The sequence below is a fragment of the Streptomyces sp. NBC_00122 genome (genome assembly GCF_045160845.1).
Classification (GTDB): Bacteria; Actinomycetota; Actinomycetes; order Streptomycetales; family Streptomycetaceae; genus Streptomyces.
The window spans coordinates 2,982,365-3,040,035 of sequence record NZ_CP108191.1; the positions used below are offsets into that span (position 1 = coordinate 2,982,365).

A 57,671-nucleotide genomic window follows, 5' to 3' on the forward strand; every position below is an offset into this window, starting at 1 on the left:
GCTCCGACAGCCTGGCTGAGGGTCTGCCCGTTCAGCGGGGCGACGACGGCGAGGCCCACGTCCATGTTCATGTCCTCGCTGGCCGCCCACTGGCCGGTGGCGAAGGTCTTCGTGGCCGACCACTGGCCGTAGGGCGCGCTGCCGTTGTTGTAGGCGGGGACGAACACCCAGTTGGCGTGCCAGGCGCCCTGGTACTTCACGCAGTGGCCGGCCGTGATGACCGTGCTGCCGTTGGCGCTGGTGATCGAGTCACCGGAACAGGAGGCGGTCCGGTCCCCCATGGTGAAGAAGACCCGGCCCGAGGTCTTCACGACCGCGCCGGAACCCGTCCAGGCGCCGCCCGCCTGCGGGAAGGACGTGGGTGAGGCCGCCAGGGACGACGAGGACGCCGTAGGCGGAACGCTGGTGGGCGCGGCCGAGGTCGCGACCGGCGTCCGGGCCACGCCGGGGGCCGCCGTGACGTCGAGCGGGGTGGCGCTCCTCATGCGCTCGGCGGTCCAGAAGCCCTGGACGTGCTGCTGCCGGAAGGACACGGGAGCGTCCGCCGCGATCGAGGGAGTGGCCGCTGTCAGGACGCCCGCGATCAGGGCGCCTGCCGATAAGAGGACGGATGCGGCGGTGCGATGACGATTCACGCATGACTCCTTCTGCCGTGCCCGGTCCTGTCGGTCGGACCAGGGCAGGGTGGGGGTGAAGAACGGTCGGTGCGGATCGGCTGTGCCATGTGCGCTGCGCTGTGTGCGCCGTGCCGTGTGTGCTGTGCGCGCCGTGCGGCTTGCCGGGCAGAGTGGCACGGCCGCGCGTCATTGTCAGCGGGCAGTCAGAACGTTCGGTCGGTTCCGGCCACGAATTGGCCAACTCCCTTCCGTCAAGGCGTCATACGGTGAGCAGCACGCCCACGTACGAGACCCCGGCGACCACCACCCAGGCTCCGAGCCCGAGCGCCGCGGCCCGCCCGCCCGTCCGGGCCAGCGTCGGCAGGTGCACCGCGCTCCCCAGACCGAACAGGGCGGCCGCGAGCAGGGCCTCCTGCACCGTGTGTGCCCACTCCAGTGCCACGTCCGGAAGTGCTCCCGTGGCGCGCAGAGCCGCCGCGGCCAGGAACCCGGCCACGAACAGCGGCACCGGGGCCGGACGGCGGCCCGAGGCCGTGCGTACCCCGCGCCGCCGGGCCCGTACGGCGAAGGCCACGGCCGCGACCAGCGGGGCGAGCAGGGCCACCCGCATCAGCTTGACCAGAACCGCCTCGCCGAGCGCGCCGGGTCCGGCCGACTGCGCGGTGGCCACCACCTGGCCGACGTCGTGGACGCTCGCGCCGACCCACCGCCCGAAGGCAGGGTCAGAGAGCCCCAAGGGCCCTTGCAGAAGGGGGAGTACCGCGATGGCGAGGGTCCCGCACAGGGTCACCAGCGCCACCGAGGCGGCCACGTCCTCCTCGTCGCTGCCGGACACCTCGCTCACCGCGCCGATCGCCGAGGCCCCGCAGATCGAGTACCCGGTGGCGATCAACAACGGCTGGTCGCCCGGGAGTCCGAGGCGGCGGCCCAGCCAGAAGGTCCCGAAGAACGTGGCCGCGACCACCCCGGCCACCATGGCCACCGTCACCCAGCCGAGCCGGAGGACCTGGTCCAGCCCCAGGCCGAGGCCCAGCAGGACGATACCGATCCGCATCAGCCGCCGGCCCGCCAAGGACAGGCCGGGGCGTGCACTGCCGCGTACGAAAGTCCGTAGGCCGGGAAGGTGCGCCGCTGCGATGCCGAGCACCACCGACGCGGTCAGCATGGGTACGGCCGGCACCGCCCGATGGATGCACCAAGCCGCCAACGCTCCGCCCGCGGCTGCCGCCAACCCCGGCCAGGGAGTGGATGTTTCACGTGAAACACGCGGGGCCGCCACACCCTGAGGGCGGTGGAGGAGGGCCATCAGTCGACGGGAAGCGTGTAGACGCGACGGATGCTGGTCCCCAGCCGGGACACGTCGGCCCCATACACGTGCAGGGATATCGCCTTCGTGCGACAGGAGTTGCGCACCTTGTGGATGTCACCGGGCGGGGCGAATCCGCAGACCTCCCCCTGGCCGTTGACGACGTCCTCGGTGGCCACCAGCCGGGCGGCGTCGGCTCCGGGTGAGAGCCGGTAGCGGCGTTCGCTCTCCTCGCCCTGGTGCACCCCGGCCACACACCACGACACGTGGTCGTGGATGCAGGTCTCCTGGCCCGGCAGCCAGACCAGCGCCACCACGGAGAAACTGCCGTCCGACTCGGCGTGCAGGATGTGCTGCCGGTACCGCTCCGGGTCGCCTTCCTGCTGTTCCGGGGTCAGCAGGTCGGGGGCACCCAGGTGCGGGGCGAGGCGTTCGCCCACCAGGTACGCGGTCAGGTCGGGAGCCAGACCTCGGTCCACGACCCTGCGGATCTCACTGACGAGGGCGGCCATCCTCGCGGTCGTACGGGCCGGCGTGGTGGTGGTCATATCTGCAGCGTGCTGCCGCCGATCCATCACGTCCAACGACAGTTTTGACCTGAAATCCCAAGTACCGCTTATGGATTGGTCAGCAGCCGACCCGGTTTGCCGCCACCCGCTTCAGCGCGTCGAGCACCACGGCGGTCGCCGGGATGCGCAGGTGGTCCCGGTAGACGTAGGCGGCGATGTGCCGGCGCGCGGCGGGCTGGAGTGCCCGCCCGCAAACCCGGCTCAGGGAGAGCGAGGGAAGCACCAGCGCGGGCATCATCGCCACGCCCAGCCCCTGTGCGACCAGGCTCTGCACCACCAGGTTGTCGTCGGTGGCGAAGCGGATGTCCGGCACGAAGCCCAGCTCCGCGCACTCGTGCAGCAGGTTGGCCCGGCAGCGCGGGCAGCCCGCTATCCAGCGCTCCTCGGCGAGGTCGGCGAGGTGAACGGCGCGGCGCCGGGCCAGTGGGTGCCCGGTCGGGAGCAGCACCGTCAGCTGGTCCTCCAGCAGCCTGACCTCGGTCACCTCCTCCGGGACCTCCTCGTGCAGCCCGGGATAGGTGAAGGCCAGGGTGATGTCGCACCCCCCGCGCTCCAGCCGGCGCATCGACTCCGGAGGCTCCCCCTCCAGCAGTTCCACCTGCACGCCGGGGTGCTCCTTGGCCAGACCGCTCAGGGCTTCCGCGACGAGGGTGGCGTTGGCGCTGGGAAAGCCGCACAGGCGGACCCGGCCCGTGCGCAGGCGCGCGTACGCCTTCAGCTGGGCCTCGGCGGCGGAGAGGCTGCCGAGGATCGTCTCGGCGTGCCGGGAGAGGGATTCCCCGGCCTCGGTGAGCTGCATCTTGCGGCCCACGCGGGTGAACAGCGGGGTTCCCACGGCGCGTTCGAGCGCCTTCATCTGCTGCGTGATGGCGGGCTGGGTGTAGCCCAGCACTCGGGCGGCCGCCGAGTAGGAGCCGGCGGCGACTACCGCATGGAACGTCCGGATGTGCCGGGAATCGAACACCCTTGAAGCATAAGCGGACGTTGGGAGGGGCCGTAGGCGGTATTTCGCCACGACCCCTCGGCCTCAAGCCACTGATTCCGGCCGCGCGGCCGTCACTTGTCCCCGGTTCCTGTCCCGACCACTCGTCCCGGCGCCTCGTCCCGACTGCTCGTCCCGACTGCTCGTCCCGACTGCTCGTCCCGACTACTTGTCCCCGACCCGCGAGCCGAGGGTGATGTCGACCGTGGTCGGCTTGCCGCTGCGCAGATAGGTCAGCTTGACCGTGTCGCCCGGCTTGTAGGTCCAGATCATGCTGATGAGGCTCGGGCCGCTGTCGACCGGCTTGCCGCCGAACTCGGTGATGATGTCACCGGGCTTGAGGCCCGCCTTGCCGGCCGGGCCGTTCGGGTCGACCAGGTCGTTGGCGGGTGCGCCCTGCTCGGAGATCTTGGCGCCCTCGGCCTTGGCCTGGAGGTCCACGGAGACCGAGATCACCGGGTAGACCGGCTTGCCCGTCTTGATCAGCGACTCGGCGACGTTCTTGGCCTGGTTGATCGGGATGGCGAAGCCGAGGCCGATCGAACCGGCCTGGCCGCCGCCGAAGCCGCCGTTGCCCGCCGACTGGATCGCCGAGTTGATGCCGATGACCGCGCCGCGCCCGTCGAGGAGCGGGCCGCCGGAGTTGCCCGGGTTGATCGAGGCGTCCGTCTGGAGCGCGCTCATGTACGAGTTCTTGCTGCCGGAGCCGTCGCCCGAGGCGACCGGGCGGTTCTTCGCGCTGACGATGCCCGTGGTGACCGTGTTGGACAGGCCGAACGGGGCGCCGATCGCGATGGTGGCGTCACCGACCGCGACCTTCTCGGAGTCACCGAGCGGCAGCGGCTTGAGGCCGGGCGGCGGGTTCTTCAGCTTGAGGACGGCGACGTCGTAGCCCTGGGCCCGGCCCATCACCTCGGCGTCGTACTTCTTGCCGTCGGAGAAGGTGGCGGTGAGCTTGCCACCGTTCGCGGCGGAGGCCACGACGTGGTTGTTGGTGAGGATGTGGCCCTGCTGGTCGTAGACGAACCCGGTGCCGGTTCCGCCCTCGCCGTCGCCGGCCGAGGCCTCGATGGTGACCACGCTGGGCAGCGCGCCGGCGGCCAGGCCCGCGATGGACCCGGCTTCCCGCTTGAGCTCCTTCGGCGTGTTGCCCGCGCTGATCGTGGTCGAGCCGGTGCCGTTCTCGCTGCGGTCCGCGGCCCAGTAGCCGACGCCGCCGCCGATGCCGCCCGCCAGGAGGGCCGCCACGAGCACGGCCGCGATCAGGCCGCCCTTGCCCTTCGGCTTGGCCGGCGGGGTGCCGTCCGCGCCCAGGGGAACGCCCCAGGCGCCGCCGTGCCCACCGCCCGCACCGTACGCGGGCACCGTGGGCGGCGGGGGCGGCCAGCCCTCGGCTCCGTGGGCGGCCGGGGCGTGCGGCTGCGCCGGCGTCTGACCGTAGGCCGGGGCCGCGGGGGCAGGCATAGGCGCCGGAGTGGGCGGGATCTGCTGGGTCGGCTCGGTGCCGGGCGCGGGCGTCGGCGGCAGCTGCTGGGTCACCGGCTCGACGGCCTCCGGTTCCGGGGCGCCCTGGGGCACGGCCGGAGCCGCGGCGGCAGGCGCGTCCGCCGGCTGCGGAGCCGACACGGGCGCCGGTCCGGAAACCTGCGTCTCGGAGGCCTGAGCAGGGGGTGCAGACGGGGCCGCGGGGGGTGTCGGGGCCGCGGTGCCCTCGTTCTCGGTGCTCACAGCGCTCTCTCCTCGTCACACACGGCTTCAGAAATCTCTGGCGATATCGGTCCGACTGAACGTTCGACGTGCCGCACAAGTTCCTGGGCAAAGCCTTTCCCATGACCCGTCAGAGCACTGTAAGCCGGACCTGTGCATCTCCCCCCATTCTTTATATCCGACATTTCAAACGCATCCCCAGTACCCGATCCCGACGCCGGGCGGCCTGTCGGTGGCACCATGACCCAGTGACCCACGCAACGCCGCGCCCCATCCAGGTCGTCGCCCACCGCGGCGCCTCGGAGGATGCCCCCGAGCACACCCTGGCCGCCTACCGCCGGGCCATCGAGGACGGCGCCGACGCGCTCGAATGCGATGTCCGGCTCACCGCCGACGGCCATCTGGTCCTGGTCCACGACCGTCGGGTGAACCGCACCTCCAACGGGCGCGGCGCGGTCTCCGCCCTTGAGCTGGCCGATCTCGCCGCCCTCGACTTCGGCTCCTGGAAGGACCGAGAAGAGTCCCCCGACTGGGACGCGGACCCCGAGCTCACCTCCGTCCTCACCCTGGAGCGCCTGCTGGAGCTGGTCGCCGACGCCGGACGGCCGGTGCAGCTCGCGATCGAGACGAAGCACCCGACCCGCTGGGCCGGACAGGTGGAGGAGCGCCTCCTGTTCCTCCTCAAGCGGTTCGGCCTGGACGCCCCGCCCGCCGAGGGCCCGCACCCGGTGCGGGTCATGAGCTTCTCCGCACGCTCCCTGCACCGGGTGCGGGCGGCCGCCCCGACGATCCCGACCGTGTACCTGATGCAGTTCGTCTCGCCCCGGATGCGCGACGGCCGGCTGCCCGCCGGGGTGAAGATCGCCGGGCCTGGGATGCGCATCGTGCGCAACCACCCCGGATTCATCCGCAAGCTCCAGGACGCCGGTCATTCCGTACACGTGTGGACGGTGAACGAGTCGGAAGACGTTCAGCTGTGCGCTGATCTAGGTGTAGAAGCGATCATTACGAACAGACCACGCCAGGTTCTGTCCCAACTCGGGCGCTGATGTCCCGTTTTACGCACCACCCCCTCCCACCCCACTGGTGACAGGGTGTGCCCCGGCGCATCCGATCCGCATTCGTTCGGCGTGAATGCGTCAGAGGGCTCCGCATGGGCGGTTTCCGGTCCAGGCCATTGGGGCATCCAGACCATGCGTGGGGCTAAGGAGGTTCCGGGGGTGGCGTTGGTGGTGGCACAGGAAGTGCCCACGTCGTCGTACATGGATGTACGCCATGGTCCTGCGGGCGTGGGCGAGGCACGACAGCGGATGCGCGAGCAGTTGCGTATCAGCGGGTTGTCCGAATCGGTCGTGGACGATGCCGTACTGATCCTTTCCGAACTGCTCAGCAACGCTTGCCGACACGGCAGGCCACTGGGCACGCGGGAAATCGGGGACGGGGAGATACGCGCCGCATGGCGCGTCGACACAGCGGGGCGACTGACGGTCGAGGTCACGGACGGGGGCGGGCCCACTCGCCCTGTTCCTTCCACGCCCTCGGTCACCGCGCGCGGTGGACGGGGGCTGAACATCATCAGCGCCTTGGCCCAGGACTGGGGTGTCCGGGACGGAGCGGCGGGTGAGGTCACGGTGTGGGTGATCGTTGCCTGTGGGCCCCGGCACGACGATTTCGCTACGCGCGTTGCGCCCCCGGCGATCGACTTCAGTACGGCCTTCGACGATCTGGATCCGTGAAACCGGGATCCACGATCTCGGCGGTCATCACATCGGTCATCCCAGTAATACCGGTCATCCGCACAGGCGGCCGCCCGGGAGCGCACGCCGACCGTGCTCCCGGCCGCACCCCACCGGTTCCGGCGGTACGAACGGCTAGGCTCGCGCCCAGACACGACGCCGTACCGCCGCAACCGGGAGACACCCACGATGGCCAAGAAGCGCCCCACAGCCAAGACTGCAAAGCCGCAGCTCAACAACGGTGAGATCCCGGTGGTGGGCGCCCGCGAACCCTGCCCCTGCGGATCGGGGCGCCGCTACAAGGCCTGTCACGGCGCAGCCGCCGCACACGCCGTCACCGAGCACGTGCAGCGCCCCTTCGAGGGCCTGCCGGGTGAATGCGACTGGGTCGCGCTGCGCGAACTGGTCCCCGCGGCCACCGTTCCGCTGACCCTCAAGGGCGGCCTGCCCGAGGGCGTCCCCTCCGTCACGCTGGTCACCGTGCTCCCCATGGCCTGGCCGGCGCTGCGCCGCGAGGACGGTTCCGTCCTGCTCGGCCTGCAGAACGACTCCTCCACCGGGGACCTCGGCCGCGACATGGCCGACACCCTGGAGCGGGCGCTCGCAGCGGAGCCCGGTACTCCGATCGCGGCCCGCCGGGTTCCGGCCGAGGGACCGCGGCTTCAGGATCTCCTGGACGCCGACGGCGGTTTCGAGCCGGTTGTGCACAGCGGCTTCGAATTCTGGATTCCGGAATCGGAGAGCGCCCAGAGCGCCTCCCCGGAGATCGCCGCCTCGCTGGAGCGCGCCAACGCCGCCGCCATTCCCACCGTCAAGCTGGCCGGTGTCGACTCGGCCTACTGGTGCGAGACCCCGGAGAAGAACCACCTGCGCTGGGTCATGCCGCACCCCGAGGAGAAGCTGCTCGACGCCCTCGCGCGGCTGCACGCGGCCGGCACGTCCTCGCTCGGCGAGGGCACCCGACTGGTCGGCTCCTTCCGTGCCCACGGCCTGATGGTCCCGGTCTGGGACCTGCCCACCGGGGTCACGGCGGACGACGTCGAGAAGCCCGCGGCGGAGTTCGCCGAGCGGCTGGCAACAGCCCTGGCCTCGGACGCACCGCTGACCACGGAGGAGCGCCGGGCGCGCGGCGGGCTCACCAACCGCCAGGTCACGCTCAGCTGACCCCCACTCACGCGCAGGTCCGGTGACGGGAGTCACAACTCCCGCTAATCGTCTGCAAATCGGTGTCTGAATATCAGAGATCGAATTTGCGTACAGGCGATCTCTTGTTACCGTTCTTGTAGCCCGGTCGCTGGTGCATCCCCCGTCGCCAGCGACCGGGCCCTTCCATTTCCGGCGGTACTCAACCGTCACCCGGTGCCGCTGAGTTGCTCCCGGACCGGAGCAGTAGCCGCCCTTCATCATCCGGAACTGCAAATTCCGCTACGGCGGAGTAGCTCTCCGGCGCGCCGGCCGAATCCTCCTTTGGCGTCTCGCACAGACCCGGCTCGTCGCCCTCGCCGACCGTGCACCGGATCTGCACCGTGCGCCCGGCCGGCCCCATCACCGCGAGCACCACCTCCAGAGCGCGACCACTGGTGTTTCTGTAGTAACTCCGGCCCCACGTCTGGCCCTCACCCACCAGGACGCAGGTCTGCGCCTCCACGCCGTGCGGCGAGGACAGTTCGGGGCCGCACCGGGAATCGGTGCGGGGCTGCTCGGCCGGGCCGGGCCGCTCGGGCCCGGCCGGCGCCGCCGAAGGCGCGGGCGGCGCAGGAGACGTACGCGACGGACCCGACGCGTCCGAAGGGCCCGAAAGCCCGAGCGTCGAAAACAAGCCGCCGCCTTTTCCGTCATCCCGACCGGAAAAATCCGGCCCGGCGATCGCTCCTGCGAGCGGGAGCGACAAGATGATCAGCACACCGGTGCCGATACCGATCAGGCGGAGATTCATTCGCCGAAGATAGCGATGCCGGAATGGGGCACGGAGATGCCCGCGCCCAATTCCCTTGCAAACTCGTCCCGCTGGCACCCGTACGAGTGATCAGCCGATCCGGAGCAGGTCAGTACGCGAGCCTGCTGCCGCCACCCGGGGCACCGCTGCTCGCCTCGACCAGCGCGTCAACGACCGCCTCGACCTCGGGCAGCCAGATATCCGGCGCGCGCACCGGCCCCACCGGCCCAACAGGTCCCGCCTGCGCCGAAAGCGGTTCCCGTTCCCACCGCACCTGGCCACCGCTGGACGCGGCAGAGGGCGGCAGCAGGAGATAGCCGCCCTCACCGTGGAAACGCAGCGAGGACGGGACGTGGTCCTTGGCGTAAAGGAGTTCGCCCAGCCGCTCCAGCGAGTACGGCGCCACCAGCAGCGACCAGCGCGTGGGCGTGGCCACGACCGGCCCGAGCCGCATGCCTTGCGCGTCCAGCCGCACGAGGGCCCGCGCGGCCGCACCGGCCGGGAGGCTCACCGCGCACGGAGCGGTCCCACCGGTCGCCATCAGGACAGGGGCGGTGGGCCGGTTGGTCCACCACCAGGCCACCATCCGGGGGTCGGTGGTGGCAGCGAGCAGCCCCGGGTCGAAGGGGTGCGCGCCGGGGACGACGCATTCGGGGTCGGGGCAGGCGCAGCGCGAGCCGTCCGTGGCGGACCGGCCGACGCCGGGCAGCACGGGCCATTGCCATGTGGTGGCGCAGGTGAGCGCCGCGTCGAGGAGGGCCGGCGTTCCGCCGGTCTCTTCCGGGTCGGAGCGCAGTGATTGAAGACGATCGCGGAGCCGCTGGAGACGCCTTCCGAGGATCTCGCGCATGAGCGCTCGTTCCTTTCCGTTGAACGTCGAGGGCCACATCACACCATGTGAGCGGTGTCTCACCACACGTACACGTTTCGCGTCACTGTCCGCAATAAGCAGGTTCACACGGTTCGTGCAGTTTTCTTACGGGTCCATCAAACGTCGGGCGGGGGAGGAGCGCGACCCGCACCGGAAACCGGGACCGGCTGCCGCCGCTAAGGACGGCGACCCGTGCCGGACGGTTCCCGGCGCCTGCCCGGGCAGTGCCGAAGCGGCGCCAACTGGCTACGAGCACTACCGATTACGTACCCGAACCCCCTGTAGAGCCCGTCCAGTCGACCGCAAAAACCGTCTGCTTCCGGCTTTTTCCGGCCAAGTTCTAGCCTTGGCTGGACAGTGAGTTGCCGCCTCACGGACACCAGGATTCCCACCTGGGCAATGCTGGACATGCATCCGTGTATGCGTGTAGATGTGGATTCCTTGATGGCGGCGCAGCACGATCTGGGGGTTTGCGATGCTATATGGCGAATCGCACCAGGTGGAAAGGCGGACGCCATGAGCGCTCCGCATCTGCCGAAAGTGGCTGGAATCGATCCAGCAGTGACGACGTCACCGCACACTGTGGCGCCCACGACCGCACGCACCACCCCCGCCTCGGCCCCGGTACCGGGACCGGGACCGGGCAGCCTGATCCAGGACCGGCTGGCGGGCATGGTCTCGGACCTCACCACCCTCCATGAACTCACCGAGCGCCTGGCCCGCACCGGCGATCTCGACTCCTCCCTCCACGAGTTCCTGCGCGCCGGAGCCGCACTCGTCGGCGCCCGCCGCGGCCTGATCATCCTGGAACCCTCCGACGGGCTCGGCCCCAGCCACACGATCGGCCTCGGCCTCGGCCATGCCGACCTCGGCCACATCGAGACGGTTCCGCGCAGCGCCACCTCGTACGGCCGCATCCTCGACGGCCTCCCCGACGCCCACGGCGGCTCCGAGGTACTCCCCGAACCGGGCGAGCCCGCCGGCACCGGAGGCTTCGCCGCCCCCGTCGACCCCCGCCACCGCGAGGTCGCCGCCCGCCTCGGCTACGCCGCCAGCTACTCCCTGCCGCTGACCGCCGAGGCCACCGGCCGGCTCGGCGCGGCCGTCTGGCTCTACGACGAGCAGGCCGAGCCCAGCGACCGCCAGCGCGACCTCGCCGGGCTGTACGTACGGCACGCGGCCGAGCACCTGGCCCGGATGCTTGAGGTGGAACGATCCCGCTCCCGCCTGGCCTCCATCAGCGAGGAGCTGCTGCCCAGCCGGCTCCCCCGGATCCCCGGGGTCCAGCTCGCCGCCCGCCACCACACCGGGCCGCGCGGCGGGGGCGACTGGTACGACGCCCTGCCGCTGCCCGAGGGCGCCCTCGGGCTGGCCGTCGGCTCCGTCACCGGTTCCGGGCCCAGCGCCGTCGCCGCGATGGGCCGGCTGCGGGCCTCGCTGCGCGCCTATGCCGTCATGGAGGGCGAGGACCCGGTCGCCGTCCTGTCCGACCTGGAGCTGCTGCTGCGCCTCACGGAGCCGGCGCGCTCAGCCACCGCGCTGTTCGCCTACTGCGAGCCCGTCGGGAGCCCTGGTGCGGGCGGCCAGGGGAACAAGATCATCCTGGCGGGTGCGGGGCACACCCCGCCGCTGCTGATCGGCGAGCGCCGCACCGAGTACGTGGAGACCTCGCTCTCCGCGCCGCTGGGGATGCTGTCCTGCTGGGAGGCGCCGAGCGTGGAGATCGAACCTGCATCGGGAGAAACGGTGCTGCTGTACACGGACGGGCTGCTGCGGCGTACCGGGGACCCGATGGACCGCGCCTACGCCCGGCTGCACGCGGCGGCCGCAGGGGTTCCCCGTACCGCCCGGGACGACCCGGCCGCCCTCTGCGACCACATCCTGCGGACCGTGCTGCCCGAAGGGGAACCGGCCGACCTTCCCGACGACATCGTGCTGCTCGCCGCCCGGTTTGAGTGATATACGGCTGTTGCGCCGGTTGGGGCTGTTTGTGCCAAACAGCACATGCCCCTCCGGCCGTTTCCCCTCGCGCCTACGATGGATGGGGCCCAGACCCAGGTCCACACCCATCGCAGCTGAGGAGAAGACGTGGCTGACGAGCTCACCCCGGAGACCCCGGAAGAAGAGCAGCCCAAGAAGACGCACAAGCAGCGCAAGAACGGGCTGTACCCGGGCGTCAGCGACGAACTCGCCGAGAGCATGCGCACCGGCTGGGCCGACACCGAGCTGACCGGGCTCGAGCCCATCGCCCAGGCCGCGCACACCGGCGCCCGCCGCGCCGCCCTGTCCGCGCGCTTCCCCGGCGAGCGCCTCGTCGTCCCCGCGGGCCGCCTGAAGACCCGCTCGAACGACACCGAGTACCCCTTCCGCGCCTCGACCGAGTACGCGTACCTCACCGGCGACCAGACCGAGAACGGCGTCCTGGTCCTGGAGCCCACCGGCGAGACCGGCCACACGGCCACGATCTACCTGCTGCCGCGCTCCAACCGTGAGAACGGCGAGTTCTGGCTCTCCGGCCAGGGTGAGCTGTGGGTCGGCCGCCGCCACTCCCTCACCGAGGCCGAGCAGCTCCTGGGCATCCCCGCCAAGGACGTCCGCGAGCTCGCCGAAGCCCTCACCGAGGCCGAGGGCCCGGTCCGGAACGTCCGCAGCCACGACTCCGTGATCGAGACCGCCCTCACCGACAAGGTGACCAAGGAGCGCGACGAGGAGCTACGCGTCTACCTCTCCGAGGCCCGCGCCGTGAAGGACGACTTCGAGATCGGCGAGCTGCAGAAGGCCGTCGACTCCACCGTCCGCGGCTTCGAGGACGTGGTGAAGGTCCTCGACAAGGCCGAGGCCACCTCCGAGCGCTACATCGAGGGCACCTTCTTCCTGCGCGCCCGCGTCGAGGGCAACGACGTCGGCTACGGCTCCATCTGCGCCGCCGGCCCGCACGCCTGCACCCTGCACTGGGTCCGCAACGACGGCGACGTCCGCTCCGGTGACCTGCTGCTTCTCGACGCCGGTGTGGAGACCCACTCCCTCTACACCGCCGACGTCACGCGCACGCTGCCGATCAACGGCACGTACACCGACATCCAGCGCAAGATCTACGACGCGGTCTACGAGTCCCAGGAAGCCGGCATCGCCGCGGTGAAGCCGGGTGCGAAGTTCCGCGACTTCCACGACGCCTCCCAGCACGTGCTGGCCGAGAAGCTCGTCGAGTGGGGCCTGCTGGAGGGCCCCGTCGAGCGCGTCCTGGAGCTCGGCCTGCAGCGCCGCTGGACCCTGCACGGCACCGGCCACATGCTCGGCATGGACGTCCACGACTGCGCCGCCGCGCGCACCGAGGCGTACGTCGACGGCACGCTGGAGCCGGGCATGTGCCTCACGGTCGAGCCCGGTCTGTACTTCCAGGCCGACGACCTGACCGTGCCCGAGGAGTACCGCGGCATCGGCGTCCGGATCGAGGACGACATCCTCGTCACCGAGGACGGCAACCGGAACCTGTCGGCCGGGCTGCCCCGCACCTCGGACGAGGTCGAGGCCTGGATGGCGCGCCTCAAGGGCTGACGGTCCAAGGGCTGCGGCCTGCGGCCTGCGCGTGACGATGGGCGGGTTCCCGGGCGGGACCCGCCCATCGGCGTGCCTACGACACCTTCAGCAGCGCGTCGTCGCGCCACTTCAGCATCTTGTCGAAGCTCACCACCGCGCCGCGGCCCGGCCGGTTGCGGAAGCGGACGTGGTCGGCGAGTTCCTCGATCAGGTGCAGTCCCCGGCCGTGCTCGGCCAGCGAGGGTCTGTGACGGGTCCCTGTCGCGGGCGGGAACCCCGGGCCCGAATCGGTCACCTCGATGCGGCAGCGGTCTCCGTCCAGATAGGCCGTGACGTGGTACGCCTCGGCCTCATCCGGGACACCGCCGCCCCCGCCGTGCTCCACCGCGTTCGTACACGCCTCGCTCAGCGCCACCGAGAGGTCGAAGGAGATGTCCGGGTCCACCCCCGCGGTCTCCATCGTCCCCAGCAGCAGTCGCCTGGCGAGCGGCACGCTCGCGGCTTCGCGCCTCAAGTGGAGAGACCACCAGATGCTCATACGGTTACCTATTGCCGCCCTTGGGGGGCCGTAAGCGCCCGGCGGCCGTCCGAGCGCTCCATTGCCCTCGTTCGGCCGATGCGGCTCTCCCGGACCCGGTGTATGCGGCGGTGTCCGCCGCCTGGTTCCCCTGTGCTGGTCGAGGGCGCCCATGCCGGACTCATGGGACCTTCCGGACCTGCCGTATGAAGGCACTGAGCTCAGTGCGATGATGACCCGGCCATGACTGACCCCCACGCGACGCACGCCGGAACCGGCCTCCGGCTGATCCGGGCCGCGGTGTTCACCGCGGTCTGCGTCGTGCTGTCCGCGGCAGGGCACGCGCTGGCGTCCTGCGCCACCGTGCCGTGGTGGTCCCTGTGCATGGGCTTCCTCGTCGTCTTCGCCGTCGTGGCCCCGCTCGCCGGCCGCCGCCGCGCGCTGCCCGGCATCGCCGCCGGGCTGGCCTTCGGGCAACTCACGCTGCACGTGCTGTTCGGCCTCGGACAGCACAGCGCCACGGCGGCCCAGGCACCGGCCGGCCCCTCCGACGGCTCGCTCGCGGAACTCGCCGCCAGGCTGGTGTGCGGGGGCAATTCCGTACCGCTCAGCCCGGCCGACGCCCGCCGGATCCTGGAATCCGCCGGTCTGGACCCGGCTGCACTGACCGCACAGGCCGGACAGCTCACCCAGGCCGGGCAGGTCGTGGCCCAAGGCCACAGCGCTCACGCCCACGTGGCCCAGGCCGCCACCGCGGCCCCCGCGACCGGGCTGTTCAGCCCGGCCATGCTGTTCGGGCATCTGCTGGCGGCACTGGCCGCCGGCTGGCTGCTCGGTCGCGGCGACGCCGCGCTCTTCCGGCTCGTCGAACTGTCCCGGATCTCCGCCGAAGCCACCCCGGTACGCCCGCTGCGGGCCGCGCTGGCCTTCGTACGCGCCCTGTGCGCCGGGCTCCCCGGCGCGCCCGCCCGTGCCCCGCGGGTCCCGCGGACCGCGGCCGATCCCGCGGCCGCCACCGGCCGGGAGGCACTGCACCACTCGGTGATCAGGCGCGGGCCGCCCACTGCCCTCGCCCTCGCAGCCTGACGCGGCACCCTCCTCCCCGAGACACACGGCGGGAGCACCGGTGCCGCGTACTCCGCGCGCGCCCGCGCCCGGAGCCACCGTCACCACTGATCCCGTGGAGTGTTTCTGCCATGAAGGCCTCTCGCGTCTCCTTCGCCGCCGCCCTCGCCGCCGGTACCGTCCTCGTCCTCTCCGGCCCGGCCTTCGCCCACGTCGGCGTCCAGCCCGGCGAGGCCACCAAGGGCGGCTACGCGACGATCAACTTCAAGGTCCCCAACGAGCGTGACAACGCGTCGACCACCCAGCTGGAGGTCAACTTCCCGGTCGACCAGCCGCTCACGTCCGTGATGCCGCAGGACGTTCCCGGCTGGACCGTGACGGTCGAGAAGAGCAAGCTCGACAAGCCGCTGACCGTGCACGGCAAGCAGATCAACGAGGCCGTCACCAAGGTCACCTGGTCCGGCGGCAAGATCGAGCCCGGCAAGTTCCAGCAGTTCCCGCTGTCCGTGGGCAAGCTCCCCGAGAACGCCGACCAGATGGTCTTCAAGGCGATCCAGACGTACGACAACAACGAGGTCGTCCGGTGGATCGAAGAGACCAAGGAAGGCGCCGCGGAACCGCAGAACCCGGCGCCCGTCCTGAAGCTGACCGCAGCCACGGGCGGCGACCACCACAGTGACGCCAAGACCGACCAGGCCAAGAACGCCGACAAGGACGCGCAGCACGGCCACGACGAGGCCGCCGAGAAGAACAGCGCCGACACGACCGCCCGGGTCCTCGGCATCGCCGGCATCGTCATCGGGCTCGGCGGTGTCGCCTTCGGTGTCGCCTCGCGTCGCCGCTCCGCCTGACCTGCCGCGCCCGTAGGCGCTGCCGTTCTCAGCTGCCGTTCTCAGCTGCTGTTCTCAGACATCCGTAAATCCCCGATCTCAGGAACACCCTTCCATGCGCACCACACGTTGGACGGTCGCCGCTCTCCTAGCTGCGGCCGCGCTCACCCTGACCGCCTGCGGCGGCCAGCCCGCCGACACCAACTCGGTCACCCAGATCTCCGGCGGCCAGAACAAGGGCAAGGCCGCGACCGTTCTGGACCGCCCCTTCAGCAAGCCGGAGCTGGTCCTCACGGACACCACCGGCAAGCCGTGGAACCTGCGGGAGCAGACCAAGGGCAGGCCGACGCTCATCTACTTCGGCTACACCAACTGCCCCGACGTATGCCCTCTGACGATGAGCAACATCGCCGTCGCCAAGAAGGCGCTCCCCCAGACCGACCAGGACAAGCTCCAGGTCGTCTTCGTCACGACGGACCCCGAACGGGACACTCCCGACTCCCTCGGCGCGTGGCTCAAGTCCCAGGACCCGTCCTTCACCGGGCTCACCGGGGACTTCGCCACCATCCAGGTCGCCGCACGCTCGCTCGGCATCGGTATCGAGGCCGCCAAGAAGGAGGCCGACGGCAGCGTCGTCTCCATGCACGGCGCCCAGGTCATCGCGTTCTCGCCCAAGACCGACGAGGGCTACGTCCTCTACGGCGAGGGCGCCACCGTCGACGACTACACCAAGGACCTGCCGAAGCTCATCAAGGGAGAGAACCCGTGAACGCCCGCACCACCCGCACCCTCGCCGCCGCCCTCTCCCTGACGGCAGCACTCGCCATATCCGGCTGTTCGAGCTCCAAGGATGACGCGGCCAAGCCCGCGCCGACGGTCGGCGGAGCCTTCATGCCCGAGCCCGTCAACGACAAGATGGCCGGCGCGTTCATGGTCATCAAGAACGACTCCAAGACCGCCGACAAGCTCACTGGTGTCACCTCGACGCTCTCCGACGATCTGCAGATCCACGAGAGCAAGGACCAGAAGATGCAGCAGGTCCCGTCCCTGGACGTGCCTGCCAACGGTGAGCTCAAGCTGGAACGCGGCGGCAACCACATCATGTTCATGGGGCTCAAGAGCACCCCGAAGGTCGGCGACAAGGTCACCGTCGAGCTCCGCTTCGAGAAGGCCGACCCCGTCAAGGTCGAACTCGACGTGAAGGAACGGACGTACACCGCGCAGAACTCCAACGCCCACTGACGGACCGAGGAAGCCACACGCCATGACGGCCACCGCCCCCGCCCCATCCACGGTCCACGCCCGGGCCACGGCACTTCTGCCGCGGTTCGCGCTGGTCCTCGCAGCCCTGCTGGCAACCCTGTTCACCGCGGCCTCTCCGGCCTCGGCGCACGCCGCACTCACCGCGAGCGACCCCAAGGACGGGGCGGTGGTCGCCACGGCCCCCGCCCAGGTCACCCTCTCCTTCTCGGAGCAGGTCGCCATGGGCGACGACTCCATCCGCGTGCTGGACCCCCAAGGCAAGCGCGTGGACACCGGCGAACTGCGCGACATGTGCAGCGGGAACACCATCCGCTACGGCACCGCACTCCACTCCGGCCTGCCCAACGGCACCTACACCGTGGCCTGGCAGGCCGTCTCCGCCGACAGCCACCCGATCTCCGGTGCCTTCACCTTCTCCGTCGGAGCGCCCTCGGCCACCGCCGTCACCCTCCCCGCCCGGCAGGCGGGCGGGGGACCCGTCGGCATCGCGTACGGGATCGCCCGCTACGCTGCCTACACCGGCTTCACAGTCCTCGTCGGCGGCGCCGCCTTCATCCTGCTGTGCCTGCGCCGGGGAGCTGCCGAACGCCCGCTCCAGAAGCTCGTCGTACGCGCCTGGGTGACCCTCACCGCCGCCACCCTCGCGATGCTGGTGCTCCGCACCCCGTACACCGGGTCGGGGAAGTTCGCCGACGTCTTCGACCTCGACGGACTCAAGGCCGTCCTGGACACCAAGACCGGCGCCTCACTGATCTCCCGGCTGCTCCTGCTGGGTGCAGCCGCCCTCTTCATCGCGGTCCTCTTCGGTGTCTACGCCCGACGCCTGCAGGGCGCCACGACGGCGGAGGAGGTCAAGGACACCAGCGATCTCACCTTCGGCCTGGGCATCGGCGGCGCCGTCGTCTCCGGCGGCATCGCCGCCACCTGGTCCCTGTCCGAGCACGCCTCCACGGGGATCCAGCCCGGCATCGCCATGCCCGCCGACATCCTGCACCTGCTGGCCGTCGCCACCTGGCTCGGCGGCCTCGCCGCGCTGCTCCTCTCCCTGTACAAGATCCCCGGGATCGAGCGGTCGGCGGTCCGGCGCTTCTCCCGGGTCGCCTTCGTCAGCGTCCTGGTGCTCGTCGTCACCGGCGTCTACCAGTCCTGGCGCCAGCTCGGAACCTGGTCCGCCCTCACAGGAACCTCATACGGACGGCTGCTGCTCCTGAAGGTCGGGCTGGTCACCGTTCTCGTCGGCATCGCCTATGTGTCCCGGAAGTGGACCGCACGGCTCGCCGAGTCCACCGAGTCCACCGCCGATGTTTCACGTGAAACGGTCACCGCCGCAGCGGATGTTTCACGTGAAACATCGCCCGTCACCGTGCCCGCCGACCCCCGGCGGGCGGCCCAGCTCGCCCGGCAGCGGGCCGCCCGTGAGAGCGCGCGCGAGAAGCGGGCGCGTGACGCCGACCCGGAGCGCGCAGGCCTGCGCCGCTCCGTCCTCGCCGAGGCCGGTGTCGCCGTGGCCCTGCTCGCGGTCACCACGGTCCTCACGAGCACCGAGCCCGGGCGCACCGTCGAGCGGGAGACGACCCGGGGCTCTGCCGCCACCGCCGTACCGGACCGCGCCGTCAAGATCACCCTGCCCTTCGACACCGGCGGCCGGAACGGCAAGGGGAACGTCCGCCTCGAACTCGACCCGGGCCGGGTCGGCGCCAACGCCCTCCACCTCTGGGCCGACTCCGAGGACGGAAAGCCCCTCGACCTCCCCGAGATCAAGGTGTCCTTCACCCTGCCCGCGAAGGACATCGGCCCCCTGCCGGTGCTGCCCGACCGCTCCGCCCCCGGACACTGGACCGCGTCGGGCGTACAGCTGCCGCTCGCCGGCGAGTGGCGCATCGACGTAACCGTCCGTACCTCCGACATCGACCAGACGACCGTCCAGAAGACCGTGAAGATCGGCTGACCAGCGTGACCGAGAGCAACCCCGACATCGAGATCTCCCGCCGCCGCCTGCTGGGCACCGTCGGCGCCGCAGGCGCCGCCGGCCTTGCGCTGGGCGCCGCAGGTGGCGCGCTCGCGCACTCCGCACTCGCCGACCCCGCGAACACCTCCGGCGCCGGGGGCGCCTCGCGGCTGTCCTCCCTCGGTGCCACCCAGGCCGCCTTCCACGGCGACCACCAGGCCGGCATCACCACGCCCCTGCAGGCCAAGGGGCACCTCGCCGCCTTCGACCTCGCCGCAGGCGCGGGCCGCACGGAGGCCGCCGCACTGCTGCGACGCTGGTCCGAAACCGCCCGCCGGCTCATGGCGGGCGAGACCGCCGCGTCCGAGGACACCGGCATCGCCCTCGACGCCGGTCCGTCCTCCCTGACTGTCACGTTCGGCTTCGGCCATTCCTTCTTCGAACGCACCGGCCTGAGCGCCCGCCGCCCCGCCGCCCTCGACCCGCTGCCGGACTTCTCCTCCGACCGGCTGGACGATCGGCGCAGCAACGGCGACCTGTGGATCCAGATCGGCGCAGACGACGGGCTCGTCGCCTTCCACGCCCTGCGCGCCCTTCAGAAGGACGCCGGTGAGGCCGCCCGCGTCCGCTGGCAGATGAACGGCTTCAACCGTTCCCCCGGCGCCACCGCCTCCCCGATGACCGCCCGCAACCTCATGGGCCAGATCGACGGCACCGGGAACCCGAAGCCCTCGGAGCCCGACTTCGACAAGCGGATCTTCGTGCCCGCGGCGGGCCCCGGGCCGGCTGAGCACTCCTGGATGGCCGGGGGCTCGTACGCCGTCGTCCGGCGCATCCGGATGCTGCTCGACGACTGGGACAAGCAGTCCCTCGCACAGCAGGAGCAGGTCATCGGCCGTACCAAGGCCACCGGCGCCCCGCTCACCGGCGGCGGCGAGACGACCGAGATGGCGCTCGACAAGTTCGGCCCCGACGGCAAGCCGGTCATCCCGTCCAACGCCCACGCCCGGATCTCCGCCCCCGAGCAGAACGGCGGGGCCGCCATGCTGCGGCGCCCGTTCTCCTTCCACGACGGGATCGGCAGCGACGGGTCCCCCGACGCCGGGCTCCTCTTCGTCTGCTGGCAGGCCGACCCGCTGCGCGGATTCGTCCCCGTCCAGCGCAAGCTCGACCGGGGTGACGCGCTGTCCGCCTTCATCCGGCACGAGTCCAGCGGCCTGTACGCGGTTCCGCCCGGCCCCCGCCCCGGTGAGTACGTGGGACAGCGGCTGCTCGAAGCGTGAACACCCGCTCCTTCGGGCAACACCCCGGCATTAGGCTGATCGCATGTCGGCCACCCGCTTCACATATCTCGGTCCCGAGGGCACTTTCACCGAAGCCGCCCTCCGCACGCTGCCGGAAGCCGCCACCCGGGAGCTCGTCCCGATGGTGTCGGTCCCGGCCGCCCTGGACGCGGTGCGCAACGGCGAGGCCGCTGCCGCCCTCGTCCCGATCGAGAACTCGGTGGAGGGCGGGGTCACCGCCACCCTCGACGAGCTGGCCTCCGGCGAACCGCTGATGATCTACCGCGAGGTGCTGCTGCCCATCGCGTTCGCGCTGCTCGTGCGACCGGGCACAGCCCTTTCGGACGTCAAGACGGTCACCGGGCACCCGGTCGCCCAGCCCCAGGTACGCAACTGGCTGCGGGCGAACCTGCCCGACGCGGTGTGGGAGTCGGCCGCCTCCAACGCCGACGGCGCCCGGCTGGTCCAGGAAGGCCGCTTCGACGCGGCATTCGCCGGCGAGTTCGCCGCGGCCACCTACGGGCTCGTCCCGCTGGTGACCGAGATCCACGACGCGGAGAACGCCGAAACCCGGTTCGTGCTCGTCGGGCGCCCCGCCCGGCCTGCCGCCCCGACCGGTGCCGACAAGACGTCCGTCGTGCTGTGGCTCGGCGACGACCGCCCCGGTGCGCTGCTGGAACTCCTCCAGGAGTTCGCCGTGCGCGGGGTCAACCTGATGCTGATCCAGTCCCGGCCGACCGGACAGGGCATCGGCAATTACTGCTTCGCGGTCGACGCCGAGGGTCACATCTCCGACCGGCGGGTCAGCGAGGCCCTCATGGGCCTCAAGCGGACCTGCCCCCAGGTCCGCTTCCTCGGCTCCTACCCGCGTGCGGGTGTCGCTCAGGGTGACGTGCGCGCTCCGCGTCCCGGAACCTCCGACGGTGATTTCACGGCAGCCTCCGACTGGCTGACGCGTTGCCTCGACGGCCGGGCCTAGGGCTTCGTCCACTGTCCACAGAGTTATCCACAGGGCGAGTTGGGGACCTGGGGACAAGTCGACAGAACGGCGCGACAAGGTCGACAAATCGGTCGCGGGGCCCAGGTTTCGCGCTGGGGAGCGGGAGGTGAACGACGTCACCCCCGTATCGCAGATCAACTCTTTGGGGCGAGTCATTCCCACCCGAATGAGTGTGTGAGGGTGGTTTGAACCTTGATTCGCCCAGGGCCGCCCCAGGTTGGGAATGATCGATTTCCGTGTCCACAGATGCGACGCACAGCCTGTGGATAAGGTGCGGGCGGCGGGAATCCCTGTGGACAAGGAAACCCCTTCCGATCCTGCTCAGGCCGCGCGCACCCCGACGTTGTGCCCCTTTTCGGGGAATGGGCCCGCTTTTATTGACCACCCGAGAAGCATCACTTCTGGCCAGCCACCAAGACTTATCCATTTGCCGCAATTGAGACATAGCGACACGCAGCGTGATATCGGTGTGATCCCAGGAAGCCCCGCCCGGTAGCCTGGTGGGGTGATTGACCTCCGGCTGCTCCGTGAAGACCCTGACCGTGTCCGCGCCTCGCAGCGCGCCCGTGGAGAGGACGTCGGGCTCGTCGACGCACTGCTCTCCGCCGACGAGCGCCGCAGGTCCTCCGGCGCGCGCTTCGACGAACTGCGCAATGAACAGAAGTCGCTCGGCAAGCTCATTCCCAAGGCCTCTCCTGAGGAGCGGGCCGAGCTGCTGAAGAAGGCCGAGCAGCTCAAGCAGGACGTCAAGGCGGCCGAGGCCGAGCAGAACGAGGCCGACGAAGCCGCCAAGCAGCTCCTCCTCCAGCTCGGCAACATCGTCCACGAGGACGTCCCGGTCGGCGGCGAGGAGGACTTCACCGTCCTGGAGACGCACGGCACCATCCGCGACTTCGCCGCCGAGGGCTTCGAGCCCAAGGACCACCTGGAGCTCGGCGAGTCGCTGGGCGCCATCGATGTCGAACGCGGCGCCAAGGTGTCGGGCTCGCGCTTCTACTACCTCACCGGTGTCGGCGCACTGCTCGAACTCGCACTGGTCAACGCCGCCATCGCGCAGGCCACCGAGGCCGGCTTCATCCCGATGCTGACCCCGGCGCTGGTCCGCCCGCGCGCCATGGAGGGCACCGGTTTCCTCGGCCAGGCCGCGGAGAACGTGTACCACCTGGAGAAGGACGACTACTACCTGGTCGGCACCTCCGAGGTCCCGCTCGCCGCGTACCACATGGACGAGATCATCGACGCCGACAAGCTGCCGCTGCGGTACGTCGGCTTCTCGCCGTGCTTCCGCCGCGAGGCCGGCACGTACGGTAAGGACACCCGCGGCATCTTCCGCGTCCACCAGTTCGACAAGGTCGAGATGTTCTCGTACGTCGCGCCGGAGGAGGCCGAGGCCGAGCACCAGCGGCTCCTGGAGTGGGAGAAGCAGTGGCTGACCAGCCTGGAGCTGCCGTTCCAGGTGATCGACGTCGCCACCGGTGACCTGGGCGCCTCCGCCTCGCGCAAGTTCGACTGCGAGGCCTGGATCCCGACCCAGGGCAAGTACCGCGAGCTGACCTCCGCCTCGAACTGCGACGGATTCCAGGCCCGCCGGCTGTCGATCCGCTACCGCGACGGCAAGAAGACCCAGCCGCTATCCACGCTGAACGGCACGCTGTGCGCCGTACCGCGCACGATCGTCGCGATCCTGGAGAACCACCAGCAGGCCGACGGCACCGTTCGCGTTCCCCCGGTGCTCCGTCCGTACCTGGGTGGCCGTGAGGTCCTGGAGCCGATCACCAAGTGAGTCCGGCCCCGTTCCCGTACAAACTCGTCGCGACCGATCTCGACGGCACGCTGCTTCGCGGCGACGACACCGTCTCGGAACGCACCCGTGAGGCGCTCGTCGCGGCCACCGCGGCGGGCGCGGCGCACATCATCGTCACGGGCCGCGCCGTGCCCTGGACCCGGCACGTGCTGGACGATCTCGGCTACAAGGGGATCGCCGTGTGCGGGCAGGGCGCGCAGGTCTACGACGCGGGCGCGCACCGGTTGCTGACGTCGGTGACGCTGGACCGGCAGCTGGCCGGTCTGGCGCTGTCGAAGATCGAGGCCGAGATCGGCCCGCTGGCCCTGGCGGCCAGCCGGGACGGGGTGGACGGCGAGGTCCTGTTCGGCCCCGGCTACCAGGTGCAGGAGGGCCTCCCGGCCGTCTACCTGGACGACACGGCGGCGATGTGGGCTGCCCCGCTGAACAAGCTGTACATCCAGCACCCGGGTCTGGACGACGACTCGCTGGTCAGCGTGGCCCGGGCGACCGTGGGCAGCCTGGTCGACATCGTGATGGCCGGTCCCGGCATCGTGGAGATCCTCCCGCTGGGGCTGACCAAGGCCACCGGTCTCTCGCTGGCGGCGCGCCGGCTGCGTGTGAAGGCGGCGGAGACGATCGCCTTCGGCGACATGCCCAACGACATACCGATGTTCGGCTGGGCAGCCCACGGGGTGGCCATGGCCAACGCCCACGCGGAGCTCAAGGCCGTGGCCGACGAGGTGACGGCCTCCAACGAGGAAGACGGCATCGCGGTGGTGCTGGAGCGCCTGCTGGGCGCCGCGTAGCACGCACGACGTACGAGAGGTCCGGGACGGCCCGCGCCGATGGCGCGCTCGAAGTGGCCGTCCCGGACCTTTGTTGCTCCCCGCAGAACTCACTCTGCCCCCGCGGCAATCCCCGTACCAGCGAATTTCCGGGTGCCGACCGTGGTTCGTCGGCCACCTCCGCCGAACGGCAGATGGCCGGCCCGGGCGTGCGCTCGTAGGGTCGGCCTCATGACCGTGAACCCCCGTGCCGCGTATGCCCCGTTGCTGGCATCGGCTGCCGTCGTCGACGTGGCCGCGGCGTTCCTCAGGGCTCCTGCGGTGTGGATGCTGCTCGGGGCGTGCCTCCTGCTTCCGCTGCTGGCTCTGGTGGCCCGCTGGTCTCCGGTGCGGTCCGGGAGTATCGCGGCTGCGCTGGGCGTGGCAGCCGTCGCGCTGTGGCCGGTCCCGCACGTGTGGGGGTCCGGGTCGTGGCTGGAGGCGTGCGGGGCGGCGGCATTCTGGGCGCTCCCCGCGCTCGGAGCCCTGCTGGCCGGGGGCTATCCACGCCGCCAGGCGGCCAGGACGCGGCAGGCCGTGAGGAATGCGCGACGCGACCAGCAGCTCGAACTGGCCCGCGATCTGCACGACTTCGTGGGGCACGATGTGAGCGCCATCGTGGTGCAGGCACAAGCGGCCCGGTTCGTGGCCGCTCAGGATCCCGGGCAGGCGGTCCGCGCGCTGGAGCGGATCGAGGCCGCGGGCTTGAGCGCCTTGGAGTCGATGGACCGTACGGTGCACGCCCTGCGGGAGGCCTCGGGCGGCCCGACCGCTCCGGTACCGGGACTGGCACAACTGCCGGAACTGGTGGAGCGGTTCGACGGCGCCTCGCTGGACGCCGACCCTGCTGCCGTACGCGAGCTGTCGCGCGAGGCGGACACCACGGCGTACCGCGTGGCTGTGGAAGCCTTGACGAACGTACGCCGGCACGCGCCCGGGGCGGCCGTGGTACGGGTCGCCGTGCGCCGGGCCGGGGCGGCCGTAGAGCTCAGCGTGGCCAACTCCGCCGCGGCCCGGGGCGCGGGCGGGCTGCTGGCCCGCCGTCGGCGCAGCGGCACCGGACTGGCAGGGCTGCGAGGGCGGGTCGAGGCGGCGGGCGGGACGCTGCGGCCGGGGCGGATACGGACGGCGGGTGGCGGGTTTGCGCGGTCTTCCCCACGCAGCCACACCCTGTCGGGTGATCATGGCGGCGTGACCACACGCATCCTGATAGCCGATGACCAAGAGGACATCCGCAGTGGCTTTCGGCTGATCCTCGATTCGCAGCCCGACATGACCGTGGTGGGGGAGGCCGCGGACGGGGAGAGTGCGGTGGCGCTGGCCAGGGAGCTGCGCCCCGATGTGGTGCTGGCGGACATCCGGATGCCCCGCTTGGACGGGCTGGAGGTGACCCGGCTGCTGGCACCGCGGACACGGGTGGTGGTCGTGACCACCTTCGACCTGGACGAGTACGTGCACACCGCGCTGCGCAACGGCGCCTGCGGCTTCCTTCTGAAGCGGTCGGGACCCGCGCTGCTCATCGAGGGAGTCCGGGCGGCGATGGCCGGGGACACGCTCATCAGCCCGCAGATCACGGTGCGGCTGCTGAGCCGGATCGCCGAGTCCGGGCCGGCCGCTGCGCCGACGCCCGAGCCCCATCCGCTGACCGGCCGGGAACTGGACATCGTGCGCCTGGTGGCACGTGGGCTCACCAACGCCGAGATCGGTGCGGAGCTGTTCATCAGCGCGGGGACGGCCAAGACCCACATCGCGAACGTCCAGGCGAAGCTCGGAGCACGCAACCGGGTGGGGATCGCCGCGTGGGCGTGGGAGCACGGCGTGGTGAAGACGGAAGCCGACTAGCGATGTTTCACGTGAAACGAGGTCGTGTTTCACGTGAAACAACGTTGCGGGTGAGCGGCCAGGCGAGCAGGCCGACGCAGAGCGCGATGGCGTGGCCGAGGTCGGTGAAGGTGCCGCCGGTGACGAGAGGGAGCCCGAAGAAGGCGACGGCGCCGGCGAGGTAGAACCATTTCCAGGGGCTGGGGAGCCGGTAGGTGAGAACTCCGATGGAGGCCGCGAGCCCGTAGCTGACGCCGATGTCGACGACATGGGTCATGCTGCGCGGGGCCCGGTGGTCCTGGATGGCCATCAGCAGGACCTTCTGACTGACCAGCGTGGCGACGATGTGGGCCGTCGCGACGATCAGGAGCCAGCGCATCGTGCCGAGCCAGCGTTCGACGGGGGCGTGGAACAGCTCGAAGAGCAGGGCGTAGAGGGCGAGCGAGGCCGGGTTCTCGATCCAGAAGGCGCTGCTGAGGAGCGCCCGGACGGGGTGTTGGACGAGCTGGTGGATGTTGCTGCTGTTGCGGTGGAGCAGGACGTGCTCGACCCGGTCGGGCGCGATCACGACCACGACGCTGGTGACGGCAATGATCAGCAGCCAGATGTGCGTTCCGGGCGAGGAGCGTATCCAGGACCGTATGGGCCTGGACGGCTCAGGCTCGGTGTGCTCGATCATGCACCGATGATGACGCGCGAAGCTGTGCCCCGCCTGGCCGGTGGGCCGGGCGGGGCACAGCTTCGCGAGGGGGTGCCGCAGGGGCGGCGCGGGGTCTACTCCTCGCCCGCCAGGGTGAGGCGGCGCAGCTTCTGGCCCGCGTAGACGGTGGCGCCGACGGTGACCACGGTGAGCAGGACCGCGGCGGTGGGCAGGCCGACGGTGGCATCGACGTACCCCTCGCCCGCGACCTTCTCGGCGAGGGACAGGGCCCACTGCTGGACGCTGAGGGTCTTGGCGCCGGAGACCAGGCTGCCGAAGAGCGACTCCCAGATCAGTGCGTAGACCAGGCCGAAGACGACCGCGTGCCGGCTGACGGTGCCCAGGAGCAGGAACAGCGCGCTGTAGGCGATCGAGGCGACGAGGGCGGCGACGGTGTAGGCGACGGCGATCTGCTGTCCGTTGCCGTTGAGGATGAAGCCGGCGATCAGGGTGGGGATCGCGGAGAAGGCCATGGTGACGGCGATCGCGACGATCAGCTTGGTCATGATGATCGTCGGGCGCTTCACCGGCTTGGAGAGCAGGTAGACGATCGACCCGTCGTCGATCTCGGGGCCGATGGCGCCCGTACCGGCGATGACACCGATCAGCGGGACCATCGTCGCGAGGGCGAAGCCGCCGAGCAGGTCGGCGGCGACCTTGTCGTCGACACCCGTGAGCGCGCGGACGGCGATGGAGATGACGATGAGCAGGGCCGGCAGCAGGAAGAGGATCAGTGCCCGGCGGCGGCCGAGCAAGGCCCGGTAGGTGAGCCGGGCAACGGTGGGGTTGTACATGGGTGCCAGCTCCTTCAGGCCGCGACGAGGTAGGAGAAGACCGACTCGAGGGACTCGTCGGAAGGCGAGACCGTCAGCAGCCGGATGCCGTGCGCGCGGGAGACCTGCGGCAGCAGCTCGGTGAAGCGCCCGAAGTCGACGGCCTGGATGCGCAGGGCGCCTTCCTTCAGGTCGACCTCGATACCGGCCGTGGACGGGTCGGCGATCAGGGCTGCGGCGAGGGCCCGGTCGTCGGAGGAGCGGACGAGGTAGCGGTGCGGGCGGTCCGTCATCAGGCGGCGGATCTTGCGGAAGTCGCCCGAGGCGGCGTGGCGGCCGGCGACGACCACCTCGATGTGGGAGGCCAGTTGCTCGACCTCCTCCAGGATGTGGGAGGAGAACAGGACGGTGCGCCCGTCGTCGCCCATGCGCCGCAGCAGGTCCATCAGCTGCATGCGCTGGCGCGGGTCCATGCCGTTGAACGGCTCGTCGAGGAGCAGTACGGACGGGTCGTGGACCAGGGCGGACGCCATCTTCACGCGCTGGCGCATGCCCTTGGAGTACGTGGAGATCTTGCGGTCCTGGGCGTACTCCATCTCGACCGTGGCCAGCGCCCGCCGGGCGGCCGCGTCGTCGAGCCCGTGGAGTTCGGCGTTGGCGACGACGAACTCGCGGCCGGTGAGGAAGTCGTACATGGCCTCGCGCTCGGGCACGACGCCGATCTGCTTGTAGACCTGCTCGTTGCACCAGATCGGCGTGCCGTCGAGGGTGACGGTGCCCGTGGAGGGGGCCAGGAAGCCGCCCATCATGTTGATGAGCGTGGACTTGCCCGCGCCGTTGGGGCCCAGGAGGCCGGTGACACCGGGTCCGATGCGCATGGTCACGTCGTTGACGGCGACGACGTTCCCGAACCAGCGGGAGGTGTGGTCGATGTCGATGATGGTCACAGCCCGGCCTTCCGGTAGCGGGCCATCAGGGCGGCGTAGGAGCCGGCGATGAGGCCGAGGATGACGAGCAGGTAGACGAACCCGGTGCCGGCCGAGGGGCCCTCGCCGCCGGGGAAGGCGGACGTCGCGCCGAGGAAGGCCGTCTGGAAGCCGTCGATCAGGGTGATCGGGGAGAACAGGCCCATCCAGTCGATGGCTCCGGTGTTCCCGGTGTTGTAGGCGATCCCCTGGACGGCGGTCACCGCGCCGTACGGGATCAGGAGCACGGCGATGATCGCGGCGACACCGAACCCGCGGCGCGGGGTGAGCGCGGCCATCACCAGGCCCAGGCCCGCGAAGAGCAGCGAGAGCAGCAGTACCGACACGAGTCCCTGCCCGAATCCCTTGGTCTGGTCACCGAAGTCGAACTTCGCCAGCAGCGACCCGATCCACATGATCAGCAGCGGGGTGGCGGTGAGGATGAACAGGGCCGAGGCCATGGCCGCGTACTTGGCCACGACGTAGTCGACCCGCTCGATGGGCCGTGAGAAGTAGAGCGGCACGGTCTTGAAGCGCAGGTCCCGGGAGACCGACTGGGGTGCCTGGGAAGCGAGGTAGAGGCCGATGACCACCTGGGTGGTCAGGGCGTACGTCGTGTACTTGATCGGCAGTTCGGTGGAACCGGGAACGGCGATGGCCACCGCGACGAGGATCAGCGCGGGGACGCACATCACCGCGAAGAGGATCATCGGCAGCACCTTGGACTTGGCCGACCGGCCGAGTCCGTAGGCGCCGCGCAGGGACTGCGAGAACAGTGACTTGCGGGCGTAGGCGCGGCCGAGCCGGGCGCCGTCGTAGGACCGGTAGCCGATGTTGTGGATCTGGGTCGAGGTGTCAGGCGCCATCGGAACCGGCTCCCTTCTGCTGGATGGGCTGCGCGGGCTGGTCGTTGTCGCGGAAGACCTCCGCGATGTGGTGGCGGCGCTGCTCCATGCGGACCAGGCCGATACCGAGGTCGGCGACGGTGTCGCGGACCGTGTCGTACGTGTCCTCGCCCGTGGCCTCGACCAGGAGGATGTGGCCGGCGCCGGGCAGACCCTGCTCCTCGGCCGTGTGCAGGGCGAGGCCCGCCGAGGTGAGCGCCTTGCGCAGGGCGGCGGTTCCGTCCGGGTGCGCGTCGGAGTCGGTGACCTCGACCGCGAGGGTCGTGGTGATCTGGGTGAAGTCGCTGGTGGAGCTGGAGCGCAGCAGCTTGCCGCCGTCGACGACCACGACGTGGTCGCAGGTCCGCTCCAGCTCGCCGAGGAGGTGGGAGGTGACCAGGACGGAGATGCCGAAGTCGGTGTAGACGCGGCGGATCAGGCCGAGCATCTCGTCGCGCCCGACCGGGTCGAGGCCGTTGGTCGGCTCGTCGAGGAGGACCAGCTGGGGGTCGTGGACGAGAGCCTGGGCCAGCTTGACGCGCTGCTTCATGCCCGTGGAGTAGCCGCCGATGGGGCGGTAGCGCTCCTCGTAGAGCCCGACGTGGCGCAGGGTGTCGGCGGTGCGCTCCCGGGCCGCGGTCGGCGGGAGCCCGGACATGCGGGCCATGTGGACGACGAACTCGGTGGCCGAGACGTCGGGTGGCAGGCAGTCGTGCTCGGGCATGTAGCCGACGCGTTCACGGATGGCGCTGCCATGCGTGGTGACGTCGAGGCCGAGCACGGCGGCGCTGCCCTCGGTGGCGGGGGACAGTCCCAGCAGAATCTTGATCAGCGTGGACTTGCCGGCTCCGTTGGCACCCACGAGGCCGGTCACACCAGGCCCGATGTCCAGGGAGAGCCGGTCGAGGGCGGTCACTCGGGGGTACCGCTTGCTCAGGCTTTCGGTCGCGATGACAGTCACGAGTTCGACGTTAGTGGCGGGGCTCCCGCGAAACGTCAGACCTTGAGCTGGATCCCGTCTCCGCCTTCAGGCGTACACGACCGTCCTGGAGGCTGATGTGGCCCGGACAACTTTGTCCACAGGTCCGTGCACGGCCCTTGACGTGACCTTCAGTCATTGTCACATTCATCAGTGTCAACTTACGGGCACGTACGGCGACCGAGACGGGTGCTGACCATGGCAGGGGACGATTTTCACGGGTTCAGGGAAGTGCAACGCCTCTCCTACGAGTGCGCGGAGACCGTCGCCGCGCAGCTGCGGCCCGGGATGACGGAGCGGGAGGCCGCGCGGATGCAGCGGGAGTGGCTGCGCGAGCGCGGGGTGCGCGACTGGTTCCACCTGCCCTTCGCCTGGTTCGGTGACCGCACCGCCTTCGCGAACTTCAAGATCCCGCTGCAGTTCTTCCCGACCAACCGGAAGCTGGAGCCGGGGATGCCCTTCATCCTCGACATGGCACCGGTCTACAAGGGCTACGCGGCCGACATCGGCTACTCGGGGAGCCTCGGGCTCAATCCGGTGCAGGACCGGCTCATGTCGGATCTGCAGGCCCACCGCGCGCTGATACTGGAGCAGGTGCGTGAGCGCCGCTCGCTGCGCGAGATCTATGAGAACGTCGAGCGGCTCATGAACCGGCAGGGGTACGCCAACCGGCACCGCGCCTACCCGTTCGGGGTGATCGCGCACAAGATCGACCGGGTCAAGGAGCGGCGCTGGTCGCCGACGGCCTTCGGGTTCGGCACCCAGTCCCTCAAGGGGCTGGCGTCCGACGCCCTGCACGGGCACCGTGAGGGCTGGTCCCCGCTGTGGAGTCCGTACCACTTCTCCGACCATCCGCCGCAGCCCGGCCTGTGGGCGGTGGAGCCGCACCTGGGCTTCCGGGGCACCGGCGCGAAGTTCGAGGAGATCCTGGTCGTCACCGACTCCCGGGACCCCGAGGAGACCGCGTTCTGGCTGGACGACGATCTGCCGCACGTGCGGCGCTGGGCTGAGGAGAAGGCGGCATGAGCGGCATGAGCGAGGCAAGTGCGACGGGACGACCGGCGGGCGCGCGTGAACGCTGGGTGAGCACCGGCGGGGTCGAGCTGTGCGTCGTCGAACTCGGCGAGGCCGACCGGCCCACCGTGGTCCTGGTGCACGGCTACCCGGACAGCAAGGAGGTCTGGTCGGAGGTCGCCGAGCGGCTGGCGTCCCGCTTCCACGTGGTGCTCTACGACGTACGCGGCCACGGGCGCTCGACCGCGCCGCAGCCGCTGCGCGGCGGCTTCACCCTGGAGAAGCTGACGGACGACTTCCTCGCGGTGGCGGAGGCGGTCAGCCCCGACCGGCCGGTCCACCTGGTCGGCCACGACTGGGGCTCCGTCCAGGGCTGGGAGTTCGCCACGGTGGCGCGCACCGAAGGCCGGATCGCCTCCTTCACCTCGATGTCGGGCCCTTCCCTCGACCACTTCGGGCACTGGATCAAGCAGCGCATGACGCGGCCCACCCCGCGCCGGGCCGCGCAACTGCTCGGCCAGGGCGCCAAGTCCTGGTACGTCTACATGCTGCACACGCCCGTGCTGCCGGAGCTCGCCTGGCGCGGGCCGCTCGGCAAGCGGTGGCCGGCGATCCTCCAGCGCGTCGAGAAGGTTCCGGTCGGCTCCTACCCGACGGCGTCGCTGCCTTCGGACGCGGCCCATGGCGCCTGGCTCTACCGCGACAACGTCCGGCCCCGCCTGCGCCGTCCGCGCCCCGACGCGTACGCACACGCACCGGTGCAGCTCATCACCCCGACCGGGGACGCCTTCCTGTCGGAGCGGCTCTACGACGACCTGGAGCGGTGGGCCCCGGACCTGGTGCGCCGCACGCTGCCCGCCAAGCACTGGGTGCCCCGGACCCGGCCCGACCAGCTGGCCGCCTGGATCACCGAGTTCGTCACCATCCGGGAGGAGCCCGCCACGCGGGCACCGGAGCAGAAGGCCCCGGGCCGGTACGCCGACCGCTTCGGCGGCCAGCTGGTCCTGGTCACCGGCGCGGCGAGCGGCATCGGCCGGGCCACCGCCTTCGCGTTCGCCGAGGCCGGGGCCCGGGTGGTGGCCGTGGACCGGAACGCCGAAGGCGCGGCGCGCACGGCGGACATGGCCCGCCTGGTCGGCGCCCCCGAGGCCTGGGGCGAATGTGCGGACGTCAGCGACGAGCAGGCGATGGAGAAGCTCGCGGCGAAGGTCGCCGCGGAGTACGGAATCGTGGACGTCCTGGTCAACAACGCCGGGATCGGCCTGTCCGGAGCCTTCCTCGACACCACCGCCGAGGACTGGAAGAAGGTTCTCGACGTCAACCTGTGGGGCGTCATCCACGGCTGCCGGATCTTCGGGAAGCAGATGGCCGAGCGCGGCCAGGGCGGCCACATCGTCAACACCGCCTCCGCCGCCGCCTACCTGCCCTCCAGGAGCCTGCCCGCCTACAGCACCTCGAAGGCCGCGGTGCTGATGCTGTCGGAATGCCTGCGTGCGGAACTGGCGTCGAAGTCGATCGGCGTCTCCGCGATCTGCCCGGGCATCGTCAACACCAACATCACCGCCACCTCGCGGTTCGCCGGGGTGGACGAGGCCGAGGAGAAGCGCCGCCAGGAACGCTCGTCGCGGCTGTACGGGATACGCAACTTCCCGCCGGAGAAGGTCGCCGACGCGATCCTGCGGGCCGTGGTGCGCAACGAGGCCGTGGTCCCGGTGACTCCCGAGTCCAAGGGCGCCCTGTGGATGTCGCGATTCGCCCCGCGCACCCTGCGGCGCATCGCGAAGCTGGAGCCCAGGCTGTGAGCGGGACCTCGTACGTCCTGGCCTGGCTGTGGGTGTGGGGGGCCTCGTACCTCATACGCAACGACCCGGAACCGGGGCGCACGTGGAGAGAGCTCGGCACGGCCATACCCCGCTACTTCCGGCGGTCGTACCATCCCTCGCAGGAGGGCTCGCTGCGCAGGGCGGTCGAGCACCTTGCGGCTTCACCTGCCGCCCGGGCCGCGGCCGGCGCGGTCGGCAGAGCCGCGATGTCGTAGGGAGCCGGGATTGTCCGATCAGGCGGTAGCCGAGTACCGGATCGAGGATCTGGCGCACCACAGCGGGGCGACGGTGCGCACGATCCGGGCGTACCAGGACCGGGGTCTGCTGCCGAAGCCGGAGCGGCGGGGCCGCTCCAACGTCTACCGGGACACGCATCTGGCGCGGCTGCGCCAGATCGCGGACCTGCTGGACCGCGGCTACACGCTGGCCTCCATCAAGGAACTGCTGGAGGCCTGGGACGCCGGGCGCGGGCTGGGCGGCGTACTCGGGCTGGTCGCCGAGGTGCACGGGCCGTGGACCGACGAGGAGGCGGCCCGGATCAGCAGGCAGGAGCTGAACGAGCGGTTCGGCGGCAAGCCCGACGACGAAGCCGTCCACGAGGCGTGCGAGCTGGGGGTGCTGGAGCGGATCCCCGGCCGGCCGGACCAGTTCCTCGTGCCCTCACCGCAGGAGCTGGCGGTGGCCGCCGAGCTGTACGCGGCCGGGGTACCGCTGTCGGCGATCACCGGGCACCTGCGGGAGCTGCGCGGGCAGGTGGAGCACATCGCCTCGCGGTTCCTGGAGTTCACCACCGAGCACGTCTTCGCGCGCTACCTCGGGCAGGTTCCCCCCACCGACGCGGACGCGGCGGAGGCGGCGACGATGGTGCGGCGGCTGCGGCCGCTGGCCCAGCAGACCGTGGACGCGGAGCTGGCGCGGGCGATGCAGCTGTTCGCGACCCGGCATCTGCAGCGGCACCTGGGGGCGGCCGGGGGCCCGCAGCCGTCGGGTCCGTCGCCGGTGGCGCTGCCGGCCGGGACGGTGCGGGCGGTGCAGGAACTGGTGGGAGCCGATCATGTGGCGGAGTTCGTCCGGGCCGCGACGGAGCGGGAGCTCCAGGCCCGGACAATGAACGATCTGGCGCGCCGCGCGGACGGGTAGCGCGCCGCGAGGCTACGGGGGGCGGCCGGTCGGAAGTGCACTCGGCAGTCACTCGGTAGTCCACAGGGCGGATCACGCGTTTGCCGTCAAAACCTGCCCAAACGGCTGTGGACAAGTCCCGCCTGCCTGTGGGCAACAGGGGCCCGTCTCAGCCGATGGTCTCGTACGCCGCCTTGGTGGGAGTCACGCCGTCCACCGGCCCGGTCTCGGACAGGGTCTCCACCACCACGGGCTCGGGGGACCGGGAGGAGCCGTAGAGCAAGCCCGCGAGGACCAGGCCGAGGATCCCGCCGATCAGCTGGGCCGCGACGAAACCGGGGAGCGACTCCGGCGCGATGCCGGTGAAGGAGTCGCTGAAGCTGCGCCCGATGGTGCCTGCCGGGTTGGCGAAGGACCCGGAGGACGTGAACCAGATCGCGGCGGCGATGTACGCGGCGACCGCGGCCGGGATGAGCCTGGGGCGCCCGATGCGCCCGAGGCCCTGGATGACGAGCACGAGTCCCGCGGTGGCCACGACCTCGCCCACGAGCAGGTGCCCGCCGTCGCGGACCTGGGTGGCGAAGGTGCCGGGAGTCCGGCCGAACATGGCTTCCGCGAGGACGGCGCCGCCGATGGCTCCGGCCGTCTGAGCCGCGGTATAGACCAGGGCCTCCCGGGCGTCGAGCCCCTCCCCGCCGGTACGCCGCGACCACCAGGCGGTGAGGGTGACCACCGGGTTGAGGTGGGCGCCGGACAGCGGCCCGAACAGGGTGATGATCAGCCCGAGGCCGATGGCGGAGGCGGCCGAGTTCGCGATGAGGGCGACACCGGTGTCGCGGCTGAGCTCGGCGGCCTGGATTCCGGAGCCGATCACGACCACGAGCAGACCGGCGGTACCGATCAGTTCGGCAGCCGCACGGCGTGGCAGTGAGGTATGGGCTGTCATGGTTTCTCCCCCTGGGCAGAAGTGGCAGCGGAAAATATATTCCGCATCTTGGAAGAGTGATAGAGGGTGTCCACGACCGCACGCCCGGCGAAAAATCCCTGCCGGAAGGCCTTTCGACCGGGCACGCTGGGGTCATGGATGACAGGCGCACCGTGAAGGTGTCCAAATATGTCTCGAAACACCTGCGGCATCAGCCGGAACGGATCGGACTGGTGCTCGATCCCCACGGCTGGGTGGAGATCGACGACCTGCTGCGCGCGGCCGCCGCCCACGGTTTCGCCTTCAGCCGCGCCGAGCTCGACCACGTCGTGGCCGCCAACGACAAGCAGCGGTTCGCTGTCGACGGCACCCGGATCCGCGCCAGCCAGGGCCACACGGTGGCCGTGGACCTGGATCTCCCGGAGGCCGAGCCGCCCGCGTACCTGTACCACGGCACCGTCGCCGCCGCCCTGGACGCGATCCGCGCCGAAGGCCTGCGCCCGATGGCCCGCCACCACGTGCACCTGTCCCCCGACCGGGAGACCGCGACCCGGGTCGGCGCGCGGCGCGGCAGGCCGGTCGTGCTCAGCGTGGACGCGGGGGCGATGCGCGCTGCGGGGCACGTCTTCCGGATCAGCGCCAACGGGGTGTGGCTGGTGGATGCAGTACCGCCGCGGTTCCTGCGCTTCCAGTAGCAAGTCCCCGGCGCACCCCGGCCGCCAACTCCGGCGCATCCGGGCAGATCACGGCACATCCTCACGACGCTTCCCGGGCATCTCCGAGCGCGGGAATTCGCTCAGGGATTGTCGGACCATCCCCCTAATCTGTTCCCCACTCCGGGATCCGTGAGGGGGGACCTCGCGATCACCGAACCATCCCCGTATGCACGCGAGGTGACGCCCCATGACGTCCACACCCCACAGCTTCCAGGTCGATCTGCGCGGCCTGGTCGACCTGCTCTCCCACCACCTCTACTCCAGCCCGCGCGTCTACGTCCGCGAGCTCCTGCAGAACGCGGTGGACGCCGTCACCGCGCGCCAGGCCCTCGACCCCGAGGCCGGGATCCGCATCCGGCTGTCCGCGGCGGACGGCCGGATCACCATCGAGGACAGCGGCATCGGCCTGACCGCCGCGGAGGCCCACACCTTCCTCGCCACCATCGGCCGCAGCTCCAAGCGCGGCGACGACGGTGCCGCTGAGGGCATCCGGGCCCTGGAGGCCACCCGCAGGGAGTTCCTCGGCCAGTTCGGCATCGGGCTGCTCGCGTGCTTCGTCGTCGCCCGCCAGATCCGCGTCGTCACCCGCTCCGCCCGCGATCCCCAGGCCGCACCCGTCGAATGGCTGGCCACGGACGACGGTTCGTACACCGTGCGCGAACTGCCTCACGAGGCACGCCCGGAGCCCGGTACCACCGTCGTGCTGGAGCCCCGCCCCGGCGCCGCCGAGTGGACGGCCCCGGCCAAGGTCGAGCAACTGGCCCGCGACTACGGCTCCCTGCTGCCCTACGACATCACCTTCGACGACGGCGAGGGCGGCGAGCCGCGCCCCGTCACCGACCGGCCCGCCGTATGGGACCGGCCCTTCCCCACGCCCACCGCCCGCCGCGTCGCACTCGCCGGGCACTGCGCGCAGCTCTTCGGCTTCACCCCGCTCGACAGCATCGACCTGGACCTGCCGCTCGCCGGCGTGCGCGGAGTCGCGTACGTGCTGCCCGAGCCGACCAGCCCCGCCCACCGCGCCGGACACCGTGTGCACCTCAAGGGCATGCTGCTGACCGACCGGGCCGACAACCTGCTGCCGGACTGGGCGTTCTTCGTCCGCGCCGTCCTCGACACGGACACGCTGCGGCCCACCGCCTCCCGCGAGAACCTGTACGACGACGAGACCCTGGCCGCCGTGCGCGACGCCCTCGGCGCCCGCATCCGCGGCTGGCTGGGCGAGCTCGCGGCGAGCGAACCGGAGCGTCTGGCCGCCTTCCTCCGCGTGCACCACCTCGGCGTGAAGTCCATGGCCCGGCACGACTCCGAACTGCTCGGCCTGATGCTGCCGTGGCTGCCGTTCGAGACCAGCGACGGACCGATGAGCCTGGAGCAGTTCGCGGCCGCCCACACCGACGTCCACTTCACGCGCACGGTCGAGGAGTTCCGGCAGATCGCGCCGATCGCCGCCGCCCACGGGCTCGGCGTCATCAACGCCGGCTACACCTACGACGCGGACCTGCTGGCCCTGCTGCCCTCCGTACGGCCCGAGCTGAAGGTCACCGAGCTGGACGCCGGAGCCGTCACCGAACGGCTGGACCCGGTACCCACCACCGCCGAGCTGGAGCTCGCCCCCTTCCTCGCCGCGACGCGCACCCGCCTGGAACCCCAAGGCTGCGACGTGGTGCTGCGCGCCTTCCAGCCCGTCTCCGTCCCCGCGCTCTACCTCGACGACCGGCAGGCACGGCAGGAGCGGGACCGGACCGCCGCGCTGGAGAGCGCCGACTCCTTGTGGAGCGGCATCCTCGGCTCGCTGCGCGGCTCCGCACCCCGCGCACGCCTGGTCCTCAACCACAACAACCCGCTGATCCGCCGGATCTCCGCCCTCCCCGACGAGGCGCTGACCGGCACCGCCGTCGAATCGCTCTACGGACAGGCCCTGCTGATGTCCCAGCGGCCACTCCGTCCCGCCGACTCCACTCTGCTCAACCGGGCCTTCCTCGGGCTCCTGGAATGGGCGACCCACTCCACCGAGGCCCCGGAGGACCAGAAGTGACGACGCCGACGCGCCAGGAGATCGAGCGGGGACTGGCGGAGAACCGCGAGGCGCCGGGTGGCGCCGCGCGCAACGCGCACGCCGAGGCCCTGGTCGGCGCCGCCGAGGCGAGCAGCGACCGGGCGCTGTTCCGGGAGACCCTGGACAACCTGATCCACGCCTACCTGTGGAGCTCCGAGTCGTCGAAGCTGCTGGTGCCCTTCGCCCGGCTGCTCCAGGAATACGACAAGGATCCCGGCGCCTTCTCCGAATGGGACGCGCACTCGCTGTTCTGGCAGTTCAAGTGGGTGGCCACGGCCATCGCCGACTCCCCCGGGGTTCCCCTGGAGTCGGCCACGGGCTGGCTGGACGAGATGGAGCGCCGCTACCGGATCGCCGGCTACAGCGAGCGGCCCGTACGCGAGGCTGAGCTGTGGCTCGCCGACGCGATGGGCGACGACGAGCGGGCCGAGCGCGCCTTCGGGCACTGGCTGGCGGCCGAGCGCGACGACATGAGCGACTGCCGCGCCTGCGAGCTCAACGGCCAGGGGCAGTACGCCGTCCTGCGCGGCGACGACGCCAAGGCGCTGGAGATCTGGAAGCCGGTGCTGGCGGGCGAGCAGACCTGCGCCGAGGAGCCGCACCGGGTGCTGGCCACCTCCCTGATGCCATTGCTGCGGCTCGGACGGACCGCCGAGGCCCGCTCGAACCACCTGCGCGGCTACCGCCTGGCCCGCGGCAACGACAGCCTGCTGCCGACGGTCGGCAAGCACATCGAGTTCTGCGCGCTCACCGGCAACGAGTCGCGCGGTCTGGAGATCCTCGCCGAACACGCCTCCCACGTCGGCCCGCTCGCCAACGTCGACGACCAGCTGGCCTTCCACGGCGGCATCCTCGTGCTGCTGCGCCGGCTGATGGACCTGGGGCACGGCCGGATCCCGGCCGTGCCCTACGACGGCACGCCCCGCACCGTCCGCGAGCTGTACGAGGTCATGCGCGCGGGCGCACTCGACATCGCCCGGCAGTTCGACGTGCGCAACGGCACCACCCGCGTCTCGGAGCGGTTCCTGGCGCGGATCGCGCGGGAGCCGCTGGTCGGCGCGCTGCCGCTGGGGGTGCGCAGTGCGGCGTTGCCACAGTCGGCCCACACCGTTCCGGGGCACGTCGTCCCGGTGTCCACGGCTTCGGCCCCCGGTTCCGCCGAGCTGGTGGATCAGGCCCGGCGCGCCCGTGACCTGGGACATCCGGGGGCGGACGTGCTGTGGGCCGAGGTGGCCGTACGGGTGGACGCGCAGCCGGAGCCCGATCCGCTGGTCGCGGCCGACCTGGCGGACCACCGGGCACTGGCCGCCGCCCGGCGCGGGGCCACGGAGGCGACGGAGCTGCTGACCGCGGCCCGGGAGGGCTACCGGACCCTCGGCCTGGCACAGCGCGCGGCGCTTGCCGAGCTGCGCCTGGCGAGCGTCGCCGCCCAGTCGGGGGCCACGCCCGCCGAGATCAGGAGGCTGCTGGGGGTGGCCGTACGGGCCGCCGAGGCACTCGACCCGGCCGAACCGCTGCGGACCCGGAGGATCGCGCTCGCGGAGCTGTCGGTGATCCGCGTGGAGTCGTACCTGCGCTCGGCCGAGGCGACCGGTGACGACGGCCACGGGCATGGGCACGGGCACGGCGAACTCGCCGCCGAGCTGACCGCCTTCATCACGGCCTACGAGGACACGCTTGCGGACCTGGTGGCGGAGGCCGAGGAGATGCTGGGACGGGTCGCGCTGTCGCAGGGCGACCCGGAGCGGGCCGTGGCCCTGCTCGCGGCCGCCGCGGCCCGGGCGGTCGGGGCGGGCAGGCCCTGGCAGGCCGTGGACCCGCTGGTGCTGCGGGCCGGGGTACTGATGTCGCTGAACCGGCCCGAGGAGGCGGAGGAGGCGGCCCGTTCCGCGCTGGAACACGCCCCCGAGGTGACCGACTCCGAGGTCCAGGGTGTCGTACGGCTGACCCTCGCGGACATCCTGCTGCGGCGGGAGGGCGCGGCGGACGAGGCCGCCGGGCACGCTCTGGCGGGAACCCACTGGTTCGACCAGGCCGGTCTCACGGCCGACGGCGGGGCGCAGGCTCGGCTGGTCCTGGCGCGTGCGTACGCGCAGGACGGCCGGGCCGCCGAGGCGGCGGAGGTGTTGCAGTCGGCTCTGCCGGATCTGCTGGAGCACGGCGAGGAGCAGGCCGTTTCCGGGCGGGAGTTCCTGGCCGACCTGCTGCGGCAGCTGAACGAGCTGCGGCCGGCCGCGGAGCAGTACCTGCTGGCGGCGGAGACGGCCAAGGGCTGGGAAGACACCCGGCCCCAGGCCAGGCTCGCGCAGTCGGCCGCCGACACGCTGTCCGACGCCGGGCTGACCGTGGAGGCTGCCGCCGCCTACGAGCGGACCGTGGAACTGCACCGCCTGACGGGCGAAGCCCCGGTCGCCGAGGTACGTGCCCTGCGCTCCCTGGCCTGGCTGGGACTGCGCGAGGAGGTCACCGACGGAGCCGTTGCGCGGGCCAGGGTCCTGATGGACGAGGCCACCGGTGTACTGGAGACCGCCCTGACGGCGGATCCCGCGGATCCGGAGCTGCGGGCCGAACTCGCCCAGACCTGGCACCAGCTGGCGCAGGTCCTCGACCGGCGGGTCGGCGCACAGGCAGCCTCCTTCGACGAGGAGGAGGAAGACGCTGACGACGAGGATGAGCACGAGGAGGACGCCGGCGGTGTGAGCGCTGTGGGCGGCGACCCGGCCGCGCCGGCCGAGTCGCTGGGCGAGGCGGAAATCGAGGCACTGCGCCTGGAGGAGATCGAGCTCTGGGGCCGGGCTGCCGCGCTCTACGCGGAGCTCGGCCCGGACCATCTGCGGGACCGGTTCCAGTGCCTGAACAACGCCGCCTGGACGGAGCAGGAGCGGGGCCACGCGGATGCGGGTGCGGCGCGCGTGCGCGCACTGATCGACGAGGTCGAAGCCATGCCGGAGGGCGCCGCGCCCGACTGGCTCCTGCCGTCCGCCGAGCGTCTGTACGCCCAGCTGACGGCCTGAGCCACTGCCGTCGGTCGTCGCCGCTCCCCGTCCTGGGCAGCGGCGACGACCGTGGGATCAGAGGTCCAGCTGGGCCAGCGCCTCCACGGCGATCTTCTCGAAGACCGACTCGTCCGCGGCGAAGTCGGAGTCCGGGATCGGGGCGTGGATCACCAGCTCGGTGAAGCCCAGCTCACGGTGGCGGCCCGCGAAGTCGACGAATGCGCCCACGGATTCCAGCATGGTGCTGCGTTCGGGGGTGAAGCCGGTCAGCAGGATCTTCTCCATCGGCCCGAACTCCCGGCCGATCTCGGCGCAGGCCGACTCCAGCCCGCCGATCTGCCGGCGCAGGGCCTCCAGCGACTGCTCGGGCGTGCCGTCCTCGAAGATCCTCGGGTCTCCCGCGGTCACCCAGGCCTGGCCGTGGCGGGCGGCGAGCCGCAGGCCGCGCGGTCCGGTGGCGGCGACCGCGAACGGCAGTCGCGGCCGCTGGACGCAACCGGGGATGTTGCGGGCCTCCTCGGCCGAGTAGAAGGTGCCCTGCGAACTCACCGCGCCCTCGGTCAGCAGCTGGTCCAGCAGCGGTACGAATTCGGCGAAACGGTCGGCACGCTCGCGCGGGGACCAGGGCTCCTGACCGAGCGCGGTCGCGTCGAAGCCGTTGCCGCCCGCTCCGATACCGAGGGTGATGCGCCCGCCGGAGACGTCGTCCAGGGAGATGAGGTCCTTGGCGAGGGTCACCGGATGGCGGAAATTCGGCGAGGTGACCAGCGTCCCCAGGCGCATCCGCTCGGTGGCCGCGGCCGCCGCGGTCAGGGTGGGCACCGCGCCGAACCACGGTCCGTCGCGGAAGCCCCGCCACGACAGGTGGTCATAGGTGTAGGTGGTGTGGAACCCGAGCGTCTCCGCCCGTACCCACTGGTCACGCCCCCCTTCATGCCATCGACGTACCGGAAGGATCACCGTGCTCAGACTCAGACTCATGCGTTCGAGCCTACGGCGCTCAGCCGACGGGGAGTGCATTCCGGTCCTGCCGCGTCGCGTCGACGCCGAGCGCATCCTGTCGAATGATCTTCGAGGAAACCCCTCCATGGAGAGCGGTAATTCAGAAGCAAGAAGGCGCAAACCGATCCCTGGCGAAAGAAACCAAAGACTTCCGGCATCGTCGATCACGGATTCGGCCGAGCCGACTACTGTGCGATTCCGAGAGCTGGATGACTCACGGCACCCACCGTGGATGCCTTGTCCGAATTCAGCCTCTGACGAGGGGTGGTCGTGCTCGAAATCACCATGCCGGGAGACCGGACGGCTTCAGTCTCCGCCGCCCCTGAGACCCACCGGGCCGCCACGGCCGTGTCTGTTCCACGAGCGGGAGCCGACTGGTGACGTATCCCGTTCTCCCTGGAGCATCCTCGACACCCGCGGACTGGTCACTGCCGCTGCCGCTGCCGTCGGTGGCTCCGGCGGAGCCTTCGGTTGCACCTTCGATGGCGCCGACGCCGACGCCTTCGACGGCCTCGGCGTCGGTCGTGCCGTCGGACCGGGCAACCCAAGAACTGGCCCGGAATCTGGTCCGCGCTCGTCGCGAACGGCTTTCCGGCACTCTGGTCGTGGTGGGCGACCCGGGCGGCACCTTCTACCTCGCGAACGGCGCCATCGTCGCGGTCGAGTCCCCCGGGGCACCGACCGTGGAAACCCTGCTCGTGCGTTCCGGGCGGATCGGGAAGGACGAGTGGGCGGCCGCCTACCGGGCCGGCGCGACCGTCGGCCGCATCGGAGCGGAACTGATCGACAGGACGCTGGTCGGTGCCGCCGAGCTGCAGCTGATGTGTCTCATGGCGGCCCTGGACGGGGCTCTCTCCGTGGGCATGGGCCGCATGGACGAGTGCATCCTCGAACCCGGCGGGGCCGTCCACCACCTGGTGGCACCACAGGGCATCGAAGCGGACTGGCTGTTCCAGGAGGCGAGTCGCCGTGTCAAGGCTCTTACTTCGCTGCGGGTGCCACTCTGCCCTTTCCGGGACCGGATGACGCTGACGCCCACCGGAGCCGCGTCGGCAGAAGGTTCGACGGCCGGTGAGCGGCGGGACATCCTTCTGCACGTCAACGGCCGTCGCAGCTCGCGGGACATCGCCTTTCTACTGGGGCGGGGCCTCTACGCCGTCACGGTGGAACTCACGCGCATGCTCAGCGACGGCCTGGTCGAGGTGGTGCCCTCCCCTGCGGCCATTCCTCTCGGCGAGCCCGCCGGGGCGGCCGATCGGGTGTCGAGCACCCACGCACCGCACCGCCTGCCGGGCGGGAGCGGGCTGCCTCGGCGCCAGCGCGGCATGAGTGGAATCCACGACGTCCTGCCCCTGCGGCCGGTGACGGATTGCCGGTAGCGGCCGCCCCCACAGAACAGCAAGTCGCACAGGCGACTGGGCGATCCCAGCGTGAACAAACAGGAGAATTGTGACGATCAAAAGTGACGAACTGGCCGCTGAGATGCGTGCGCTCCGCGATCGGGTCGTCGGTGTCACGGACGTGATCGTGGCTTCGGCCGACGGCCTTCTGATCACTGCCGAAGCAGACGTCAGCGTAGACGGGGAGTGCTTGGCCGCTCTCACCGCGGCGGCACTCGGCATCGCTCGCCGGACGGGCACCGCCACAGGCAAGGGACTGGTCCACCACACCGTCGCACGGTTCAACGACGGCTATCTGGTCACGCAGGCGATCGGTGACATGGCGTTGATGGCGGTGCTTGGCGACTCGGGCATGGACGTGAAGCGGTTCCACGCCGAGTCGCAGTCGAGCGCCGACCGGATCGGCCTCCTGCTGACGTCCGCGACAGGAATCGCTCCGGCCGGCTGAGCGGGCCGACGGCGCTTCACCGGCAGTGCTCACGACCACACGATCGCCCCGGACAGGTCCGGCTTCGGGCCTTTCCCGAAACAAATCCAGCAGAAGGAAAACCATGAGCGTATCGGGAACCTCAGGTCCCCAGAGCATGTCCGACCGGGTGGTCACCATAGTCAAGACCCTCCGCGCGGAGGTGCCGGATTGCGTGGCCGCCGGGGTCATCGACATGTCAACGGGCATGTTGCTGTCGGTGGAAACCGTCGACTCGCACCCGCCGGAGGTACTCGACATGCTGTCGGCGGCCACACTCGACCTCTTCCAGGGCCGGAATGTGGTGATGATCGAGAACATTTTCAAGGAGCGTCGCGGAGTGGTGTCCGACCGGCACTATTTCCAGGAAATCCTTGTCAACAGCGACAACCTGGCGCACCTCTTTCTGCGCGTCGACAGCGCGGACGAGGTGGTCGCCGTCGTCGTCTGCCGCAAGTCGGCGAACGTGGGAATGCTCTTCGCGCAGGCCCGACGAGTGCTGAAGGACAACGGACCGCTGTGACAGCCCTGCCGCGGCCTTCGTGTTTCACGTGAAACATCGCCATCCCTCCGATGTTTCACGTGAAACATCGGGCCGTCGGCACCGGACGAGCCGCACATGGTCCGGCCGTCCCCGGGCAATGGGCGAAGATGGAGCCGTGACCTCGGCTCCCCAGCGCCCGGACGGGCCAAACCCCATGCCCCGGCTCATCGCCACCGACCTCGACGGCACCCTGCTGCGCGATGACAAGTCTGTCTCGCCCCGCACGGTCGCCGCTCTCGCGGCCGCCGAGGAGGCCGGCATCGAGGTCTTCTTCGTCACCGGCCGCCCGGCCCGCTGGATGGGCGTGGTCAGTGACCACGTCCACGGCCACGGCCTCGCGATCTGCGCGAACGGCGCGGCGGTCGTGGACCTCCACGCCGGGCACGAGTTCGTACAGGTAAGAGCCCTCCCGAGAGCTGACGCCCTCGCCGTCGTGGACGCTCTGCGGGCTGCTGCGCCCGGTACTTCCTTCGCGGTCGAACTGACCACCGGCATCAACTACGAGCCGACGTACCCGCCGTTCTTCCAGGACCCGGGCGCCCACCTCGCCACCGCCGAGAAACTGCTGCGCGAGGACACGGACGAAAGCTCCGCACCGGTGCTCAAGCTCCTCGCACACCACGCCGAGCTGGCCCCGGACGAGTTCCTTGCGCTGGCCCGCTCCACCGCCGGCGAGCACGCAGCGATCACCCGCTCCAGCCCGACCTCCCTGCTGGAGATCAGCGGAAAGGACGTCTCCAAGGCGAGCACCCTGGCGCTGTGCTGCGCCGAGCGCGGTATCTCCCCCGCCGAGGTCGTCGCCTTCGGGGACATGCCGAACGACGTGGAGATGCTCAGCTGGGCGGGCACCTCGTACGCGATGGGCAACGCCCATCCGGATGTGATCGCGGCCGCGTCCGGCCGTACGACCGCCAACAACGAGGACGGCGTCGCCGTCGTCATCGAGCACATCGTGGCCGACCGGATCGCGCAGCGGCTGCTCCAAACAGGAGCTCCTGCGACACCTGGACGCCTGGACGCCTAGGGCCGGTCTCTCGGATCCGGCCTGATCCGAAAGGCCCGCCCTAGAGCGGGGCCTCCCACACCACGGTGGTCCCGCCACCGTCCTCGCCGATGCCCGGGCCGTACGAGCTCGCGCCTCCCAGCGACTCGGCCCGTCGGCGCAGATTCCGCAGCCCGCTGCGCCGTCCGCCCTCGGCGATGCCCACCCCGTCGTCGGCGACCTCCAGCCGGACCCCGGGGCGCCCGTCGGCCAGCGTGACCGTGGAGTCCACGACCACGTCGATCCGGGACGCGTCGGCATGACGGAACGCGTTGGACAGGGCTTCGCGCAGCGCGGCGATCAGGTTCTTGCCCACCAGGTCGTCCACGACCGCGTCGATCGGGCCGAGGAAACGGTGCGCGGGCTTGAAGCCGAGCGGCACGGCCGCCATGTTGATCTCCCGCAGCACCCGGGTGCGCAGCCCGGAGGGGGCTTCCGCCGGGCCCTGCTGGAGCGCGAAGATCGCGGTGCGGATCTCCTGGATCGTCACGTCCAGCTCATCCACGGCCTTGCCGATCCCGTCACCGACCTCGGGGACGATGGACCGGCGCTGGGCGCCTTCCAGCATCATCCCGGTGGCGAACAGCCGCTGGATGACCAGGTCGTGCAGGTCCCGGGCGATCCGGTCGCGGTCCTCGAACACGGCGAGCCGCTCCCGGTCGCGCTGCGCCTCGGCCATCATCAGGGCGAGCGCGGCCTGGGAGGCGAACTGCGTGGCCAGGGTTCGCTCGGCCTCGCTGAACGGGCGCTTGCCGCGGGCCCGCGGGGTGACCAGGGCGCCCAGTACGCGCCCGCCGCTGTGCAGCGGGAGCATCATGCAGGGCCCGTACTCGCTGGTGAGCTTGCTGATCATGCGCGGGTCGGACGCTGCGTCGTCCACGAAGACGGGCTCGCCCTGCAGCAGCCTGTCCACCACCGGGCTCTCGGCGGGGATCACCACGCCGAGCGAGGTGGCCGGGTTCTCGGCGGAGACGGCGACGATCTCCATCCCGCCGTCCTCGGTCGGCAGCATCACGATGCCGGCGGAGGAGTCGGCCAGGTGACGGGCCTGCTCGGCGACCACGGCGAGGGCGTCGTCCGCGTCCCCGCCGGACAGGAGGGCAGTGGTGACGGCTACCGAGCCGTCGATCCAGCGCTCGCGCTGAGTGGCGGCCTCGTACAGCCGGGCATTGCCAATGGCGATGCCCGCCTCGGTGGCCAGCACCCGGACCATGTGCACGTCGTAGTCGTTGAACGCGTCACCGCCGTTCTTCTCGGTGAGGTACAGATTGCCGAAAATCTCCCCCTGCACCCTGATCGGGACACCGAGGAAGGTCTTCATGGGCGGATGGTGCGGAGGGAATCCCGCCGAGCGCGGATCCTTCGTCAGATCGTCGAGGTGCACGGTGTCGGGGTGCGAGATCAACGCTCCCAGAAGACCCCGCTTCCCGTCCGGACGGTGCCCGATCTTCCGGGCCAGCTCGGAGCTGATCCCGTACGTGACGAAGTCCGAAAGCCCGCGGCCCTCGGTGTCGACGACGCCGATCGCCGCATAGCGGGAGTCCGCGAGCTCGGCCGCGGTCTCGCAGATGCGGTCCAGCGTGGAGTGCAGCTCAAGCCCGGTACCGACCGACCTCATGGCCTCCAGCAGTTGCGGTACCCGGGCCGTGAGCTCGGTGGACAGGCCTTGCAGACTCCTGGCGGCCTGGGTGGCGGCCATCAGCGGGTCCGGTGCTCCAGGTGACGGGTTCTGCGGTTCCTGCGGCTGCGACTCCTGCAGTGACATGCCCTTGAGAGTAGTTAGTCCCCTTTAGCGGGGAAAGTCGGCCTGGAGAAAGTCGGCCACGGGCCCGTCCGCCTCCCGTTCCCTCTCCAGCAGCCGCCGCAACGGCCCTTCGGCGGCGGCCAGCTCCGCGTACGCCCCGCGCTGGACGACCTCTCCGCCGTCGAGCACGAGAACCTCGTCGACTGCCTCCAGGCCGGCGAGCCGGTGGGTGATCAGCACGGTGGTACGGCCCTCGGTCGCTTCCAGCAGGTCCGCCGTCAACGCGTCCGCCGTGGCCAGGTCCAGATGCTCGGCCGGCTCGTCCAGCACCAGCACGGGGAAGTCCGCGAGCAGCGCCCGCGCCAGGGCCAGGCGCTGGCGCTGACCGCCGGAGATCCGCTCGCCGTGCTCGCCGACCAGCGTGTCCAGCCCGTCCGGCAGTCCGTCGGCCCACTCCAGCAGCCGCGCCGCGGCCAGCGCTTCCCGGAGCTCTTCCTCGCTCGCTCCGGTCCGGGCCAGCCGCAGGTTCTCCCGCACCGAACTGTCGAAGAGGTGCGCGTCCTGGGCGCAGAGTCCGACGAGCGCGCGGACGTCATCACCGTCGAGGATCCGGGCGTCGGTCCCGCCCAGGGTGTACGCGCCGTCGCGCAGGTCCAGGAACCGCAGCAGGACCTGGGCCAGTGTGGTCTTTCCGGAGCCCGAGGGTCCGACGACGGCGACGCGGCGGCCGGCCTCCAAGGTCAGGTCCAGGCCCCGCAGCGCGTCGCGTTCCTGGCCGGGGTGCCGCGCGGTGAGCCCCGTCAGCCGCAGCGGGAAGGGTGAACCGGGCGCCGCCGCGGGCTGCTCCGGCTCGGCGACGGGAACCGGGGAGTCAATGACCTCGTAGACCCGTTCGGCGCTGCGGCGCACCCGCTGGCGGTACTGGACGGCGAGCGGAAGGCCGTTCACCGCCTCGAACGCGGCGAGGGGCGTCAGCACCGCGACGGCCATGGCCACCCCGGACAGCCGTCCGTCGTGGACCGCGGTCGCAGCCGCGGCCGCGGCCGCCACGACGGTCAGCCCGCACACCAGGGCGGACAGCCCGCCGCCCAGACCGCCTGCGGCGGCTCCGCGCGCGGCGATGCGCGTCAGCACGCCGTCGCTCTCCCGGGCCCTGCCCTTGCGGTCCTCCAGCGCCCCGGCGACGGTCAGTTCCGCGGTACCGGTGAGCAGATCGGCCACCCGGGTGGCAAGTTCACCCCGGGCGGGAGCGAGCCGACGCTCGGCACGCCGGGAGCAGGCCCCGCTCACCAGCGGAACGCCGACCCCTGCGGCGAGCAGTCCGACGGCGAGGGCGGCGCCGGCCTCCGGCAGCAGCCAGACGGTGAAGGCGACCGAGCCGGTGCCCACGAGCACCGCGGTGCCCACCGGCAGCAGCCAGCGCAGCCAGTAGTCCTGGAGTGCGTCGGCGTCGGCCACCAGCCTGGCCAGCAGATCCCCCCGCCGGTGCTCTCGCAGCCCGGCGGGGGCGATCCGCTCCAGCCGCCGGTACACGGAGACCCTCAGATCGGCGAGCATCCGCAGCACGGCGTCGTGCGAGACGAGCCGCTCGGCGTACCGGAAGACGGCCCGCCCCATTCCGAAGGCCCGGGTGGCAGTGACCGCCACCATCAGATAGAGCACGGGCGGCTGTTCGGAGGCCCGTGAGATCAGCCAGCCGGAGACCGCCATCAGCCCGACGCTGCACCCGACGGCCAGCGCCCCGAGGAGCAGTCCGAGCCTGAAGCGTCCTTGCCAGGCCCTGGCCACCGCGCGGACCCGACCCAGCGGATCGGCTGCGCCCGGATCGGTCCCGCCACCGGCCCGCGCCGGCTCGGGCGCGGCTCCGAGGATCCACTCCCCGCCGTCGTCGGTGGCACCGCCCGGAGCCTCGGTCCGGACGGATGCGGGACGGGGGAGCGGCTCCGCAGCGGCGGGCAGCCCGGAACAGCCGTCGGCCTGCGCGATCGGAACCACCCGGTCGGCGACGGCGAGCAGCGCCGGCCGGTGCACGACCAGCAGCACGGTCCGGCCCACGGCGAGCCGCCGGACCGCGTCCACCACCCCGGCCTCGGTCTCGCCGTCCAGCGCCGCGGTCGGCTCGTCCAGCAGCAGCACGGGCCGGTCCGCCAGGAACGCCCGCGCCAGGGCCAGCCGCTGGCGCTGCCCGGCGGACAGACCCACGCCGCCCTCGCCCAGGAGGGTTTCCACCCCGTGCGGCAGCCCCGTCACGAACTCCCAGGCTCCGGCATCCTTCAACGCCCGGGCCACCTCCGCTTCGGAGGCCCCCGCCCGGGCCAGCCGTACGTTCTCCCCGATCGTCCCGGCGAACAGATGCGGACGTTGCGGCACCCAGGCGATCTGCTCCCGCCACTGCTCCTGGGACAGCTCCGCCAGGTCCACCCCCGCCACCCGTACCCGCCCCGCGGTCGGTGTCACGAACCCCAGCAGCACCTGGAGCAGCGTGGACTTCCCGGCCCCGCTCGGTCCGGTGAGGGCCACGCACTCTCCCGGTCCGACCGTCAGCGACAGCGGTCCGGGCGAGTCCTGGCCCCGGCCCTCGTACCGGACGCGGACGTCGTCGATCTCGATGCGCAGGGGAACGCCGCTCGGCAGCCCGGCCCCGCCGGCCGGGCGTACGACGGGTGCCTCCAGCACCTCGAAGATCTCCTCCGCGGCGGCCAGGCCCTCGGCGGCCGCGTGGTACTGCGCGCCGACCTGCCGCAGCGGCAGGTACGCCTCGGGCGCCAGGATCAGGATGACCAGTCCGGTGTAGAGGTCGAGCTCCCCGTGGACCAGCCGCATGCCGATGGTCACCGCCACCAGCGCCACCGACAGGGTCGCCAGCAGTTCCAGGGCGAAGGAGGAGAGGAAGGCGATGCGCAGCGTCCGCATCGTCGCGCGCCGGTAGTCGTCGGTGATCTTGCGGATCGACTCGGCCTGGGCCTTGGCCCGCCCGAAGACCTTCAGAGTGGGAAGTCCGGCGACCACATCGAGGAAATGCCCCGACAGGCGTGACAGCAGCCGCCACTGACGGTCCATCCGGGACTGGGTGGCCATCCCGATGAGGACCATGAACACGGGGATCAGGGGCAGCGTGACCACGATGATGGCCGCCGACACCCAGTCCTCGGTGACGATGCGGGCGAGCACGGCCACCGGCACGACCACCGCGAGCCCCAGCTGGGGGAGGTAGCGGGAGAAGTAGTCGTCGAGGGCGTCCACACCGCGGGTGGCCAGCGCCACCAGCGACCCGGTCTTCTGTCCCGTCAGCCAGGCGGGGCCCAGATCCGCGGCCCGGTCCAGCAGCCTGCCGCGCAGTTCCGACTTGACCGCCGCACCGGCCCGGTGCGCGGCCAGCTCCGTCAGCCAGGTGATCAGGCCGCGCCCGACCGCCACCGCCGCGAGCAGCAGCAGGGGCGTCCGCAGCTCCGCCCCGCCGAGCCCCTCCTCGAAGGCGCCGACCACGATCTCGGCGATGAGCATCGCCTGCCCGACGACCAGCCCCGCCCCGGCGAGGCCCAGGGCCACCACCGCCCCCAGGAACAGGCGGGTGGAACGGGCGTACCGAAGCAGGCGCGGGTCGACCGGTTTCACGTGAAACATCCCCCAAGGGAGGGTCAGGCGGGAGGGGCGGATGCCGGGGCTCAGTGCACGTCGACGATGTGCTGCGTCCCGATCCGCTTGCGGAACACCCAGTACGTCCAGCCCTGGTAGAGCAGGACGAGCGGCGTGGCCACTCCCGCGCACCAGGTCATGATCTTCAGGGTGTAGGGGCTGGACGAGGCGTTGGTGACCGTGAGGCTCCAGGCGTCGTCCAGCGAGGACGGCATGACGTTCGGGAACAGCGTCAGGAAGAGCATCGCGACGGCAGCCGCGATGGTGATCCCGGACAGTGCGAACGACCAGCCCTCGCGGCCCGCCAGGTTGAAGCCGAGGGCGCCGGCCAGCGCGATCACCGCGACGGCCATCGCGACCAGGCTCTTGGCGTCGCCGCTGTCGAGCTGGGTCCAGCCCAGGAAGAGCAGGGCCAGTACGGCGGTGGCCACACCCAGCCGGGTCGCCAGCTTCCGCGAGCGGTCCCGTATGTCACCGACCGTCTTGAGCGAGGTGAAGACCGCGCCGTGGAAGGTGAACAGGGTGAGCGTGACCAGGCCGCCGAGGATCGAGTAGACGTTGAGCAGGTCGAGGAAAGTCCCGACGTACTCCTTGTTCTGGTCGATCTTCACGCCGCGCACGATGTTGGCGAAGGCCACGCCCCACAGGAACGCGGGGATCAGCGAGGTCCAGAAGATCGCGTGTTCCCAGTTGGTCTGCCAGCGCTCCTCGGCCCGCTTGTGCCGGTACTCGAAGGCGACACCGCGGATGATCAGGCAGACCAGGATGAGGAGCAGCGGCAGGTAGAACCCGGAGAAGAGCGTGGCGTACCAGTCGGGAAAGGCCGCGAAGGTCGCGCCGCCCGCGGTGAGCAGCCAGACTTCGTTGCCGTCCCACACGGGTCCGATCGTGTTGATCAGGACCCGCTTCTCCGTGCGGCCGCGGGCGAGCAGCTTGGTGAGCACGCCGACTCCGAAGTCGAAGCCCTCCAGGAAGAAGTAGCCGGTCCACAGGACCGCGATGAGCAGGAACCAGACGTCGTGGAGTTGCATGGTGTGGTCTCCTCAGCCTCAGTACGAGAAGGCCATCGGCCGGTCGGGGTTCTTGTCGTCTCCGCCGATCCTGGTGGGCGGGTTGAGGTCGGCCTCGGTGAGCTCGGGCGGACCGGCCTTGACGTACTTGACGAGGAGCCTGACCTCGATGACGGCGAGCACGGCGTACAGGAGCGTGAACCCGATCATCGAGGTGAGCACCTCGGCCTGGGAGACGTTCGGCGAGACCGCGTCCCGGGTGCGCAGCACTCCGTAGACCACCCAGGGCTGGCGCCCCATCTCGGTGAAGATCCAGCCCCAGGAGTTGGCGATGAGCGGGAAGCCCATCGTCCAGAGCGCGACGATCCAGTACAGGCCGGCGAACTTCGGGCTCAGCGCCTTCTTGAAGAGGACCAGGTGAGGGACCTCCTCCTCCCCGGTGCGCAGACCGGGCGGCAGCAGGAACTTCTTGCGGGTCAGCCACAGTCCCAGCACTCCGACGCCGACGGAGGCCATGCCGAAGCCGATCATCCACCGGAAGCCCCAGTAGGCGACCGGGATGTTGGGCCGGTAGTCGCCGGGGCCGAACTTCTCCTGCTCGGCCTTGTTGACGTCGTTGATGCCCGGGACGAAGGAGGTGAAGTCGTCGTTGGCCAGGAAGGACAGCAGGCCGGGAATCTCTATCGCGACCTTGTTGTGGCCCTTCTCCACGTCGCCGTAGGCGAAGACCGAGAAGGGGGCCGGCGCCTCGCCGTCCCAGAGCGCCTCGGCGGCGGCCATCTTCATGGGCTGCTGCTTGAACATCACCTTGCCGAGCAGGTCACCGCTCAGGGCCGTGCCCATACCGGCGATGATCATGACGACCAGGCCGAGCCGCAGCGAGCTCCGCATCACCGGGATGTGCCTCTTGCGCGCCAGGTGGAAGGCGGCGATGCCGGTCATGAACGCACCGCCCACCAGGAAGGCGGCCGTGATGGTGTGGAAGAACTGGGTGAGCGCGGTGTTCTGGGTGAGCACGAGCCAGAAGTCGGTGAGCTCGGCCCGGCCGCGCTCCTCGTTGATCCGGTACCCGACCGGGTGCTGCATCCAGGAATTGGCCGCCAGGATGAAGTAGGCGGACAGGACGGTGCCCATGGACACCATCCAGATGCAGGCCAGATGGATCTTCTTCGGCAGCTTGTCCCAGCCGAAGATCCACAGACCGATGAAGGTCGACTCGAAGAAGAAGGCGATCAGCGCCTCGAAGGCCAGTGGGGCACCGAAGATGTCACCGACGAATCGCGAGTAGTCGGACCAGTTCATGCCGAACTGGAACTCCTGGACGATGCCGGTGACGACACCCATCGCGATATTGATCAAGAAAAGCTTTCCCCAGAACTTCGTGGCCCTGAGGTACTTCTCCTTCTCGGTGCGCACCCAGGCCGTCTGCAGGCCGGCCGTGAGGGCGGCGAGCGAGATCGTCAGGGGAACGAAGAGGAAGTGGTAGACGGTGGTGATGCCGAACTGCCATCGCGCCAATGTCTCCGGCGCCAAAGCTAGGTCCACGTCGTCTTCTCCTTGTCGTCGCCGTGGGTCACAGCCGCAGGCTGTATGGCGGCTTCCCCCCATAACGGGAGGAAGCAGGACACGCTTGTGAACGCGTTCACATTCACAAGCATTATGGCGCACCCGTTTTCGACCCTTAGAGGCGGGGTCCCCCTAGCCAAGAAATTCAACAGATTGTTGAATGTGGCCCATGAAGATTCGCATCTCCTGGCCCGTCGGCCAGCTCACAGCAACCCTCGACGAGACCCCGACCAGCAAGGCGCTGGCCGAGGCCCTTCCGATCTCCGCGTCCGCGAACACCTGGGGCGAGGAGGTCTACTTCGACACCGGCGTCTCCGTGGCCCTGGAGCACGACGCCCGGCAGGTCGTCGAACCCGGCACGGTCGCGTTCTGGACCGAGGGCGACGCGCTGGCGCTGCCCTACGGCCCCACACCCATCTCGCGCGGAGGCGAGAGCCGCCTGGCGAGCCCGTGCAACGTGCTCGGCTCGTTCGACGGCGACTCCCGCCTGCTGGCCACCGTCCGCGACGGCGACCCCGTCCGCGTGGAACTCGCGTAACGCGCGGGCATCACTTAACGCATGGAAATCGCGCAACGCGCGCAGGTCCCCGCCGGAGCTACAGCTCCTTGAAGAACGCCTCCGCCGTGTGCAGGAAGAGGTCGTTCGCCTCGGTCTCACCGATCGTGACCCGCAGGCCCTCGCCCGCGAAGGGCCGGACCACCACACCGGCCTTCTCGCAGGCGGCCGCGAAGTCGGCGGTCCGCTCCCCCAGCCGCATCCACACGAAGTTCGCCTGCGTGTCCGGGACCGTCCAGCCCTGCGCCAGGAGCGTCTCGTGCACCCGGTTCCGCTCGCCCACCAGCGCCCCGACACGGCCCATCAGCTCGTCCTCGGCGCGCAGCGAGGCGACCGCCGCGTCCTGTGCGAGCTGGCTGACACCGAAGGGCACCGCCGTCTTGCGCAGCGCCGCGGCCACCGGCTCGTGTGCCACCGCGAAGCCGACGCGCAGACCGGCGAGCCCGTACGCCTTGGAGAACGTACGCAGCACACAGACGTTCGGGCGGTTGCGGTACAGCTCGATGCCGTCCGGCACGTCCGCGTCGCGCACGAACTCGCGGTAGGCCTCGTCCAGCACCACCAGGACGTCCGTGGGCACGCGGTCCAGGAACCGCTCCAGCTCTGCGCGGCGCACCGCGGTACCTGTGGGGTTGTTGGGGTTGCAGACGAAGATCAGCCGGGTCCGCTCGGTGATCGCTTCGGCCATCGCGTCCAGGTCGTGGACGTCGCCCTCGGTCAGAGGGACGCGCACGGAGGTCGCACCCGAGATCTGCGTGATGATCGGGTAAGCCTCAAAGGAACGCCAGGCGTAGATGACCTCGTCGCCCGGGCCGGCCGTCGACTGGATCAGCGACTGGGCCACACCCACCGAGCCGGTACCGGTGGCGATGTGCTCCACCGGCACCCCGAACCGCTCCGCGATCTCGTTCACCAGGCCGGTGCAGGCCATGTCCGGGTACCGGTTGAAGTTCCCGGCCGCCGCGACCGCGCTCTCCAGCACCCCGTTCAGCGGCGGGTACGGGTTCTCGTTCGAGGACAGCTTGTACGCGACGGGCCCACCCGCGGCGGCCGGCTTGCCGGGCTTGTATGTGGGAATGCCGTCCAGCTCGGCGCGCAGCTTCGGGCTCTTCTCGCTCACCGCAGGTCCTCCTCGACCATCCCGTACGACGTCGCCGTCGACTCAATACTGCTCACCTTATGAGGATTCCGCTCTTCCGAGAATGGGGGCGCCTGGAATGCGGGGGAGCGCGCGCATATATGCGCGCGCCGGTGGCCTGCGCCGTGGCGCGCATCCCTCGTGCAGGTGAGTTGAGAACGGCCCGCGACCGTACCGCTTTGGCATGCTCGTACCCGCCGACAAGCCTCACGGCAGCCTTCAGCAAGCAAATACCTTCAATTCCAAGGTCATTGGGGGTGGCGAACCCTGCAGAAACGTGCCTGTCAACGCGTGCATATGCACCCAGACCACCCACCCCACCGAGCCCTACTATCGGCTCGCCATGACAGCAGCAGGGAAGCATCACGTGAGCCGGACCGAGACCACCCGGCGGGCCACCGGCCGACAGGGCCGGGCAGGCATCAGGGACGTGGCCGCCGCAGCGGGCGTCTCCATCACAACCGTCTCCGACGCGCTCAATGGCAAGGGGCGGCTGCCGGACGCCACCCGCCGCCACGTTCGCGAGGTCGCCGACCGGCTGGGCTACCGCCCGTCCGCCGCCGCCCGCACCCTCCGTACCGGCAAGTCGGGCCTCATCGGCCTGACCGTGACGACGTACGGGGATGAACCTTTCACCTTCACCGAATTCGCCTACTTCGCCGAGATGGCCAGAGCCGCCACCTCCGCCGCGCTCGCCCGCGGCTACGCCCTCGTCATCCTCCCCGCCACCTCCCGACACGACGTGTGGTCCAACGTCGCCCTCGACGGCACCGTCGTCATCGACCCCTCCGACCACGATCCCGTCGTCACCGAACTGGTCCGCCAGGGCCTGCCCGTGGTCTCCGACGGCCGCCCCGCAGGCTCCCTCCCCGTCACCGCCTGGGTCGACAACGACCACGAGGCCGCCGTACTGGGCCTCCTCGACCACCTCGCCGCCGCCGGCGCCCGCAGGATCGGGCTGCTGACCGGCACCACCACCGACACCTACACCCGGCTCTCCACGACCGCCTACCTCAACTGGTGCGAGCGCGTCGGCCAGGACCCCGTCTACGAGTCCTACCCCGCCCACGACCCCTGCGCGGGCGCCGTGGCCGCCGACCGGCTCCTCGCCCGCCCCGACCGGCCCGACGCCGTGTACGGGCTCTTCGACCCCAACGGCACGGACCTGCTCGCCGCGGCCCGGCGCTACGGCCTGCGCGTACCCGAGGACCTGCTGCTCGTGTGCTGCAGCGAGTCCACCGTGTACGCCAACACCGAACCGCCCATCACCACCCTCTCCCTCAAACCGCGCCGCATCGGCACCGCCGTGGTGCAGTTGCTCATCGACGCGATCGAGGGAGTGGACACCGGACGCCCCGTCGAACAGGTCGTCCCGACCGAGCTCATCATCCGTACCTCGTCACAACGCAGGCAGCCCCGAACGACCGTCAGTCCACCCCGGTCTCCGGCCCAGGACTGACGCGCCACACCGCTCCTCGGCGGCGCTGCCGACACCGCCGAGGATTTCCGCAACACCGATATTGGTATAAAACGGTAGGAACGATCGGCTCCGGACAGGATTCACCACCCCTGGTGCGTCACACAGCGCGAGCCGCATTCCTATGATGGGCGCACGACATCACGGACCCTCCTCCCCGGAGGTCAGGAGGGTCCGCAGGTGTACGGCAGCGCGACGGTGGTGGAGGGGTCGATGACTCAGGGGGCCGGTCAGGGACCCGCGATGCGGACGGATACGCTGCGGGACTTCCGGGTTCCGGTCACCGAACCCGCCCCGTACGCCGTATCCACCGGGCTTCCCGGTGAGGCTCCCGTGTACGGCGAGTACCCGGCGTACTACGAGGACGGCGCGCTGAGCGTGCCCCAGCAGCCCGGCTACCCGCCGCAGGCGAACGCACAGTCCGTGCCGCAGCCCGTGGCACCGCCCGTCCCGCATCACGACGTGCACGGCGTGCACGAAGCGCACGCGACCGCCGAGCCCGCGGAGCCCGCCGACCCCGAGGACGACGGCTTCGACGGCTACACCCCGACCCACCGCGACCTGCCCGTCATCGGACGCGGCGCGCTCGGCGGCCCCGGCGACACCGTCCAGGTGCAGTACGTCCCCCAGGACACCGCGGCCGCCGGTCCCGGCCCGCTCTACGTGGTCGGCGACGTCCACGGCTACCTCGACGAGCTCGTCACCGAACTCCACGCCCAGGGCCTGATCGACAGCGAGCGGCGCTGGTCCGCGGGCAACGCCCGGCTCTGGTTCCTCGGCGACTTCACCGACCGCGGCCCCGACGGCATCGGCGTCATCGACCTCGTCATGCGGCTGTCCGCCGAGGCCGCGGCGGCCGGCGGCTACTGCAAGGCCCTCATGGGCAACCACGAGCTGCTGCTCATCGGCGCCAAGCGGTTCGGCGACACCCCCGTCTCCTCCGGCGCCGGCACAGCCACCTTCCAGGCCGCCTGGCTGCTCAACGGCGGTCAGCGCACCGACATGGAGCGCCTGCAGGACGTACACCTGCAGTGGATGTCCCGCCTGGACGCGGCCGTCCTGGAAGAGGACCACCTGCTGCTGCACTCCGACACAACGGCCTACCTGGACTACGGCGACTCCATCGAGGACGTCAACGACACCATCCACGAGCTCCTCAACCGGGGCGACGCCGACATCACCTGGGACCTCTTCCGCAAGTTCACCAAGCGGTTCGCCTTCCGCGACGAGGAGACCGGCCCGGTGGCCGTACGCGAACTGCTCGGCACCTACGGCGGAAGCCGCGTCGTGCACGGGCACAGCCCCATCCCGTACCTCCTCGGCGAAGTGGGCACCGAGGATGGCGACGAGGCGCGCGGCCCGGAGGCGGTGGACGGCCCCCACGTGTACGCGGACGGGCTCGCCATCGCCATGGACGGCGGGGTCACAATGGCGGGCAAACTGCTGGTCGTGCAACTTCCCCTGCGCGACTGAGGATTGTCACCAGGGGGGTATTTACGGAAAGCCCCTGTCAACCTGCGGTGTGGTCCCTCTACCATC

At 70.8% G+C, this 57,671-nt stretch carries 48 protein-coding genes and 2 pseudogenes (1 of these 50 cut by a window edge); 30 read left to right on the top strand and 20 right to left on the bottom strand.

Going from position 1 to position 57,671, the window contains the following annotated elements; genetic code table 11:
- From OG737_RS14080 to OG737_RS14100, 5 genes are all read right to left on the bottom strand, one after another.
- On the bottom strand, positions 1–635 hold the 5' portion of the coding sequence (locus OG737_RS14080) for a trypsin-like serine peptidase (protein ID WP_405921581.1). The gene continues 328 nt to the left of window position 1, outside the view; 635 of the gene's 963 nt are visible here — the first part of the coding sequence; its start codon is at positions 633–635; its stop codon lies off the left edge, out of view.
- Between the two features lie 241 nt (positions 636–876).
- On the bottom strand, positions 877–1,923 hold the full coding sequence (locus OG737_RS14085; RefSeq protein WP_328926516.1) for a putative sulfate exporter family transporter: 1,047 nt from the start codon (positions 1,921–1,923) through the stop codon (positions 877–879).
- Complete coding sequence (locus OG737_RS14090) at positions 1,923–2,471, bottom strand: cysteine dioxygenase family protein (protein WP_328926517.1); 549 nt, start codon at positions 2,469–2,471, stop codon at positions 1,923–1,925. Before OG737_RS14090 ends, OG737_RS14085 begins: the two co-directional genes overlap by 1 nt.
- 79 nt (positions 2,472–2,550) lie before the next feature.
- Complete coding sequence (locus OG737_RS14095; RefSeq protein WP_328926518.1) at positions 2,551–3,456, bottom strand: LysR substrate-binding domain-containing protein; 906 nt, start codon at positions 3,454–3,456, stop codon at positions 2,551–2,553.
- 183 nt (positions 3,457–3,639) lie between these two features.
- On the bottom strand, positions 3,640–5,202 hold the full coding sequence (locus OG737_RS14100) for a S1C family serine protease (RefSeq protein WP_405679496.1): 1,563 nt from the start codon (positions 5,200–5,202) through the stop codon (positions 3,640–3,642).
- A gap of 227 nt (positions 5,203–5,429) precedes the next feature.
- Between OG737_RS14100 and OG737_RS14105 the strand changes: the two genes are divergently transcribed.
- From OG737_RS14105 to OG737_RS14115, 3 genes are all read left to right on the top strand, one after another.
- The gene (locus tag OG737_RS14105; protein WP_328926520.1) at positions 5,430–6,230 is read left to right on the top strand and encodes a glycerophosphodiester phosphodiesterase; all 801 of its coding nucleotides are present in this window, start codon (positions 5,430–5,432) and stop codon (positions 6,228–6,230) included.
- A 171-nt stretch (positions 6,231–6,401) separates the two neighbouring features.
- Positions 6,402–6,917, top strand: coding sequence for an ATP-binding protein (locus OG737_RS14110; RefSeq protein WP_405921582.1), 516 nt, complete (start codon positions 6,402–6,404; stop codon positions 6,915–6,917).
- Between the two features lie 189 nt (positions 6,918–7,106).
- Positions 7,107–8,081 carry a DUF5926 family protein gene (locus OG737_RS14115; RefSeq protein ID WP_328926521.1) on the top strand — a complete coding sequence of 325 codons (975 nt, stop codon included), beginning with the start codon at positions 7,107–7,109 and terminating at the stop codon, positions 8,079–8,081.
- 181 nt (positions 8,082–8,262) lie between these two features.
- Here OG737_RS14115 and OG737_RS14120 read toward each other — a convergent pair whose 3' ends face one another.
- Positions 8,263–8,853: a hypothetical protein gene (locus tag OG737_RS14120; RefSeq protein ID WP_328926522.1), complete on the bottom strand. Its 591-nt coding sequence runs from the start codon at positions 8,851–8,853 to the stop codon at positions 8,263–8,265.
- A gap of 109 nt (positions 8,854–8,962) precedes the next feature.
- A complete protein-coding gene (locus tag OG737_RS14125; protein ID WP_328926523.1) occupies positions 8,963–9,703 on the bottom strand; it encodes a bifunctional DNA primase/polymerase in 741 nt (246 codons plus the stop codon).
- Positions 9,704–10,123: 420 nt separating this feature from the next.
- Here OG737_RS14125 and OG737_RS14130 point away from each other — a divergent pair, with 420 nt between their 5' ends.
- Both OG737_RS14130 and OG737_RS14135 read left to right on the top strand, forming a co-directional pair.
- A complete protein-coding gene (locus OG737_RS14130) occupies positions 10,124–11,683 on the top strand; it encodes a PP2C family protein-serine/threonine phosphatase (RefSeq protein WP_328926524.1) in 1,560 nt (519 codons plus the stop codon).
- 129 nt (positions 11,684–11,812) lie between these two features.
- Positions 11,813–13,279 carry an aminopeptidase P family protein gene (locus tag OG737_RS14135; RefSeq protein ID WP_328926525.1) on the top strand — a complete coding sequence of 489 codons (1,467 nt, stop codon included), beginning with the start codon at positions 11,813–11,815 and terminating at the stop codon, positions 13,277–13,279.
- A 76-nt stretch (positions 13,280–13,355) separates the two neighbouring features.
- Here OG737_RS14135 and OG737_RS14140 read toward each other — a convergent pair whose 3' ends face one another.
- A complete protein-coding gene (locus OG737_RS14140) occupies positions 13,356–13,799 on the bottom strand; it encodes an ATP-binding protein (RefSeq protein ID WP_328926526.1) in 444 nt (147 codons plus the stop codon).
- 222 nt (positions 13,800–14,021) lie between these two features.
- Between OG737_RS14140 and OG737_RS14145 the strand changes: the two genes are divergently transcribed.
- From OG737_RS14145 to OG737_RS14195, 11 genes and pseudogenes are all read left to right on the top strand, one after another.
- Positions 14,022–14,864 carry a hypothetical protein gene (locus OG737_RS14145; RefSeq protein WP_405921583.1) on the top strand — a complete coding sequence of 281 codons (843 nt, stop codon included), beginning with the start codon at positions 14,022–14,024 and terminating at the stop codon, positions 14,862–14,864.
- Between the two features lie 110 nt (positions 14,865–14,974).
- Entirely contained in the window at positions 14,975–15,694 is a 720-nt protein-coding gene (locus OG737_RS14150; protein ID WP_328926528.1) for a YcnI family protein, read from the top strand.
- A 94-nt stretch (positions 15,695–15,788) separates the two neighbouring features.
- Positions 15,789–16,442: an SCO family protein gene (locus OG737_RS14155; protein WP_328926529.1), complete on the top strand. Its 654-nt coding sequence runs from the start codon at positions 15,789–15,791 to the stop codon at positions 16,440–16,442.
- Positions 16,439–16,915 carry a copper chaperone PCu(A)C gene (locus OG737_RS14160; RefSeq protein WP_328926530.1) on the top strand — a complete coding sequence of 159 codons (477 nt, stop codon included), beginning with the start codon at positions 16,439–16,441 and terminating at the stop codon, positions 16,913–16,915. Before OG737_RS14155 ends, OG737_RS14160 begins: the two co-directional genes overlap by 4 nt.
- Positions 16,916–16,937: 22 nt before the next feature.
- Positions 16,938–18,884: a copper resistance CopC/CopD family protein gene (locus tag OG737_RS14165; RefSeq protein ID WP_405921584.1), complete on the top strand. Its 1,947-nt coding sequence runs from the start codon at positions 16,938–16,940 to the stop codon at positions 18,882–18,884.
- A complete protein-coding gene (gene efeB, locus OG737_RS14170) occupies positions 18,881–20,167 on the top strand; it encodes an iron uptake transporter deferrochelatase/peroxidase subunit (RefSeq protein ID WP_405922421.1) in 1,287 nt (428 codons plus the stop codon). Before OG737_RS14165 ends, efeB begins: the two co-directional genes overlap by 4 nt.
- A gap of 43 nt (positions 20,168–20,210) precedes the next feature.
- Positions 20,211–21,146, top strand: a complete 936-nt coding sequence (pheA, locus tag OG737_RS14175) for a prephenate dehydratase (RefSeq protein WP_328926533.1) — start codon at positions 20,211–20,213, stop codon at positions 21,144–21,146.
- A gap of 526 nt (positions 21,147–21,672) precedes the next feature.
- On the top strand, positions 21,673–22,950 hold the full coding sequence (serS, locus tag OG737_RS14180; protein ID WP_405921585.1) for a serine--tRNA ligase: 1,278 nt from the start codon (positions 21,673–21,675) through the stop codon (positions 22,948–22,950).
- On the top strand, positions 22,947–23,759 hold the full coding sequence (locus OG737_RS14185) for an HAD family hydrolase (RefSeq protein ID WP_328926535.1): 813 nt from the start codon (positions 22,947–22,949) through the stop codon (positions 23,757–23,759). The genes serS and OG737_RS14185 overlap by 4 nt, the downstream gene beginning before the upstream one ends.
- Before the next feature lie 306 nt (positions 23,760–24,065).
- Positions 24,066–24,473 (top strand): annotated as a pseudogene (locus tag OG737_RS14190) (histidine kinase); the annotation flags it as partial.
- A 495-nt stretch (positions 24,474–24,968) separates the two neighbouring features.
- Positions 24,969–25,619, top strand: coding sequence for a response regulator transcription factor (locus OG737_RS14195; protein ID WP_328930344.1), 651 nt, complete (start codon positions 24,969–24,971; stop codon positions 25,617–25,619).
- A 7-nt stretch (positions 25,620–25,626) separates the two neighbouring features.
- Here the strand turns inward: OG737_RS14195 and OG737_RS14200 are convergent, their stop codons facing one another.
- The 5 genes from OG737_RS14200 to OG737_RS14220 form a co-directional block, all read right to left on the bottom strand.
- Positions 25,627–26,277 carry a rhomboid-like protein gene (locus tag OG737_RS14200; protein ID WP_328926536.1) on the bottom strand — a complete coding sequence of 217 codons (651 nt, stop codon included), beginning with the start codon at positions 26,275–26,277 and terminating at the stop codon, positions 25,627–25,629.
- Between the two features lie 95 nt (positions 26,278–26,372).
- Positions 26,373–27,092 (bottom strand): ABC transporter permease subunit, encoded by a 720-nt coding sequence (locus OG737_RS14205; RefSeq protein WP_405679474.1) that lies wholly within the window; start codon positions 27,090–27,092, stop codon positions 26,373–26,375.
- Positions 27,093–27,106: 14 nt separating this feature from the next.
- The gene (locus tag OG737_RS14210) at positions 27,107–28,018 is read right to left on the bottom strand and encodes an ABC transporter ATP-binding protein (RefSeq protein ID WP_328926538.1); all 912 of its coding nucleotides are present in this window, start codon (positions 28,016–28,018) and stop codon (positions 27,107–27,109) included.
- Positions 28,015–28,902, bottom strand: a complete 888-nt coding sequence (locus tag OG737_RS14215; protein ID WP_328926539.1) for an ABC transporter permease subunit — start codon at positions 28,900–28,902, stop codon at positions 28,015–28,017. The genes OG737_RS14210 and OG737_RS14215 overlap by 4 nt, the downstream gene beginning before the upstream one ends.
- A complete protein-coding gene (locus OG737_RS14220; RefSeq protein ID WP_328926540.1) occupies positions 28,892–29,881 on the bottom strand; it encodes an ABC transporter ATP-binding protein in 990 nt (329 codons plus the stop codon). The genes OG737_RS14215 and OG737_RS14220 overlap by 11 nt, the downstream gene beginning before the upstream one ends.
- A gap of 216 nt (positions 29,882–30,097) precedes the next feature.
- On the opposite strand from OG737_RS14220, the gene OG737_RS14225 reads away from it, so the two are divergent.
- From OG737_RS14225 to OG737_RS14240, 4 genes and pseudogenes are all read left to right on the top strand, one after another.
- The gene (locus tag OG737_RS14225) at positions 30,098–30,925 is read left to right on the top strand and encodes a M24 family metallopeptidase (protein WP_328926541.1); all 828 of its coding nucleotides are present in this window, start codon (positions 30,098–30,100) and stop codon (positions 30,923–30,925) included.
- Complete coding sequence (locus OG737_RS14230) at positions 30,922–32,715, top strand: SDR family oxidoreductase (RefSeq protein WP_405679471.1); 1,794 nt, start codon at positions 30,922–30,924, stop codon at positions 32,713–32,715. The genes OG737_RS14225 and OG737_RS14230 overlap by 4 nt, the downstream gene beginning before the upstream one ends.
- Positions 32,709–32,951, top strand: a pseudogene (locus OG737_RS14235) (metal-dependent hydrolase); the annotation flags it as partial. The gene OG737_RS14230 and the pseudogene OG737_RS14235, both read left to right, overlap by 7 nt.
- A 10-nt stretch (positions 32,952–32,961) precedes the next feature.
- Positions 32,962–33,876 carry a MerR family transcriptional regulator gene (locus OG737_RS14240; protein ID WP_328926543.1) on the top strand — a complete coding sequence of 305 codons (915 nt, stop codon included), beginning with the start codon at positions 32,962–32,964 and terminating at the stop codon, positions 33,874–33,876.
- Between the two features lie 148 nt (positions 33,877–34,024).
- On the opposite strand, the gene OG737_RS14245 is transcribed toward OG737_RS14240, so the two are convergent.
- Positions 34,025–34,801, bottom strand: coding sequence for an aquaporin (locus OG737_RS14245; protein WP_328926544.1), 777 nt, complete (start codon positions 34,799–34,801; stop codon positions 34,025–34,027).
- Between the two features lie 134 nt (positions 34,802–34,935).
- Here OG737_RS14245 and OG737_RS14250 point away from each other — a divergent pair, with 134 nt between their 5' ends.
- The 3 genes from OG737_RS14250 (at position 34,936) to OG737_RS14260 (ending at position 40,569) form a co-directional block, all read left to right on the top strand.
- Positions 34,936–35,475 carry an RNA 2'-phosphotransferase gene (locus OG737_RS14250; protein ID WP_328926545.1) on the top strand — a complete coding sequence of 180 codons (540 nt, stop codon included), beginning with the start codon at positions 34,936–34,938 and terminating at the stop codon, positions 35,473–35,475.
- Between the two features lie 208 nt (positions 35,476–35,683).
- Positions 35,684–37,534 carry an HSP90 family protein gene (locus OG737_RS14255; protein ID WP_405679468.1) on the top strand — a complete coding sequence of 617 codons (1,851 nt, stop codon included), beginning with the start codon at positions 35,684–35,686 and terminating at the stop codon, positions 37,532–37,534.
- Positions 37,531–40,569, top strand: coding sequence for a tetratricopeptide repeat protein (locus OG737_RS14260; RefSeq protein ID WP_405679466.1), 3,039 nt, complete (start codon positions 37,531–37,533; stop codon positions 40,567–40,569). Before OG737_RS14255 ends, OG737_RS14260 begins: the two co-directional genes overlap by 4 nt.
- Positions 40,570–40,626: 57 nt before the next feature.
- Here OG737_RS14260 and OG737_RS14265 read toward each other — a convergent pair whose 3' ends face one another.
- Positions 40,627–41,532, bottom strand: a complete 906-nt coding sequence (locus OG737_RS14265) for an LLM class flavin-dependent oxidoreductase (RefSeq protein ID WP_405679464.1) — start codon at positions 41,530–41,532, stop codon at positions 40,627–40,629.
- Between the two features lie 629 nt (positions 41,533–42,161).
- On the opposite strand from OG737_RS14265, the gene OG737_RS14270 reads away from it, so the two are divergent.
- The 4 genes from OG737_RS14270 to OG737_RS14285 all read left to right on the top strand — a co-directional run bounded on the left by OG737_RS14270 (position 42,162) and on the right by OG737_RS14285 (position 44,987).
- Positions 42,162–42,932 (top strand): MarR family transcriptional regulator, encoded by a 771-nt coding sequence (locus tag OG737_RS14270; protein WP_405679462.1) that lies wholly within the window; start codon positions 42,162–42,164, stop codon positions 42,930–42,932.
- Between the two features lie 70 nt (positions 42,933–43,002).
- Positions 43,003–43,401: a roadblock/LC7 domain-containing protein gene (locus tag OG737_RS14275; protein ID WP_328926550.1), complete on the top strand. Its 399-nt coding sequence runs from the start codon at positions 43,003–43,005 to the stop codon at positions 43,399–43,401.
- Positions 43,402–43,537: 136 nt separating this feature from the next.
- Positions 43,538–43,942 carry a hypothetical protein gene (locus OG737_RS14280; protein WP_328926551.1) on the top strand — a complete coding sequence of 135 codons (405 nt, stop codon included), beginning with the start codon at positions 43,538–43,540 and terminating at the stop codon, positions 43,940–43,942.
- 118 nt (positions 43,943–44,060) lie between these two features.
- A complete protein-coding gene (locus OG737_RS14285; RefSeq protein WP_328926552.1) occupies positions 44,061–44,987 on the top strand; it encodes a Cof-type HAD-IIB family hydrolase in 927 nt (308 codons plus the stop codon).
- A 40-nt stretch (positions 44,988–45,027) separates the two neighbouring features.
- Here OG737_RS14285 and OG737_RS14290 read toward each other — a convergent pair whose 3' ends face one another.
- From OG737_RS14290 to OG737_RS14305, 4 genes are read right to left on the bottom strand one after another with little or no spacing between them, the layout of a single operon-like run.
- Positions 45,028–46,770, bottom strand: coding sequence for a GAF domain-containing sensor histidine kinase (locus OG737_RS14290; RefSeq protein ID WP_405679459.1), 1,743 nt, complete (start codon positions 46,768–46,770; stop codon positions 45,028–45,030).
- A gap of 24 nt (positions 46,771–46,794) precedes the next feature.
- Positions 46,795–50,364, bottom strand: coding sequence for a thiol reductant ABC exporter subunit CydD (gene cydD, locus OG737_RS14295; protein WP_405921586.1), 3,570 nt, complete (start codon positions 50,362–50,364; stop codon positions 46,795–46,797).
- Between the two features lie 50 nt (positions 50,365–50,414).
- Positions 50,415–51,416, bottom strand: coding sequence for a cytochrome d ubiquinol oxidase subunit II (cydB, locus tag OG737_RS14300; protein WP_328926554.1), 1,002 nt, complete (start codon positions 51,414–51,416; stop codon positions 50,415–50,417).
- 18 nt (positions 51,417–51,434) lie between these two features.
- Positions 51,435–52,940, bottom strand: coding sequence for a cytochrome ubiquinol oxidase subunit I (locus OG737_RS14305; RefSeq protein ID WP_328926555.1), 1,506 nt, complete (start codon positions 52,938–52,940; stop codon positions 51,435–51,437).
- Between the two features lie 190 nt (positions 52,941–53,130).
- On the opposite strand from OG737_RS14305, the gene OG737_RS14310 reads away from it, so the two are divergent.
- Positions 53,131–53,499, top strand: a complete 369-nt coding sequence (locus OG737_RS14310) for a cyclophilin-like fold protein (protein WP_405921587.1) — start codon at positions 53,131–53,133, stop codon at positions 53,497–53,499.
- A gap of 58 nt (positions 53,500–53,557) precedes the next feature.
- Here OG737_RS14310 and hisC read toward each other — a convergent pair whose 3' ends face one another.
- The gene (hisC, locus tag OG737_RS14315) at positions 53,558–54,637 is read right to left on the bottom strand and encodes a histidinol-phosphate transaminase (protein ID WP_328926557.1); all 1,080 of its coding nucleotides are present in this window, start codon (positions 54,635–54,637) and stop codon (positions 53,558–53,560) included.
- 361 nt (positions 54,638–54,998) lie between these two features.
- Here hisC and OG737_RS14320 point away from each other — a divergent pair, with 361 nt between their 5' ends.
- Entirely contained in the window at positions 54,999–56,114 is a 1,116-nt protein-coding gene (locus tag OG737_RS14320; protein ID WP_328926558.1) for a LacI family DNA-binding transcriptional regulator, read from the top strand.
- Positions 56,115–56,345: 231 nt separating this feature from the next.
- Positions 56,346–57,605: a metallophosphoesterase gene (locus tag OG737_RS14325; protein ID WP_328926559.1), complete on the top strand. Its 1,260-nt coding sequence runs from the start codon at positions 56,346–56,348 to the stop codon at positions 57,603–57,605.
- The last annotated feature ends 66 nt before the right edge of the window (positions 57,606–57,671 follow it).

Coding starts and splice junctions, on each gene's coding strand:
- OG737_RS14115 (WP_328926521.1), top strand. CDS start 7,107: ATGGCCAAGAAGCGCCCCACAGCCAAGACTGCAAAGCCGCAGCTCAAC.
- OG737_RS14150 (WP_328926528.1), top strand. CDS start 14,975: ATGAAGGCCTCTCGCGTCTCCTTCGCCGCCGCCCTCGCCGCCGGTACC.
- OG737_RS14325 (WP_328926559.1), top strand. CDS start 56,346: ATGACTCAGGGGGCCGGTCAGGGACCCGCGATGCGGACGGATACGCTG.
- OG737_RS14090 (WP_328926517.1), bottom strand. CDS start 2,471: ATGACCACCACCACGCCGGCCCGTACGACCGCGAGGATGGCCGCCCTC.
- OG737_RS14310 (WP_405921587.1), top strand. CDS start 53,131: ATGAAGATTCGCATCTCCTGGCCCGTCGGCCAGCTCACAGCAACCCTC.
- OG737_RS14230 (WP_405679471.1), top strand. CDS start 30,922: ATGAGCGGCATGAGCGAGGCAAGTGCGACGGGACGACCGGCGGGCGCG.
- OG737_RS14130 (WP_328926524.1), top strand. CDS start 10,124: ATGCTGGACATGCATCCGTGTATGCGTGTAGATGTGGATTCCTTGATG.
- OG737_RS14085 (WP_328926516.1), bottom strand. CDS start 1,923: ATGGCCCTCCTCCACCGCCCTCAGGGTGTGGCGGCCCCGCGTGTTTCA.
- OG737_RS14125 (WP_328926523.1), bottom strand. CDS start 9,703: ATGCGCGAGATCCTCGGAAGGCGTCTCCAGCGGCTCCGCGATCGTCTT.
- OG737_RS14285 (WP_328926552.1), top strand. CDS start 44,061: ATGGGCGAAGATGGAGCCGTGACCTCGGCTCCCCAGCGCCCGGACGGG.
- OG737_RS14280 (WP_328926551.1), top strand. CDS start 43,538: ATGTCCGACCGGGTGGTCACCATAGTCAAGACCCTCCGCGCGGAGGTG.
- OG737_RS14290 (WP_405679459.1), bottom strand. CDS start 46,770: ATGTCACTGCAGGAGTCGCAGCCGCAGGAACCGCAGAACCCGTCACCT.
- OG737_RS14265 (WP_405679464.1), bottom strand. CDS start 41,532: ATGAGTCTGAGTCTGAGCACGGTGATCCTTCCGGTACGTCGATGGCAT.
- OG737_RS14165 (WP_405921584.1), top strand. CDS start 16,938: ATGACGGCCACCGCCCCCGCCCCATCCACGGTCCACGCCCGGGCCACG.
- OG737_RS14145 (WP_405921583.1), top strand. CDS start 14,022: ATGACTGACCCCCACGCGACGCACGCCGGAACCGGCCTCCGGCTGATC.
- OG737_RS14225 (WP_328926541.1), top strand. CDS start 30,098: ATGGCAGGGGACGATTTTCACGGGTTCAGGGAAGTGCAACGCCTCTCC.
- OG737_RS14140 (WP_328926526.1), bottom strand. CDS start 13,799: ATGAGCATCTGGTGGTCTCTCCACTTGAGGCGCGAAGCCGCGAGCGTG.
- OG737_RS14320 (WP_328926558.1), top strand. CDS start 54,999: ATGACAGCAGCAGGGAAGCATCACGTGAGCCGGACCGAGACCACCCGG.
- OG737_RS14215 (WP_328926539.1), bottom strand. CDS start 28,902: ATGGCGCCTGACACCTCGACCCAGATCCACAACATCGGCTACCGGTCC.
- OG737_RS14200 (WP_328926536.1), bottom strand. CDS start 26,277: ATGATCGAGCACACCGAGCCTGAGCCGTCCAGGCCCATACGGTCCTGG.
- OG737_RS14255 (WP_405679468.1), top strand. CDS start 35,684: ATGACGTCCACACCCCACAGCTTCCAGGTCGATCTGCGCGGCCTGGTC.
- OG737_RS14250 (WP_328926545.1), top strand. CDS start 34,936: ATGGATGACAGGCGCACCGTGAAGGTGTCCAAATATGTCTCGAAACAC.
- cydB (WP_328926554.1), bottom strand. CDS start 51,416: ATGCAACTCCACGACGTCTGGTTCCTGCTCATCGCGGTCCTGTGGACC.
- OG737_RS14205 (WP_405679474.1), bottom strand. CDS start 27,092: ATGTACAACCCCACCGTTGCCCGGCTCACCTACCGGGCCTTGCTCGGC.
- OG737_RS14245 (WP_328926544.1), bottom strand. CDS start 34,801: ATGACAGCCCATACCTCACTGCCACGCCGTGCGGCTGCCGAACTGATC.
- OG737_RS14120 (WP_328926522.1), bottom strand. CDS start 8,853: ATGAATCTCCGCCTGATCGGTATCGGCACCGGTGTGCTGATCATCTTG.
- OG737_RS14155 (WP_328926529.1), top strand. CDS start 15,789: ATGCGCACCACACGTTGGACGGTCGCCGCTCTCCTAGCTGCGGCCGCG.
- pheA (WP_328926533.1), top strand. CDS start 20,211: ATGTCGGCCACCCGCTTCACATATCTCGGTCCCGAGGGCACTTTCACC.